The organism is Paenibacillus sp. FSL H7-689, assembly GCF_000517905.1.
Taxonomy (GTDB): Bacteria; Bacillota; Bacilli; order Paenibacillales; family Paenibacillaceae; genus Paenibacillus; species Paenibacillus amylolyticus.
Map to the genome: position 1 here is coordinate 1 of NZ_ASPU01000055.1, position 57671 is coordinate 57671.

A 57671-nucleotide genomic window follows, 5' to 3' on the forward strand; every position below is an offset into this window, starting at 1 on the left:
ACGTGTCTTAAGTTCCTCTTCTTCTTCGGACAAAAATGCGAGTCTGCGAGCCCGATCCATAATCTGAATCAAAGCTTTGTAGTCGTCATTCACCACACGGTAATCCGTCTGTACTTCATTCACTTCCTTGGAGAGACGGTCATTCTCAAGACGTAGTTCAAGCAATTCATCTTCTTTCTCCCGAAGCTCCTTCTCCAGCATCTTGAGTTGACGACTACTCTCCTGCACCGTTCCCTTCCATTGTCGCAGGAAGCGGATTACTGCATCCATCGATAATGAATCGTCTGAGATCCCATCTGATTTGTACAGATGTTCTTCAGTGTCCAGTGTAGACAGCGCTGCAACCTGCGGTCCGAGCATAGCTGGTTGCTTTCTGAGATAACTTCGTTTTTGTCGTTGTGCCTTGGCGTTACTGATGGCAGAATCATACTTTTTACGTACACAACTGTTCCAGCGAAAACCGCATGCGGCAGATGTTCTGCCTATTTTTTCGCCCACCTCTTCAAAAGCGGCCAATTGTGTACTGCCTTCCCGAATATGACGCAAAGTAACCTCAGCCAATATCAAATCGTCCTCTGTACTCCAAGCATCCTGTCTCACTGCAGTCATGCTATAATACCCTCCTAACAACATCCTAAAATAACCGTCCGCATTACCGGAAGCCCGGTATGTGAATTAGGTATAAAAGCTGCTTCATTCATTCTTATGCCTCTCATAGAGTTCATAGAATTGATTTCATACTAAAATGTATTTCCACATTCAGGCTTGCTCATACGTGACATACGTAAAACATATCCCTCTATACTTACTTTGAGCAAAAAAAGAATTCGCTTTCATATCCAAATTTGTTTACACGTTTTTCCTTTCCCGGTATAATGTTGTGTAGACAATCTATGAACGTACTTAGGAGAGGAGGATTTACCGTGGCACGCATGTTTCGGGTACTCGGGTTCTTCACGCTTGCAATTGGCCTGATGGCTTTTGCGGGAGATCTGGTCGAAATGGCTTTGCTTTTTTTCCTGCAGACTGCGTTTTTTGTCATTTTGGGATACTTGAAATTTACCGAGCGAACGTACATATTGCTCTTCTGGGGTTATATGATCGTAACATTCACGGGGTTCAGCTACTGGACCGTATTCGAAATGGGTTTGCCGCTCTAATCCACCTGCAGCATCAAAGTGATCCGATATCTGTCGGGTTGCTTTTTTGTTGTGTTCAGATTAAATGAATGCTCATGGTGTTATGTAACCACTAAGGATATTTCACGTATTTGTTTCATATATTGTCTGGAAGACAACAAGCCTGTACGATTGTCATTTAAGAAGTGGAAAGGAGAATGGATCGGTGAAACATCAACACGGCATTTCCGCCTTTATATTATGCATCATTTTATTCCTCCAGCTACCTTTAGCCTATGCCTATGGAGAGTCTTCACCTGAGGATACACGTGAGATATTACAAAAAAGTCTATCCATCGTTGAAATCGATCATGAAATCGAACGCATCACCGAAAGGCAGAAGCAGCTGGCTCAACAACACGAGACATTATCCGTCCAGCTGCAGGAACAGGAAGAGCAGATACATATTCAGCAAGATCGGGCCGGAGCTGTAGTGAGGTCCTACTACACAGGAGAACGCGACAGCCTCCTCATGACGGTCCTGGGAGCCAGGTCATTCAAAGACCTGTTTGTACTGTATGATTATTACCAGATTATTATCGGACGGGATCAGGCTGTGCTGGACAAGTATCAGGTCCGTTATCGCAATCTGCAACAGACTTCCACTCAGATTCGTCAGACTACAACAGAATTAACCGAAATGAAGACTAATCTTCAAAACCAGCGGGAACGTGTAGTCGCCTTGCAAAAAGAAGTGGATGCCCAAATAGCCACCAGCGGAGATGCGGCAGCGATTCAGAAACTGATGGATGAATTAACCCTCTATTGGGAGAATATCGGCATCTATGAGGTGAAACGATATTTCAAAGCATTGGCATCTGCCATGCAGAACCTGCCCGATTTTATCCAAAAACAAAACGGAGGTATATCCACGACTGGAACAACGTATACGATTCGAATTGGGCAGGATGAGCTTAATTCATTTCTACGTTCCCAAAATTCAATCTTTGAAGACTTTGCCTTTCAGTTTAACCAGGATAAGATTATAGCTTCCGGTCAGCGGGATCAGTTGCAATTAAGCATTGAAGGACATTATACGGTAGAAAATGAACCTCAAAACTCCATTCGTTTTCATGTGGACAAACTTGTATTCAACCAGCTTGAATTACCAGACACCACTCGCCGAATGCTGGAAAAAGAATTTGACCTTGGGTTCTATCCACAGAAAATCCTCTCGTTTGTCAAAGCAACCGATGTTTCGACAAGTGAAGGCATACTGGAAGTAAAACTAGCTATATCCTTTTAAAGAGGTTGAACACGAACTTAACGTTAATTCGTCGTTCTAATACTGTCTACGTATTGATTCGCTGTAATTTCACCCTTTAAGAATTGTTGTACTTTTTTATGAAAACGAGTTATTAGAGCATGACTTTCGGTCGTTGCAGCAGGGACATCTTGGGTGGTCGGGAACCAGGATTGTCCCTTTGTCATGTCATAACGTCCAACGAGTTTCTCAGACTCCAAATCCAGCTCCTGTTGCTTTGCGGGCAACCGGTTAACCTGTTGGTACCATTTCAGCTGTGTCGTAGCGGACGTCATTCCTTCAATCCATCTACTGGCCTCCTCAGCCTCAACCGAACCCGCAGTAATAACAAGGCTTCTGGAGTTTACGGTTTCCAAGGTTTCGAAAGAAGTCCGCTCCAAAGAATCTTTATCCACTGTACTCGCTTGATCCGCATTCAATAATTGAGATAACAATGATACAACCATTGGTGTGCCGTTCTGGTCAGCAGTTGGAGAGAACTCTGAATTGGTAGACTCCAGCTTAATAAGGGGCTGAATCTGATTCATCAACTGAATCCCCTGCTGAAGATTCCCCGTTTGCGAATCTATTTGTGTTCGTTTAACTTGGTCTGGTGCCATTTTCGGTTCCAAATGATTCAGCCACGCATTTGTCCCGTACATATCATTGATGTTCATTGTAATTAAAGGGGTGCCTTCCGCAATGGCTTGTTGAGTAAGTTTGACCCACTGATCTTTATTGCGAGGTAATGACTCCAGACCAGCTCTCTTCAGAAATGAAGATTGTGTAGCCAGAATGTACGGATCAAAATCAAAAGGCATTCCCCACTGATAACCATTCCACTCTGTCATTCCCCGTAACCCAACTACCGTATCTCCTAGCGACTTCGATAATGTGGTTCCGTTTAACGGATACAGGTACCCTTTTTGGGCATAGTATTGCACTTCCTCACTATCAAGCAGAACAACATCACCGTTCTCTCCTAGTGAAAATTCAAGATCCAAAACATGCTTATATGTATCCGGCTTCTCATTCCGAAGATTAATCTCTACCAGCTGGGAAGCAGCAACTTCTTTAGCTATTTTTTGAAAGGCTTGGAACTCTTCATCCGACATGGCCACTACAATCTCCAGCGGAGCTTGAGCATCTTCATTACGGGACGAAGACCCAGGAAAAGCATCCTTCTCCTGATCCCGTTCCTGATTGAGCTGCGAACCTCTAAAGTCAAAACTCGGTGACAAGATCGTTAATGAAAGCAGCAATACCGCGAATAAAACAACCTGATGTCTACGCTTCATTAACTTCCCTCCCTGTTCACCTAGTTTTTTCCTGCAGCAATTATTGTAACAAATAAGTAGTACTCTTGTCCTACCCTGCCGAAAAACACTTTTTCGGATTTTTGCATAATACGAGCATATCGAGTTCTGTGTAATAACGCTTACTTATTTTTTCAGCAAAAAGCCGGCTCCAGGAGCCGGCTTCAATAACAACATTTTCCGGGAAATAAACCCCCTAAATATTACAATAAATCAGCTGCAAGCTGTGCCAGCTTGGACCGTTCTCCTTTTTCGAGCATAATGTGTCCGCTGATTCCCTCTTGTTTGAACCGTTCCACGATATACGTCAGACCATTACTGGCAGAATCAAGATACGGATGGTCTATCTGTTCGGGGTCTCCCATCAAAATAATCTTACTGCCTTCACCGACCCTTGATACAATGGTCTTCACTTCGTGGCGCGACAGATTCTGGGCTTCATCAATAATGATAAACTGTCCAGGTATTGATCTTCCACGAATATACGTTAAGGCCTCCACCTGAATACTGCCAAGCCCCATTAGGATTTTATCGATATCTCCGGCTTTTTTGGTGTCAAACAAAAACTCCAGATTATCATATATTGGCTGCATCCATGGACGAAGTTTTTCTTCCTTCTCACCAGGCAAATAACCGATATCTTTCCCCATTGGAACGACAGGGCGAGCGATCAACAGTTTTTTGTACTTATGATCATCCTCTACCTTAAGCAGACCTGCTGCAAGTGCCAGCAAGGTTTTTCCTGTTCCGGCTTTACCGGTGATAGTAACAAGCGGGATGTCATCATTTAAAAGCAGTTCCAGTGCCATGCGTTGTTGTGCGTTACGTGCACTAATACCCCAGACATTATCATTACTGAGGAAAAGCGGCTCCAGCTTTGTTCCCTCTGTGTTCACTTTAAGCAAAGCCGATTTATTGGTTCCCATCTCATCCTTGAGAATGACAAATTCATTCGGATACAACGAATATGACAACTGCAATGGTTTGATTGGTAAAAAACGATATGTGTAAAACTCATCAATCACTGACGGATGAACTTTTAGGGCCGTATAACCTGGATATAACTCACTGAGTCCTGCCGTCCGATCTGATAAGTAATCCTGTGTGAACAGACCAAGTACATCCGCTTTGATACGCACAAGTACATCTTTACTGACAAGCACGACCTGACGTTCAACTACTTCCTTTTCATTCTCCTCAATCTGATAATTCAGTGCGACAGCCAAAATGCGATTATCGTTGGACACTTCACCAAACATTTCCTGAACTTTCACGAAACTCCGATGATTCAGCTCTACTTTCAGGTTACCTCCATTAGCCAAAGGTACCCCACTGTGCAAGTGACCCAGCTCTCGTAAGCCATCTAACAGTCTGGATACATTACGGGCATTACGCCCAATTTCATCGGCATTTCTTTTTTTGGAGTCGATCTCCTCCAGTACAACCGCGGGAATGATTACCTCATGTTCCTCAAAGGCAAATATGGCATTGGGGTCATGCAGAAGCACGTTGGTATCCAATACAAAAATCTTTTTCATTCAATCCCCTCCAAAGCGGCGTCGTTAAAGGCATGAATAGTGTGATCTTTCAGCAGCGGCATGGACAATCATGATCCCATACATAAATGTATTCGACTAGGGCAAAATAATTGTCAACCATTCTGAAAAACTCCAAGAAAGGATGAACATTTATGAAAATATGGGTTTGCACGCTGCTTCTGATCTTTATACTTACAGGTTGCAACAGTTCCACACGCAGCGCTTCGCCGAATCAAGGTACACATGCGAAAGGTTACGGAGGAAATGTAACAACTCAGCAAGATCAAGGGAAAGGATCTCACATGCTCAATGCACAGGAAGATCGGATGAATCCTTCACGTTTGGACCGTCTCAATGAGAATACAGGTGAAGTCCATGATACCAACATTGCTGATGATGCACAGAGTGGCCGGATGCCCAATGAAAAACGAATCAATCACCTTAAAGCCCTTGCCAAGCAAGTAGAAGGTGTTGAAGATGCGAACTGCGTCATACTCGGTAATACAGCCGTAGTTGGCATCGATGTTGATGGTGAACTGGAACGTGCTCGGGTGGGTACCATTAAGTACGCTGTTGCCGAAGCACTTCGCAAAGACCCCGAAGGTATAGATTCCATCGTTACTGCTGATGCAGATGTCACAGAACGAATTAAAGAGATTGGTGAACATATTCGTCAAGGGCACCCAATCTCCGGTTTTGCTTCAGAACTCGCTGACATGGTGGGACGAATTATCCCTCAACTCCCGAAAGACGTCAAAGTTCGTCAAAATCCCGATGAACACGTGAATCAAAAACAACAAATGCAGCAGCTGCATTCATCAGACAAAAGACAACAAAAAGCCCAGTGATCTCTCACTAGGCTTTTTTCATGGCAGCAAAAACCTGCTCATCTAATTTCTCAGCAGCACGCTGATCATATATTTTGACATATTGAGGCACAGAGGACAATTGAGCGCCGTAAAACAGAGCATTCCTCACCGCTTCAATTGTAATGTCGAAACAGCACATATTAAATGGAACGTCCAGCAGCGGATCTTGTCGTACTGCAGCACGTCCGTTCACTGCGTACACCGTCTCTTCTCCAAAGACAGTTACCGTAATAAGCGGATTAGTAATCATGTTATTCACTAAACGTGAACGATGATCAATTGCTACACGAAAAGTAGAAGCATTCTCCGCATAAATCCAGGAGATGGCTGTTGAAGTCGGACCTCCAGATTCTACATCCACAGTGCTCAGAAGCACAAAGGTCTCATTCTTGAATTGCTGTAAAAGAGATTCAGTTAATTGTGTGACGGCTTCGGACATTCAACCAGCCCCCTAACCTTCTTTATGCAATTCTTGTACTTGGTTTATGTTATTATAGCATACCGATTAACGTGCTTCCAATCCCAAAAGAATGAAGGTTATTCGCCTGAAGGTGAAGCTGTTACTTTACCTGAAAGTGTATCTTGTAATGCCTGCTTGGCATTGGCGAGTTCCGTCTCATTAATATACACATATGGACTTCTCCACTCTCCGGTAACCGGAGTATAATGCACATCCGAAGTGGAAATGTTCCAATACGTTGAGATAAAGTTTTTCATTTGTTCCGATTCCACATCTGTCGTCATATTCTTGTCAACTGCACCAATCACTTTGCTGATCTTTGTAATGCCCCCAAGAGATTTCATCTGATCCAGCATAGAGTTCAGCACTTGGTTTTGACGTTTGTTACGATCAAAGTCATTGGATTCATCAGTCTTTGGATTACAATTGGATTTGCGGTAACGAACAAAATCTAGTGCTGCTTTACCATCGAGATGTTGTGCGCCTGCGACCAGATTGATATCTGTACCATCGGCTGTATCTCTATAACACATATTTTTATCCACAGTCACATCCACCCCACCTACGGCATTGACAGCATCACGGAATGCCTGGAAATTCAGGACGGTTGTATAATTAATATCTACATCCAAATACTTGCCCATCATTTCTTTCATCTGATCCTCTGCATTTTTGCCAGTGGTTTTTTCCTGTGCTTTGAATCTTGGATAATAGGAATTCAGTTTGTTGGATTTGTACCCATCCAATTGAATACGCGTGTCTCGAGGCAAAGATACAATGGTTGCCGTCTTGGTCTCCGGATTCAACGAAGCCACCATAACAACATCCGAGAGATATGTGCCAGTTTCAGGACGGTTATCTGTGCCTAATAACAGCATCGTGATCGGTTTGGTTGTGGCTGACATCCCGGGAGGTACCGGTTTATCGATGCCTGTATCCACGACTTGATTGTATACCCAGTACGCATATCCACCGCCTACCACAATGGCAATAACCAATAGACTTAAAAGGATTCTGCCAAAAGCATTCATTCTCTTTTTCTTCTTAGGCTGCTTGCCCTTGCCATTCTTCGATCCAGAAGCACCGGATTGCGTTGGTGCCTGTCTCCGTGGAGGCAGTCCGTTCGAATTTGAGTTCATATCTTCAACACCTTTATCACATCTGTTTTTGTCTAAATAAAAGACAACCGCTTTCCCTAAGGAAAACGGATGGTCTGTACAAGACAGGATTTATGAGTTTCGAGCGGCAGCTTCCGCTTTTTTCTTTTGACGACCTTCAATAAAATAACGCACTCTCACTAATAACATCAAACCAACCGCCACCAGCAAACATTGAATGATGGGAAGCTTGTCGATTTGAAAAATAAGAAGCATGAATGTGCCCATCGCCATCAAAATATAGAGAACGATTTCCTTACCAAGTGGCAATTTCTGACGTACCCGAAACACCTTATTATATACGTAAGTAATCAATACAAAGATGACGATGTAGGCTACGATCGGGTGTGATGCGAACCATGCTTGCATGCACAGCCAGCTCCTTTCGTGTTCATGCTAGGATAAGTTAACTGATTGATGGAATTCCCTTTAGCAACTTAGAGAGCCAGTACTTGCATCGTGACCGTTTCGGTCTCAGCTCGTTCTTCTGATCGCTGTTATCCCCAGATTTTTTTGATCCATTTTTCAATGGTAAAATCCGGGGATAAAGGCGAGCGCTTCGCTTCTTCAGAATCGATTCTGATCCCTACACTACTTTAGCTGTACAACCCTCTCGTTACTTGCCGGGCCCATCAAATGCTAACTTATATAGTTTATTTTGTTGTTATTAGGCTTTAGAAGCCATTTTGCGTTGTTTTTCTGCACGCTCACGCTCGGATTTGTTCAGGATCTTTTTACGAAGACGAATAGATTTTGGTGTAATCTCACAATATTCATCTTCATTCAGATATTCAAGCGCCTGTTCCAACGAGAAGATAATCGGAGTTTTAATTTTAACCGTATCATCTTTACCAGAAGAACGAACGTTAGTCAGTTGTTTTTCTTTGCAGATGTTAACAACGATATCATTGTCACGTGTATGTTCACCAACAATCATACCTTCGTAGATTTCAGTACCCGGCTCCAAGAAGAGTGTACCTCGATCCTCAACGCCCATCATGCCATAGAACGTAGATGTACCCGTTTCAGTTGAGATCAACACGCCTTGGTGACGTCCACCCACTTGACCGGATACTACTGGAGCGTAGCTGTCAAATGCATGGTTCATTACACCGTAACCACGAGTCAATGTCAGGAAGTTTGTGCTATATCCGATCAAACCACGTGCTGGAATCAGGAACTCCAGACGAACTTGACCACTACCTGTGTTAACCATGTTAACCATCTCTGCTTTACGTGCGCCCAGGCTCTCCATTACGGAACCCATGCTCTCTTCAGGGATATCAATCAACAAGCGCTCAACAGGTTCCATTTTCTTACCGTCAACTTCTCTTACGATAACTTCTGGTTTGGATACTTGAAGCTCATATCCTTCACGACGCATATTTTCAATCAGGATACCCAAGTGAAGCTCACCACGTCCGGAAACGATAAATGCATCAGGGCTATCCGTTTCGTCAACACGAAGGGAAACATCTGTTTCCAACTCTTTCAACAAACGCTCACGAAGTTTACGGGAAGTTACCCATTTACCTTCACGACCTGCGAATGGACTGTTGTTCACGAGGAACGTCATTTGCAGTGTTGGCTCATCAATTTTCAGAACTGGCAAAGCTTCCGGGTTGTTAGGGTCGGCAATGGTTTCACCAATGTTGATGTCCTTGATCCCTGCAATGGCAACGATGTCGCCTGCTCCTGCTTCTTCCGTCTCAATACGTTTGAGACCTTGGAAACCAAACAGTTTCTCGATACGTGCAGTTTTACTCTTACCATCACGCATAATAACCGTTACCGATTGTCCTTGACGGATCACACCGCGGTTAACACGACCAATGGCAATACGGCCAAGGTATTCATTGTAGTCCATCAAAGTAACGAGGAATTGAAGTGGTTCTTCAACATTTTCGGTAGGGTGTGGGATATGACTAACGATGGTATTGTAGATCGCCATCATATTGTCATCTTGTTTGGCAGGATCATTATCCATGCTGGATGTTCCGTTCAATGCGGAAGCATATACAACAGGGAATTCGAGTTGTTGATCGTTGGCACCCAGTTCAATGAACAGGTCCAATACTTCATCAATAACCTCAGTCGGACGAGCCGCTGGACGGTCAATTTTGTTTACAACAACGATTGGTGTCAGGTTATGCTCAAGTGCTTTACGAAGTACAAACTTCGTTTGTGGCATACAGCCTTCATAAGCATCAACAACGAGCAATACACCGTCAACCATTTTCATGATACGTTCAACTTCACCACCGAAGTCGGCGTGTCCTGGTGTATCCACAATATTAATCAGGTAATCTTTATAAGTTATAGCCGTGTTTTTGGCCAAAATCGTAATACCGCGTTCACGCTCCAAATCGTTGGAGTCCATTACGCGCTCCTGTACCGTTTCGTGATCTCGGTAAGTACCGGATTGCTGGAGCAACTTGTCAACGAGTGTTGTTTTTCCGTGGTCGACGTGGGCAATAATCGCAATATTGCGAATGTGTTCTCTTGAATGCATGTTTTGTATCCATATCCTTTCCAATTTCAAATCATATCTACTTAAACTTCCCGCAATTTCGCAGGTTACTCACAAAATAAGCGTCGGTGATATCCCGACGCATGTCTATATCCCTTATATTATAGTTTATTATAGGTAAAAATCAAGATATTTCGCACGAAAAGACCACTGGGAATGTTACCAGCCTCTCCCTTGACGCCCTCGTCCAAGTAATAACCAGACTCCACCCAAGATCAAAAGGACAGCAAGTACATAGATTATTCCCGTTTGCAGCAAGGTAAATCCGAATAATATGATCGACACCGCACCAAGGATCAAAGCTGCAGGTAACACATATTCCGGTCTTCGTCGTTCAGCCATTCCATATTCGAGTAACCCTATGGCGATCCCAAGCAAGAATGCTGGCCACAGCCTGCTCATAAGTCCAGCGCCCCATGTATTCGTTATACTGAATAAAACACCATACACCGTTAGTATGCCGGCAGGAACGAGTGACCACGATGGTGAAATACGCGCATAATATAACGCATGAAGGGCGATACCTGGCAGCAGGATCAGCAAAGGCCAGAAATTACGACCAATAAATCCAAACACGCCAAACTTGCCAAGCAGAATAATAATTCCCGCAGCTGCAATAAATAGTCCAATCGCTTTTTCATTTCTCATCCTCATCTAAAATCACCTCTTATACTATGGCTATGTACTTTATTTCTTCATGAACGATAGACATTCCATGCTGACTGTTGATATTCAGACCTTTAATCATGCTTCTAGTGTATCCGATGTTTCGGCAAAAAACTATACTTTATGTCGCACTTTGCGTGCGTCCTTTACCTGTATTACCCTAAAATGTGCAACTTATGACTACCCCAATGGTTGTTGTATTGACAAGCGTATTCTCTCAACACAAAACCGCCTAAACCGGACGGTTCAGACGGTCATCTGTTTAAGCTTTTATCCAAAATTAAACTATGCGTTCTTACGCACAAATTTATGTGCGCCTCCAATCGCAACCACAAGACAAGCCATCGCTACGGGTAGCAGCGTATGCACCTCTGATGCCATACCTCCCAGCCATTCTCCTAACTTGGGGTCTTTCATTACCATCTCACCTGCTGTGAAGGCTAAGATGCCTGATCCAACGAATACAAGAATCGGAAATCGCTTCAACAAACCAACAATCAACCCGCTCCCCCATACGACGATGGGGATACTGATTGCAATCCCAATGACGATCAGAGCCAAATCTCCATCTGCCAAAGCCGCTATGGCCAAAACATTATCCAAACTCATTACAAAATCGGCAATCAGAATGGTTTGAATGGCTTTCCAGGTCGTAGAAGCTTCTCGAATATGTACTTCATCCTCATTTTGAAGCAGCAGCTTTATTGCAATCCAGAGTAGTAACAGCCCACCTGCCGCTTGGATAAAGGGAATTCCCAGCAATAATACCGCTACAAAGGTTAACACACAACGCAGCAGTACCGCACCAAAAGCTCCCCACCATACCGCTTTTTTGCGTTGTATTGGTGGCAGATCCTTGCTGGCAAGCGCAATAACAACCGCATTATCTCCACTTAATACCAGATTGATCATTAAAATTTCAGTTAACAGCCATAGTGTATCCATGTCCTCATCCCCCCACATTAACTTGTATGTCGGAGTTGTCCATGCTATTCTTAATGATTGAACCGTATATAAGGAGTGACATATATCATGGAGCTATTTAGTCCCACATTCTGGCTGGCTTTGCTGAACGTTGTCTTTATTGATCTAATTCTGGCTGGGGATAATGCCATCGTCATTGGTCTCGCAGCTCGAAATTTGCACCCTTCCGTGCAGAAAAAGGCGATTCTATATGGAACTGGCGGCGCACTTTTGATTCGAATTTTAGCAACAGTTGTTGTTTTATGGTTGCTTAAAGTTCCGTGGCTCTTGCTTGTGGGAGGCATACTTCTGATCTGGATTGCCTATAAATTATTGGCGGATCAGGGAGATGAACACAATGATGTCCAGGCGGGAACTTCCTTGTGGACCGCTATTCGTACCATCGTGATTGCGGATGCAGCCATGGGATTAGATAACGTGATTGCAGTTGCTGGAGCAGCACAGCAGCATCTCGTGCTTGTCATCCTTGGACTCCTGATTAGTGTACCTATTATCGTCTGGGGCAGTACCCTGTTTATCAAGCTAATTAATCACTTTCCTTGGATCATCTATGTCGGAGCCATTGTTCTCGGGTATACGGCTTCCAATATGATTACTGAGGAACAGCGACTCTTGCCTTACTTTACGGAACATCCGGCATTGCGCATTCTCTTTATCGTTGTGGTTATTGCAGGTGTAGTCTTTGCAGGTTATCGCAAACGCTCCAGCAGTTCCGGCCACAAGGGATCTGGTGGGGAACAGCAGCGCTCCTATTCGTAGGCTAATTTAAACTAAAAATTTCATTCTGAATACAGCAAAGGACTGAACGATATTTCATCGGACAGTCCTTTTTTGCAGTTAACATAGCCCTTATTATGTCAGCCATGCTAATTTTTATTGAGTTTAGAACCAGTCATCCTTCATGCCATTGTCTCCTGTTGGATTCGTTACCACAGAAGTTTCACCGGCGTGCAGCGTGATCGTTTCAGTTTGTTCCACCGCTTGATCCACCCATTCTGACAGATGGCTCATTGTTGATTCTATTTTATCCACAATTCGAAGATTTGGATTGGTTGAAGGTGACTTTGGCACAAAGAGAGTACAGCAATCCTCATATGGCAAAATAGAAATGTCATACGTTCCGATCTGTTTGGACAAGGTAATGATCTCCTGTTTATCCATCATAACCAGTGGTCGCAACAGTGGCAGATCCGTCGCACGACCAATGACATTCATACTCGGAAGAGTCTGACTTGCTACTTGGCCCAAGCTATCCCCGGTGATCAGTGCTAATGCCCGCTCACGCTCGGCAAGTTTGGAGGCAATTCGCAGCATTGAACGTCGCATCAGCGTAATAATCAGGTTATCCTGACCCAGCTGGGTAAATGCCGTTTGGATCTCCGTAAACGGAACCAGATGCAGCTTGATTGTTCCCGCATGATCAGCAAGGGCACGTGCCAAATCAATGACTTTCTCTTTGGCGCGTTCGCTTGTGAACGGGTAACTGTAAAAATGTACACATTCCACTTCCAGTCCACGGCGCATGGAAGACCAGGCTGCAACCGGGCTGTCTATACCACCTGATAGCAGTACCATTGCTTTGCCATTCGTACCCAGTGGAAAGCCGCCTACTGCCGGAATGGTTTCGTTGAAAATATAGGTACCCTGATCCCGAATTTCCACTCGCAGTTCAATATCAGGTTGACGAACATCAACACTTAATTGCTGAAACTTCCGAAGAATCGGGGAACCGACCAAATGGTTCATTTCATGGGAAGAGTTCGGGAACTCCTTCCATACCCGTCTTACATTTACCTTGAATGTGGTGCCTTCTTTGAATTCGTCTTCCCTTTCGTCCATAAACGCAACTGCGGTTTTCACAATCTCATCAAGCTCAGATGGAGTAACTTTAACCGGACTAATCGACATCACACCAAATACCCGCTTCAGCACCTTAATCAGTTCAGTATGTGATTCACCGCCAAGATCCACATAGACACGGCCATATTCTTTGCGAAGGCTCGCTCCTGGATAAGGTTTAAGCAAAGCTTTCACCTGTGTAATGATCGTTTTCTCAAATCGGGCACGATTTTTCCCTTTTAACATAAACTCTCCGAAACGGAGAAGCAGCATATCATATTTCATATCCATTACATCCGCCTTTCGAGGGGCCGCAACTGCGCCACCATCTGATGTAAAGCCTGTTCAAGCAAGGCTACATCTTCTTCTGTATGTTCATCTCCAAGACTAATACGCAATCCGCCAACAGCACAAGCTGCATCTCTGCCCATCGCAAGTAGAGCCCGACTCGGTTCAGCCGAACGCGAAGAACAGGCAGATTGGGTCGATATGGTTACGCCAAGTTGCTCCAAGGTGTGCAGCGCCACTTCTGCCTTCATCCCCGGATAGGAGAAGTGTACAATATGAGGTGCACCCTCTGGGCGACTGTTCAATTCAAATTCGGGAATAACACGTATCGTTTCCATCAATCGATCACGGAGCACCGTTGTACGCCGGGCAAAATCAACCTGATCTTCTGCTGCCATTCGCATGGCCTTTGCCATGCCTACCAGCAAGGCCACGTTTTCTGTGCCTGCTCTTAGGCCTTGCTCCTGTGATCCTCCTGACAATAGTGGCGTAAGCTCCACTCCACTTCGCACATACAGGAGACCTGCTCCCTTCGGTCCACGAATTTTGTGAGCAGACAGACTGTACAGATCTGCACCCCAAGCAGCAGGTGTAGCCTCCATTTTCCCAAAACCCTGAACACCATCTACATGGAAAAGCACCCGTGGTGCTTTCTTTTTGAGCTGTTTGCCGATTTCTGCAATCGGATGGATGGCACCTGTTTCATTGTTTACATGCATCAGACTCACAAGCACCGTATCCGGTCTGATCGCGTCTACAACCTGTTGAGCGTCTACCACACCATCGGAATTCACGGGAACTAATGTCACTTCCCATCCCCACTGCTGCAATTGCATAACACTTTCGTACACCGAGGCATGCTCGGTAGCCGTAGTGATGATATGTCTGCCTCGTGACTGATAACGTAATGCCGCACCTTTTATCGCAAGATTATTACTCTCTGTCGCACCGGAAGTAAATACAATCTCTTCAGGCTTAACGCCGATTGCCGCAGCACATCCGGATCGAGCACGACGCAACAACTGATCGGCACGCTCTCCATACCCATGGATGGAGGACGGATTACCGAATTGTGTCTCCATAATTTCGGCCATCGTACGAATCACATCAGGATGGGGAGGTGTGGTTGCAGCATAATCAAAATATTTCAAATGAGGTTAGACCTCCCTTATCTCTTCGTTCTTGAACCTACAGTGAGCATTGTAACACGATACCCATACAACACAAAAAGACCAACCGGGAACAGGCGTTTCAAGCGCTTCTGCTCCCACATTTGATCTCATCCTGCCTACCATGTGTTTTCACAAATGTCTATTTGTGAGTTTAGATCACATATTTCGACTGTGCCTTCTCCACCTTGGAGATATAATTCTGTGTTTCTGAAGGCAGACGGTTAAGTACACTCATCAGTTCGCTATCACTCGACACGCCCAGACGTGAAACACGACCTGGTCCTGCATTATATGCAGCAAGTGCCATCTTCACTTCTCCACCGAAACGCTGGAGCTGAAGGGAAAGATACTTCGTACCCGCATCAATGTTCTGGGCAGGATCAAATGAATTACTCACACCCAGCCCTGCAGCCGTGCCATCCATTAATTGCATGAGCCCTTTGGCACCGGCAGAGGACACCACATTTGGGTTAAAATTGGACTCTGTGTCAATGACGGCCTTGATCAATGATTCAGGAACACCGTATTTCGCACTTGCCTCGGCAATCAAAGATTCATAATCCGTAGGTACAGATGCACCGGAATCCACGACTCCTGTATTGGATGAAGATAATAAAGACTCAACGATGTTATTGGAGACAGAGGACGATCCTGCCGTATTTATATCTGGATTGTACGTGCTTCCGAGTTGCAGCCACAACAGACCATCACTGGATCTTTTGGAGACCGTAGCGGTAGAATCTGTATTGCTCGTCGAATTGGCACCCGTACCTAACAGCCCGTCCATCACATTGGCGAAATCCACTGTTGAACCAGCATCCGATTGTGATCCACTGGTTTGGTTATTCACATTGGACAATTGCAGTTCCAACAACTGCCGCGATCCGCTTGGATCAATCTGCATGAGTTATACCCACTCCCGTATAATTAAGCGTATTATGACCTTATTCTACATCGTTTTACAGAAAGGTTCCATTGTTTTCAAAAAAATATATGAATCTCTCCACATAACCTGCGCATATACGAAAAAAACCTTCTGTAATTCACCGCATTTGGGTGAGAACAGAAGGCTTTTGAATGAATCATTTTACACGTTAGCGAGCGAATGGAATCATGAAAAAATAACTCAGCGTAGCTACAACACCCAGTCCAATGGACCAGGCTCCCGCTGTCTTACGACCATTCACATAGGCATAATAACCCAGTACGGCTGCGGCCGGTCCAAGTACGATTGACCACATGAACAAAGACGCGATCCCGAAGGCAAGTCCCATGTAACCCGCAACTTTGCCTGTTGATTCCATGACCCGGTCTGCCTCATGCTTCTCAGGTACAGGCTCTGCCCGTTCGGTGCCTCCAGTTCTTACGACAGTCGGAGGAGCGACCTCTGCCCCGTATTCTTCCCGATGTGCTTTTCTGGGATAATCGACGCGCATACGCTGTTTTTCACCGTCAACATTGATTTTAGGGCGATCCTGAAAATTAAACTTATTATCGTCATTTTTCATTGGGAAGCACCTCCGTTATAAATAGGGATGACTGCTCACTTCGGTTTGAACGTGTGACAGCATGTTGCAGAGGATGTGCGTGCATGATCATGGTGATCGGAGTCAAATGTCTCACCGGCAAATTCCTCATGCAGACGACGGGTGGCATGTTGGTCGATGTCAATCATGATGGCATCAGCGTGGCAGAAGTTGTTCTCTCCCCAAAAGTTGCAGTTGGAGACGCTGCATTTGACAATTGGTTTGTCTTGGCTCATTTTTTATCACCTCGACTACTATTGTCTCCCCGCCACAAACCTGATATTCCCCGTCAAAATGCCAGATGATGACATGATCACACCTCGTATGATTCTCACTAAAAACACAAAAAAACCGCCACAAGGGCGGCTTCGTCCAATTTCATATTCAGGTTTAAACGTTAATTAGGCGTGATTCCGCTGATTTTGCATACGGCGCTGAGTCAGGTAATCACTTTCATAATATGCCAGATCATCGCGCAATTCTTCGTACGTTTTGGAAACCTCAAGAATGACATCCCGTACTGCACGGATTGGCTTGTCACGGAAACGAATGGCATCTTGTCCTGTGTAAGCGTATCTTCCGTCTTCGGAATAACATTCATTTTTGGGATAGAAAAAGCTGTTTACGCATTGGTGATACGTATTATAAAGAGCCTTTTCGGCAAAATCGACATCAAAGTTGGCACGACGCAGCACAACGCCAAGTTTTTCGTAAGAAACTTCAGAAAAAACGAGCAAATGACGGAGATCTGAAAGAAATCCTTTGTAGAAGGCTGTTGATTCTTCCGTCTGATTCTGATCCAGTTCAGGCAAAGCATTCTCATTCAAAAAATTTTCAATCCGATCGATAGCCGGTTTTAACTTTTCCCTAGTTGACTCACATGTTTTCTGTACATTGGCTGCTGACATAAAGGTAGCTCCCCCTTAAATAAGTCCTTACATATAGGTCGGCCAACGGTGGTTTTCCCCTGACCTTTGAATTCTCAGCTATAATCCTACCATAAAAAGATGACGAGCGGTATCCCTTAATCATGCTTTCCGCTTCTGCCGTTAAACATGCCTATTATACGCAGTTAGACTCGAACCCGCCTGCATAAAAATATCCGCTTTTTCTAACGATAGATATAACCAGTGACAACGACGAAGCACTGTTAATGATTGTTCAAAATGAACGAAGGAGGTTCCATCCACCATGTCCAGACCGAAATGGATTAACTGGGCCCTTGCAGCTGGTGCAGGAGCACTCGCTCTGACGCTCCTGCTTCCAACATCCAATCGTCCCGAACCTAAGCCAGGTGCCCTGTCTGACTCTGCTCATGAGGAGCACACGAGTAAGCATCGTCTGAAAGTGCAGGATGTCAAAGCAACCGATCTTCTGACCCGTATGGATGCCAAGCAACATCTCAGTATCATGCTGGAGAAAACCGCCACAATGAATGCTGCTCAGGTTAGCCGATATGTGAATGATCTCCAAAGTTCACATGAACATATCAGATCCATTCATCTGATGAATACCAATGGCTCATTTAACAAGCCCTTTGATCACGCCTCCACACAAGGAAGCAAGTTGGAACAACAGAAGCTTCAACATTCGCTCAACCTTGCCAAAAAAGCGGTAAACAAACGTCAAAGTTTTGAATCCTCTTCTTTTCCTTTGGGAAAAGAAAAATACTTTGTTATGGGGCAACCCTCCAAAGATGGCAAAAGAGCTGTAATTGCCTTGTTCAGTCAGAACGTATTAAATGCTGTTGAACAACATCAGCGCAAAAATCTGCGCATGATCCCTTATCCGCGTGAGGGTAAATTCAAAATTGAGTCTGTTCACCCGGATACGCTTAACGAAATCACAGTAAAAACTGGACATGATAATGCAAATGCCAGTCATTTTTATGAAAATGAAATCGTCATCCGTTTTCGCCAAGATCCCGGTGAACGGGATATGCGTATCATTAAATCCGATCTGAGAGCGCAATCTGCGCGCAAGCTGGGATACACGTATGTTTTTCGGTCAGAACACATGAGTTACAAACAATTGCATAGTTATTTCGATAGCAAATGGAATCCACTCTATATGGAGCCCCACTATATGTATTTAACCAATGATACTGTAACTGAACAAACAGATGTAACGATACCCAATGACATTTTGTTCTCCGATTATCAGTGGAACCTGCCTGCGATTGAGACAAACAGAGGTTGGAATATTACCAAGGGAAACAAAGATGTCATCGTAGCAGTAGTTGATACGGGGGTTGATATGAATCATCCTGACCTGAAGGGCAAGCTCCTTGAGGGTTATAATGTGGTCGAGCCGGGAAGCCAACCGATGGATGATGTGGGACATGGAACACACGTCGCAGGCATTATCGGCGCTATTGTCAACAATAACGAAGGCGTGGCAGGCATGAGCTGGTATAACAAGGTACTCCCGGTTAAAGTACTCGACAACTCAGGTTCTGGTACCACATATGCCGTTGCCGAAGGCATCATCTGGGCAGCCGATCATGGAGCCAAAGTTATCAACATGAGTCTAGGCAATTATGCTGATGCGCAATTTCTTCATGATGCCATTAAATACGCTTTTGACCGGGATATCGTCCTGATTGCAGCTACGGGGAACGATAATACCGAGCGTCCAGGATACCCTGCTGCTTATCCGGAAGTATTTGCCGTATCTGCTACGGACCCGGATATGAGCAAAGCTTCCTATTCCAACTACGGGGACTATGTGGATGTGATGGCTCCGGGGTCCAGTATCGCCAGTACCTATCCAAACAATCAGTATGCAGCCTTGTCTGGAACGTCCATGGCTAGCCCTCATGTAGCCGCACTTGCAGGTTTGATTCGTTCGTTGAACCCGGATTTGACCAACACGGAAGTGATGGATTTGATGCGCCAAAGTGTTATTGACCTCGGTGATCCGGGTCACGATAAATATTTCGGCTATGGTCAAATCGATGTCTATAAGGCACTGCAAGCCGCATCAGGCAACAGCGCTCCTTTGCAGTTCTGGCCGCAACATGTCAGACAACAAATGGATAATACGATGAAAAAGTATACTCAGTAAGCGTAATGAGGATAATCTGTAAAAAATACAAAAGCAGCTGCGCCCCGGGGCGTACGCTGCTCTTTTTGGTTTATATCCAATTCCCCGGGGCACCCGCTGCGATTAGCGTTTGCGAGAAGTTGTGCGGGCTTTGCTTGATTTTTTCACGGATTTTTTCTTCGGATTATGGCTGGATACATAACAAGGATCTTCTTCTTTGACAACAACAGGATACATGTGGTGATGAATCGGAACACAGTGATGTTTTTTGATCACTTCAATCGGGTGGATTACAGGCACGATTTGTGGGATGTAATAATCCTCAACAACCTGGATCGGGTCACAGACAATCGGGCAAAGCGGTGGACAGTAATGGTTCATTTCAAAACCAACTCCCTTTCTGGTGATACTATAACCTATTGCAACAGATCGAAAGTGGATTGGATGTATGTCCATAGTCCGAAAAATTATATGAGCGGTAGCCTGTCCGCCACTGTCCCACCCTGCCCAGGTGTTACTCTATCAATGACTTGGCACAGTACACGAAGTCCTTCACACAAAAGCTCAACGTTTGTTACCGTGAAGCAGATACGCAGACTTGGTGTATCCATCTCCCCTACATAACAGGCGGAACCGGGGAGGAAAGAGACCCCTGCAGCAAGTGACTGATGATGCAACTCACGCATATCCAAGTTACTCGGAAGTTGGAGCCACAGATTGAGTCCTCCCTCTGGCAAGCGCCATTGCATGCCCATAGTAGCATGCTCTTCCAGCACTTCAGATGCTGCACACAAGCGAGAATACAATTCATCCCTCAATCGGGATACATAGGCACCGTACTGATTCTGAATGAAAGATTGCAGTGCCTTTTGTGTAAGCAGCGGACTCCCCAGATCCGCCGTAGATTTCGCGGCCACAAGCCGGGTCAATACACTTCCGTCTGCGATGGCGCAGGCTATACGGCAACCGGGAGACAACACCTTGCTGAAGCTTTTGATATATACGACATGACCTGTCCCATCCATCGATTTAATGGAAGCCGGGGGAGGGTCCCGAAAATAAAGATCTGCAAACGGATCGTCCTCCAGAATGAGGCAGTGGTAGCTTTGCGCGAGATTAAGAAGTTGTGCTCGTCTTCTTGCGCTCATCGTGATACCTGTTGGATTGTGATAGGTCGGGATCGTATAGATCAGCTTGGGTGGATAGGTATCACATAATCGGGTCAACAGATCAATACGCATGCCTTCGTCATCCATCGGGACCGTAATGATCTTCGCGCCTCTACTCGTAAATACATCAATGGCTCCGGTATAGCTTGGTGCCTCCATGTATACAACATCCCCAGGTCCGACAAAAGTTCGTGCCACAAGATCGATCCCCTGCTGAGCACCACTTGTAATTAACATGCGTTCAGGTGCAGCCTGTAGTCCACGCTCGGCAAAGTGTTCGGCCAAGATCTGTCTAAGCTCCCGATCCCCCTGAAAAGATCCGTAAGCTGCCATACGCTCTGTATGATCAGAGGAGAGTCGGTAGGCGCTGTCGATAATCTCTCGTGTAGGCAACAGTTCAGGCTGAATCGCTGACATATGAAGTTCATACCGCACTTGAGGTGACGTATCAAAATGTCTCCAGAGCTGGGCTCGCGGTAAATAATCCACCAGTGCCATCTGCCAATTCCATGACGTACTGGATTCACTGTTGGCATTGTTTCGTTGCGTTCGGTCCACATCCTCCATCTGATCCACGTTCAATGTACCTCTCACATAACAACCTTTCCCCTGGGAGCAGGTGATCAATTGAATCGCTTCAAGTTCAGCATACGCTTTGGATACAGTGACCAGGCTGACACCCAAATCCGCGGTCATTTTGCGAACAGAAGGAAGTCGGGTTCCGGGTTCAATGAGTCCTGATCTGATGCGATCGGCAATCGTTAGCGCAATCTGCACGTACAATTTGGTACTGCTTCCCCGCTTTAATTCAATATGCATATGTGCTCCCCCAACTGTTATGATCTTCATTTTACTGTTATAGTGCAGTCCGTCTATTATAGTTTATAATATCAGTATAACAGTGAATAACAGGAGATGAGAATAACATGAGTATCCCTTGGTCCAAAATGGCACAAAACACCCCGTCCTCTGTCGTTCGCGACATGCTCCAGGCCGCTCAGGCACCTGGAATGATCTCACTAGCCGGTGGATTACCAGCCCAGACTTCATTCCCGCTGGAAGCCATACGCGTTGCATATGAAAAAGTATTTATGAGCGGAGCAGCCGCTCTTCAATATGCGGAGACTGAGGGTTACCGTCCTCTTCGCGCCAAAATCGCCGAACGTCTTGAATCCAAGGGCATTCCCGCTTCACCCGATCACATGCTTCTCACTACGGGTTCACAGCAATCCATTGACTTGGTTTGCCGCATCCTTCTCGACCCAGGTGACCGCGTATTGGTTGAATCACCAACCTACCTCGCTGCTCTGCAAGTCATTCATTCCTATCAGGCTGAATCTCACGGCGTAGCCTGTGATGATCACGGCATGTTGCCTGAATCTCTGGAGGAACAGCTCCAGTTGCATCGTCCAAAACTTGTCTATATTAATCCCACGTTCTCCAATCCTACGGGAAAAGTATGGTCGCGAGAAAGAAGACAGCAGGCTGTGGATCTGTGCCGCAAGTATGGTGTACTCATTCTGGAAGATGATCCCTATGGTGAAATTCGGTTTAATCCGGAGCAATTGGATGTCCCTGCTCTCGCAGAACTGGATGCAGTATCCTATGACGGCCCTTCCAACGTTATCTACACCAGTACATTCTCCAAAACGGTAGCACCTGGCCTTCGTACGGGCTGGATACTGGCTGCCCCCGATATTGTAAAAATGGCAGCACGAGCCAAACAAGGTGCTGACTTGCACTCCAGCAGCATTGACCAAAGAGCGCTTCATGCACTACTTGAATCTTTCGATCTGGATGCGCATATCCGCCATATTTCAGAGGATTACGAACAACGCATGAAAACACTGACTACTCTTATGGCAGCCAAGGCTTGGGAAGGTATCTCGTGGAATTCACCTCAAGGTGGCATGTTCTTGTGGCTGCAATTGCCTGAAGGCATGCTTGCAAGCAATCTGTTCACTTATGGTATCCAGGAGAAAGTGTGCATTGTCCCTGGTGATTCCTTCTATGCAGGCACACCAGAGTTAAACCGCATGCGGATCAACTTTACTCATACGGACCCTGAGCTCCTTCCGGAAGCCGTGGAAAGAATGGATCGCGCCATCCAACGTTGGCATGCTTCCTTAACATCGGACAGTGTTGTTACACTGTAATGAACTGTCATAAACGTTTGACTATTCCATTAGCGTATGAAGGTTAATAACTTGATATGAGAAACAAAAATAAGGCGGCAGGCCCGAGAATCTCGGAACTGCCGCCTTATTTTTATAGAACCTGTTATCAACAGGAGTTATGTTTTTTTAGATGTTCATGGGTCCTTCTGATCAGTCAGGCCATCGGATGATTCATACGAGTTGTCCTCGACTGATAGGTGGACTACATTGTGTTGCAATAGTGTTGTTGTTGCAGTTAGGAAAGCTTACCGTAAGCCGGGTTCTGTGCTCTTCGTGGTTCATACGGGAACTACCCTCCCACCAGAAGCGACAATCATCTATCTAGGCCATACATTGCTGCACAGCTCAAGCGACCAACCTAGACACACCTCGGGCTAAGGTTGCCTCCTCCGAAGAGGCGGCTGTGTCCCATTAGGTCTTGCTCCAGATGGGGTTTACCAGGAACGAAGTCACCAGCGTTCCTCGGGGTCTCTTACACCTCGGTTCCATCCTTGCCTGTGCCGGAAAATCCGGCCATCGGCGGTCCATTTCTGTGGCACTATCCTTCAACTCGCGCTGACTGGACGTTATCCAGCATCCTGCCCTGTGGAGCCCGGACTTTCCTCTCGTGGCAACGAAGGCCACCAGCGATTGTCTGTCAAGCTTTCCGAACAACATTACATAGTATACAGGCATTTAGGTTCCCAGACAAGCTTAATATTACTGGGAGCTGCACAGCAACGGTCTTTTTAGATAAACTGGAATACTTCCGTATTTACCTCAGAAGCCGTAACTTGCGTATCATATCGTTTTTCTTCCAAACGGGAACGAAGCCAATCCGCTGTTTTTGGTTTCATAATCTTCTCGGAATTATGTCCCGGGTCGATGATACACATACCTGCCATTAACGCATCATGAGCCGTGTGATAATCAATATCTCCGGTCACAATAACATCCGCACCTTTGAAGCGGGCAGTCAGCGCGTAACGGCTGCCAGAGCCGCCAAGAACCGCTGCTTTTTTGATCTGCTTGTTCAGATCTCCTACTACCCGCACATGAGGCACATTGAATTGGGTCTTCACGACCTCCACTAGCTCACCTAATGTCTTAGGATCCCTAAGGGGTCCCAAGCGTCCCAGACCGAGCGTACGGCCCTTTAAATCCATTGCATAGAGGTCATAGGCCACTTCCTCATACGGATGAGCCTTAAGCATCGCCTGAACGACCTTACTTCTCAGACTTTGGGGTACGATGGTCTCAATACGCATTTCTTCCACACGTTCCATCTGCCCTTGGGTACCGATAAACGGTTGAGTCCCTTCACCAGGTACAAATGTTCCTGTACCTTCCGTGTTAAAGCTGCACTTGTTGTATTGACCGATACTCCCCGCTCCGGCTTCCAGAATGGCCTGAAGAACCTGTTCATGATGGGTACGAGGCACAAAGACAGCCAGCTTGTACAGATGATCTGTGTGTACATCTTCCAGCGATTCTTTACTCTCGATGCCAAGTGCCTCGGCCATCCAGTCATTCATACCACCCTCGGCCACATCCAGGTTTGTATGACTGATATAGACAGCAATATCATGCTTAATCAGCTTTTCATACAATTTACCCATAGGTGTATCTGTACTCAGTGACTTAACCGGACGGAAAATGATGGCGTGATGAGCGATAATCAGGTTGGCTCCAATGCGAATCGCTTCGTCCACCACTTCATCCGTCACATCCAAAGCTACTAACACGTGACGGATTTCTTTTTGCAAACTGCCGAGCTGGAGACCAATGCGGTCATCCGGTACAGCCAGATGTTTTGGAGCGAGTTGCTCCATCAGTTGAATTACAGTTTGACCTTTGGCAAACATGCCAAAACCTCCTTCAAGTTTGCGATAAGACGCTCTACCTCAGCCGCCTTGTCCCGGGAAGAATCCTGATCGGATTTGGAGATGGAGTTAACAACCCCTTGCAGTTTGACGATCTCACTTTCCCATTTGGCAAAAAATACATCCGTTGGTCGATCAACCAAATAAGGCCCCATCCGTAGCAGCAAATCTTCCGTCAATTCTGCCCCGCCTTGAAGCGGACGTGCACGATACACCTCTACATTGGCAATCGGGCTTACAGATTGTGGCATCGCCGTTATAATCTCATAAATCTTGCCATCTTCTTCGAGCAACTGTTCTGCTACAACCACCCAGTGATGCTCCAGTAACCAGCGTCTGAGGATATCCTCACCCACATTTGGTTGCAAAATAAGTAACTGGACTCCTTCCAGTTTGGATAAACCTCTGTCCAAAATAGAAGCAATCAAGGCACCGCCCATACCTGCAATGGTGATGACATCCACTTCACCCGCAGAGATCACATCAAGACCGTCTCCACGACGCACCGTGATTTTTTCTTTCAGGCCAGCATCACTGACTTGTTTGCATGCAGCATCATAAGGGCCAGGATTGACTTCCCCGGCTACTGCACTTGCAGCTTTCCCACTGCGGATTGCGGCTACTGGCAGCAACGCGTGGTCTGAACCGATATCAGCCATGCGGCTGCCATCGGGAATTTGATCATGTATTCGCTGTAATCGATTCGAAAGTTTCATGAAGCACCTACACCATTCATTTAATTTATTGATTTGCATTGAACAAGGAAAAGCGATAAAATAAAATCCAATAAAACATTTCAAGGATGAATTTCCAAAACCAAGAAATCAAGACGTTTAAATTAAAAATAAAGGAGACCCCGCCGCCGCTAAAGCGTCTTGCGGAAAGTCTCCCATAGTTCGATTATTCGAGGAAATCCTTGAGTCGTTTACTACGACTCGGGTGACGCAACTTACGAAGAGCCTTAGCTTCGATCTGACGAATACGCTCACGCGTAACACCAAATACCTTGCCGACTTCCTCCAGCGTTCTCGTCCGTCCATCGTCCAGACCAAAACGTAGACGAAGCACGTTCTCTTCACGTTCAGTCAATGTATCCAATACATCTTCGAGCTGTTCTTTCAGCAACTCATACGCAGCAGCATCCGCCGGAGCAAGTGCTTCCTGATCCTCAATGAAGTCACCCAGATGGGAATCATCTTCCTCACCAATCGGTGTTTCCAGAGAAACCGGTTCCTGTGCAATCTTCGTAATTTCACGAACTTTCTCTACACTCAGATCCATCTCAGCAGCGATTTCTTCTGGTGTCGGTTCACGCCCAAGTTCCTGCAACAGCTGACGGGATACCCGGATCAGCTTATTAATCGTCTCCACCATGTGCACAGGGATACGAATTGTACGCGCCTGGTCAGCAATAGCACGAGTGATCGCTTGGCGAATCCACCATGTTGCATACGTACTGAACTTGTATCCTTTTTTGTGGTCGAACTTCTCAACCGCTTTGATCAGACCCATATTACCTTCCTGAATCAAATCAAGGAACAACATTCCACGTCCAACGTAACGCTTGGCGATACTGACAACGAGTCGTAAGTTAGCTTCAGCCAGACGACGCTTGGCTTCTTCATCCCCGTTCTCAATCCGTTTAGCCAGTTGTACTTCATCATCTGCCGACAACAGTGGCACACGACCAATTTCCTTGAGGTACATACGGACAGGGTCATTGATTTTGATACCTGGCGGCAAGCTCAGATCATCATCAAAGTGGAATTCGTCCTCTCCCTCTCTGGTGTTGTTCTCGGAATCTTCACTAGGACGAAGTGTAACCTCTTCATTATTTTCATTCACTACATCGATACCCAGATCGCTCAGTTGCTCATAGAACTCATCCATTTGCTCTGCATCCTGCTCAAAAGGAGAGAGTTTCTCTATAATTTCCTTGTAATTCAGCGAAGCTCTTTTCTTACCTGATTCAATCAATTGATCTTTAACCTGATCCAGTGTCAATTCTGTTTCTAGTTCAGTATGCTGATCATTCGCCATAATTCGACTCCCTCCTCCCTAGAAACATCTAATCATCAGACGTTCACTGTCTCTCTAGGGCAATCATTTCAATTGCAATCTGTGCCGCGCGTACAGAATCACCTGCCCGCTCTGCAGCAATCATTTCTTCTTTTTTCAAATCGTACTCTTTCTTACGCGGATGCTTCAGCACTTCCCTGATGCAATCATCGAGCATTTGAATACTCCATTCACCTGGACCATCCATCATCGAGATTGAACTAACCGTCTTTTCCAGGCGATCGTCATGCAGTGAAGACATAAAACGGCTTGTATCCGACGGTTTGCCTTGCGCATAGTAGGCATATAGATAAGCAGCAATAGCTGCATGATCATCCAAGTTAAAAGCTTCACCAAGATGCTCATTCACGTACTGGGCAGCCTCATCATCCTGCAACATCCAGGCAATCAGTTTGCGTTCGGCAGCGTGATAAGCCGGCAACAGATTGGGTGTAGGCACCTGCCTATTTTGTTGCCTACCATTATTCCACCTTTTCGGGTTATTATCCCCAAACTGGAGGTTATTTTTCATCGCCTCCCGTTCTTCATTACACTCCTGCTTCAATGTTTCGAACGATACGTCCACTTCTGCAGCCAGTTCACGAAGATACACTTCCCTTTCTGTTGGAGAAGGTAAGGGTGCAATCAACTTTACTGCTTCTTTCGAATAGGCGATTTGTCCGCCACCCTCTAGCAGTATATGGCTTTTTTTTAAGTTTATAAGTTTAAATTTTGTAGTTGTCACGGCACCGTCCACAATCTGGTTTCGGAACCGTTCACCACCATGCTTCCGGATAAAATCATCCGGGTCAAGTCCCTCGGGAATGAGAGCCACTTTGACCTGCAATCCAGCTTCCTCAAGAATAGGGAAGTTTTTGAGTGCAGCAGCCTGTCCTGCTCTGTCGCCGTCATAACATATGATGACTTCGTCGCACATCCCTTTGAGCATCAGTGCCTGATTCTCGGTTAACGCAGTGCCCATTGCCGCTACACCATTCTGGATATCCTGGTCCCATGCGGAGATGACATCACCATATCCCTCGAACAAAATGGCTTGTCTTTGTTTGCGAATTGCATTCTTGGCATGATGCAGATTATAGAGAACACGGCTTTTGTTAAATAACCGGGTTTCCGGTGAATTTAGATACTTCGGTTGCCCATCTCCCAATATGCGTCCTGCAAATGCAATCGGCTTGCCGCTCCTGCCATTAATCGGGAACATAATCCGGTCTCGGAATCGATCAACATATCCCTGACCTTCATTTCGGGGTGACAGAAGTCCACCCTTTTCCATCTCTTCGAGTGGATAGTTACGTTTCTCAAGAAATTGTACCAGTGTGTCCCAACGATTTGGTGCGAAACCAATCTGGAACTGGTCAATCAACTTGTCGCCAAAACCTCTTGAGCGTAAATACTCCATGGCTGACTTGCCGTGCTCTGTATTTTTCAACAAAAAATGATACAGCTTCGCGGTAAGCTCATAAGCCTCCAACAGACGTTCTGTCTCCGGATTCACATGAGCAGATTCACGCCCTTGCCAGTCCCCCATAGAGATGTGACTTTCTTCCGCCATCGTTTTGACAGCCTCGGGAAAGGATAACCCTTCGATTTCCATCCTGAATTTGATGGCATTTCCGCCCGTGCCGCAACCGTAGCAGTAGAAAATTTGTTTCTCAGGTGTAACGGTGAACGAAGGCGTCTTCTCGGAATGAAAAGGACAGAGGCCTTTCATATACTTCCCCTGTTTGGTCAGATGCACAAATCGGCTCACCGTATCGACAATATCATTCTGCTGTAACACCGATTCAATAATACTTTCGGGTATACCGCCTTGTCCGGTACTCATCTCTGGCCACCTTCATCTCTTCAACACGTAAATATAATTCGATAAACTTACACATTCTCCTGCAAATCTTTTAAAAGTTTTGTCAGTTTATGTTGAAACATTTCTCGATCCTGCTCTGTGAAAGGCTTTGGGCCTTTCCCGTAATGGCCTCTTTTTCGTGCTTTGGCCGCAGTATGACGAGAATCCAACATGAAATCAATGTCACGATCGTTGAACTCACGACCACGAAAGGACAAAACATAACAACGTTTGCCAAGCGCAAGTGCCGCAAGTCCATAGTCCTGAGTGATAACCACATCATATGGCTTAATATGATTAGCAATATACAGGTCTGCGCTCTGATCACTGCGATCCACTTGCACGGTTCGTACCCCTTCTCCTCCTTGAAGCAAATGATCAAATGAAGAGACTAACAATACGGGGATGTTGAAAAGGCGAGCTGTTTGCGCAATCTCGGTTTTGACCGGGCAAGCATCACCATCCACAACAATGTGGCGTATATTTAACTCACTCAAACCCAGACCACCCGGTTTCATAAAATAGCTGCATATTGTTATATACGACCCCGGCCAGGCAAAATCCTTCTGCCGGAACGAGGGAAATCAAAGGCTAAAATACGGAGCGGTTGTCAAAAATACAATTCACAACCCGTTCCGTATATTTATACCCTCATATATCCTTCTTTAATACTGAATTTTAGCTTTGCGCCAAGTCTGTGGAAAAGGACTCATGAAATTCGCCCAATTACCAAACCAACTTGGAAAAATCAGCAAATCCTTTCAAGTCACGATCAATAGCCGCGAGTAAGGCAAGTCGGTTCGCCCGAACAGCTTCATCTTCAGCCATAACCATGACCGAATCGAAGAATGAGGTAATACCATCCTTCCAGGCAGATGCAATAGCCAGTGCTTCAGCAGCATGATGCTGAGTCAACGCCTGACGATATTCTGCATTCGTTTTGCTCCATGCCTCATGTAACTGACGTTCTCCATCTTCTGTGAACAGTTCTGGATGTACGGAAGCATTGGATGCTTTGGCCGCCAGATTACCCACACGGTTGAACGATTCAACCGTTGTTTTGAATGCGTCTCCTGTCATAACAGCCGCCATCAACGCTTCACCTTTTGGTACAACAGCGCTGATATCATCGAATCCGGAAGAAATTACGGCATCCACTACGTCGTAGCGAACTGTTTCGGACAACAATTTTTTCACACGAAGACCAAAGAAGTCTTGCAGATCTTTACGAACCTCTTCATCTGCACGTTTCAACAGGTTCATCTGGGCATGCACTTGAAGTGCTACTCCGAACACGTCTGACAATGTCAGCGGAAGCTTGTGATCCAGCAAAATCTGTACAATACCTGCAGCCTGACGGCGCAGCGCATACGGATCTTGAGAACCCGTTGGAATAATGTTGATGGAGAAACAACCCACGATTGTATCCATTTTGTCCGCAGCACTCACAATGGCACCAACAAGAGAAGCAGGGGATTGATCTCCAGCGAAACGTGGCTGATAGTGTTCAAATACCGCTTTGGCCACTTCTTCTTTTTCGCCAGCTTTACGAGCGTAATCCTCACCCATCACACCTTGCAGTTCCGGGAATTCTCCCACCATCAGTGTCACCAGATCGAATTTGCAGATATCTGCTGAGCGGCTAACGGATTCAGCAACATCACCGGATACTTGCAGTTTGGTAGCAAGTCCATCGGCAATCTTGCGAATACGACGCACTTTATCTCCAACCGTTCCCAATTCTTCCTGGAAGACGATACTTTCCAGCTTCGACAATGCATCCTTAATCTGTAGCTTCTGATCTTCCTCATAGAAGAACTTGGCATCAGACAGACGTGCACGCAGAACTTTTTCATTCCCTTTGGCAATAACGTCCAGTGAATCACTTCCACCGTTACGTACCGTCACGAAGAATGGCAACAATTGTCCTTCATTGTCCAGTACAGGGAAATAACGCTGATGCTCACGCATGGAAGTAATCAATACTTCTTGTGGAATATTCAAGAATGAGGAGTCAAATGTCCCGAACAATACGGTAGGTGTTTCCACCAGGAACAGAACTTCCTCCAGCAAGTCTTCCTTAATCGCGATATCCCATTTTTTCTCCGCAGCCAGTGCCTGAATCTGGGATACAATCATCTGTTCACGTTCCTGGATATCAGCAATGACATGTTCGGAACGCAACACTTCCACGTATGAAGACGGAGTGGAGATCACAGCCTCCTTACCGAGGAAACGATGTCCGCGAGTTACATTACCCGACTTAATACCTGTCACTTCCAGATCGATAACCTCACTGCCGAGCATAGCCACAATCCAGCGGATTGGACGTACAAATTTGAAATCATAGGAAGCCCAACGCATGAATTTTGGGAACGTCATGGCATGTAATACAGAAAGTAATCCTTCGCCAACTACAGAAGCCGTCTCCACACCTTTGCTGCTCTTCGTTGCATAGATATATTCGACACCGTTCAGTTCCTTGAACGTGAACTGGTCCGGTTCAACACCTTGACTGCGGGCGAATCCGAGTGCAGCCTTGCTCCAATTGCCACTGTCGTCCAGGGCAATTTTGCGTGAAGGACCTTTCACTTCTTCCTCGATATCTTCCTGCTTTTCAGCCACATTGTGAATCAAAACAGCCAGACGGCGCGGTGTAGCATATGCATTCACTTCACCATAAGCAATGCGGGATGCGTCAAGCCATTTCACGACACGCTCTTGCAGCTGTGCGATTGCTGTGCGCATAAAGCGTGCAGGTACTTCTTCCAACCCGATTTCGAACAATAGATCCTTAGACATGCTCGGCTCCCCCTTTCTTGATCAGCGGGAAGCCTAGCTTCTCACGCTCTTCCATATATGTTGCAGCGACTTGGCGAGCCAGATTACGAACACGTGTGATGTAACCCGTACGTTCCGTTACACTGATGGCTCCACGTGCATCCAACAGGTTGAACGTGTGGGAACATTTCAGCACATAGTCATATGCCGGGAATACCAGATGCTGCGCCATGGCCTTGTTTGCTTCTTCTTCATGCATGTTGAAGAGTGTAAACAGCATTTTGACATCAGATACTTCAAACGTATATTTAGAGTGTTCGAATTCTGGCTGACGGAATACATCACCATAAGTGATACCTTCCACCCATTCCAGATCAAACACATTCTCTTTATCTTGAATGTAAGAAGCCAAACGCTCCATACCATACGTAATTTCAACAGCTACCGGATTTGTCTCGATCCCACCGACCTGTTGGAAATACGTAAATTGTGTAATTTCCATTCCGTCCAACCATACTTCCCAACCAAGACCTGCACAACCAAGGGAAGGATTCTCCCAGTTATCTTCAACAAACCGAATATCATGTTTGAGCGGATCAATGCCAAGACGTTTCAGACTTTCCAGGTAAATTTCCTGAATATTGTCCGGAGAAGGCTTGATGATGACCTGGAACTGATGATGCTGGTACAGCCGGTTAGGGTTCTCACCATAACGTCCGTCCGAAGGACGACGGGAAGGCTCCACATAGGCCACTTTCCAAGGTTCGGGTCCAAGCGAGCGTAAAAAGGTCATCGGGTTCATCGTACCTGCCCCTTTTTCCGTATCGTATGGCTGGACAATAATACAGTTATGCTCGGCCCAGAATTGTTGCAGCGTTAGAATCATCTGCTGAAAATTCATAATCATGCTCCTTTTCAATGGTTTGTTAGCAAGCTTAGGACGGTGAAGACAACAATAAATAGCCCCCGTCCTACGCCTGTTGTACAGACGTAGGGACGAGAGCTATTCCCGCGGTTCCACCCTACTTGGCTTAGATCAAACAAGATGATCCTGTTCGTTCCAGCCCACTTTTCCGTGTCCATTCATGCTCCCGAGTGCCGTTTCAAAAACCGATTCAGCCAGGCTCCCACCATCCCCGACTCGCTCATTCATGATTCCCAAGTGTTATACAACGACTTGTCTCCATAAATGTAATAAATCCAGTCTTTTACTTTCTCGTTCAATGCATGTCTCATAAAGAGAAATTATATTTCATAATATATAAAATCTAGTATGAAGTCAAGATATAGTTTCACTTCCACCAAAACGCCTCAAATCCCGTACTTCTCCATCTGATCGAGGAAAGAACGGGATTTAAGATTCAGACCAAGCTGATGATCCATAAAGGCACGCATCAACTTTTTGATCTCATCACGGGTAGATTCACTCACTGATATATTCCCCAAGCGCTGCAGATCCAACTGTGCGAACAAACGCAACAACTTCAGAGCCTTTGGACTAACTGACATCGCTGGAGGATCGAAATGTTTGCATGCTCGACACAAGACGCCACCAAGTCTGGGACTTATAAACAACTGCTCATCTGGTCGCTCCTGGTTGCAGGAGATGCACTCATCGAACTGTGGACCATATCCGGATGCCTGTAATATTTTCATTTCGTACAGACTTATAATAACAACCGGATCTTTCTCTTCCTTCAACGCCTGCAAACACGCCTTTAACTGTTTGAACCAAAATGTACCTGTTTCCTCATCCTGAAGCACCCGATCCAATAGTTCACACGCATAAGAGGCATAAGAGGCCTTGACCAGATCTTCACGCAACTCATGATAGGATTCAACGATTTCTCCAGCATTCAGTGTACCTAGACCCGTATTGCGAAAATAAACATATTGACCAAACGTAAACGGCTGCACCAGTGCAGCATGTCGGCTCTTGGGCTTTTTGGCACCGCGGACGAGTACCCCTACTTTCCCGCCGCTTTCGGTGCAAAGTGTAATGATTTTGTTCCCTTCGCCGTAGTCCATGCTGCGGATGACAATGCCTTCCACCCTGTATAGCATGCCTCGTCACCTAACCATTCCCGAATCAGCCAGTTATCCTTCGGCTTCTTCATCTTCAATCACTTCCCTTGCATTATCCGACTCCTGTCCTAACGAGTTACACGCCTCGGTATATAACAAATAGGACTCCACGTCCCCCGTCATCGCAAAAACCTTCCACGAAAAATCTCGCATCGGAATTTCATCCTCTCTTCGGAAATGACGTCTGCATCTACCAAATAGGATGGAGTCTTGCAAGGTAAACTATGTGTTGCAATTACTGGATACAACTCGGATGATCAGTCGCGCCCGAAGCCAAGATCACGCAGAACTCGATCCTGATTTCTCCAGTCCTTTTTCACTTTGACCCACAGATCCATGAAAATTTTGGAGCCAAGCAAGTTTTGAATGTCATGTCGAGCTCGTTTACCCACTTCTTTCAGAAGGGCACCTTGCTTGCCGATAATGATCCCTTTTTGCGAATCCCGTTCCACAAATATGACAGCTGAGATATAAACGACACCGTTATCTTGCACTTTCATATCTTCGATCGTTACAGCAATGGAGTGAGGCACTTCTTCACGAGTCATTTGCAGAATTTTCTCACGAATCAACTCGGCACATACAAACTGCTCCGGATGGTCAGTAACCTGGTCGTCAGGATAGTACTGTGGACCTTCAGGCAGATACTTGCCGAGCTGTTCCAGTAATGTGCTGACATTATTGCCATGCTTGGCAGACACAGGCACAATTTCAGCGAAATCGTGTAATTTGCGATACTCTTCAATAAGTGGTAACAGCGCTTCCGGCTCAATTTTGTCAATTTTGTTCATAACGAGAATGACAGGCGTACGGATATTTTTCAGCTGTTCCGCAATATAGCGGTCACCACCGCCCATTCCTTCGGAAGCATCAATCAAGAATAAGGCTGCTTCTACTTCACTCAGTGTGTTCAAAGCGGTCTGGTTCATATAATCGCCTAATTTGGACTGACGTTTATGAATCCCTGGTGTATCCAGAAAAACGATCTGTTGATTGTCCGATGTATATACACCGTGAATTTTATTACGGGTTGTTTGCGGCTTGTCCGACATAATTGCAATTTTCTGTCCGATGACTTGGTTCATCAAAGTGGATTTACCAACGTTTGGACGTCCGATAATGGCTACAAAACCGGATTTGAATTTTTGTTTTTTCATATGTTCCTCCTCAGGCGCCTAGGCCTGGAATGTATTGGTTTATTTTTTGGCAGAATTCAGATCAGAAGGCCCAAAAGCCCAAGGTAACAGTTCAGCAACGGTGGTCTCTTGCAGATCACCTTTCAAATTCCCCAAGATGACTTTCATATCGGGTTCACACAGTTCGTACATGACCTGACGACATACGCCACATGGAGCAATCGGACCATCCGTGTCTCCCACAATGGCAATCGCTGTGAAGCTGCGAGGCTTCTGCCCACCTGCAATGGCACTAAACATCGCTGTACGCTCAGCACAGTTACCTGGTGTATACGCAGCATTCTCAATATTACAACCATGATGCACATGACCTTCACTGTCAAGCAAAGCCGCGCCAACACCAAAATGGGAGTAAGGCGTATACGCCTTCGTACGTGCCTTAATTGCTTCTTGCATTAACAAACCGTTATCCATTAATAATCTCTCCCTTAGGGTGCAATATAAAGTTAGTACCTACGAATTAAGTTCAACCAAAGCCAATTTTACACTAGCCACTCCGAGTCCAGAATAACCCTTCGATCGCTGTTACCCCCAGATTTTTTGATTCACTTTTTCAACGTGAAAATCCGGGGATAAAGGCGAACGCTTCGCTTCTACAGGTTTATTTCTGTCCTCTTCGTTATCGTGTAATGTCAACAAGTTCAACTTAAAAACGGTCTAACTTCACAAATTTGTGTAGTATTAAAATCACAAAACGAATCAAAGTTAATACAAAATCAGTACAAACCCAGCCAGCTCATCACCGGCTTAATGAAAACGATACAACCGATGATGACGGCGAATACCGCAGCCAGCAGAACTGCCCCGGCCGCGGTATCCTTTGCCGCTTTTGCCAGCGGATGGATATGGGGGTGTGCCAAGTCAACCGCTGCCTCTACAGCCGTGTTCATCAATTCAGTCACCAGGACCAAAAAGACAGCGGTCAGCACAAACATCCAATCCGTTCTTGAGATTCTGAAAAAAAAGCCGGCTACACACATCAAAATAGCCACTCCCGTGTGAACTCTCACATTACGCTGAGTCCGCAACCCATATGCGATTCCTTCCGCAGCATTGCGGAATACCAGACCCCAGGAGCGTCTTTTCATTATCGTGTCAACCCGGCCTGGGCCAATACCGCTTCTTGTTTGCCCATCATTTCAGCCTCACTCGCTTCATCCTGATGGTCGTATCCGAGCAGGTGCAAGAAACCATGGACAAACAGAAAACCAAGTTCACGTTCAAATGAGTGTCCATACTCTTCACTTTGCAGGATGGTCCGTGGTACGGAAATGATGATGTCTCCAAGAACATCCGGCATTTCTTCCATTTCTTCATCTTCGTCCAGCTCATAGATAATATCTAGTTCTTCATCCACCGTTTCGTTCATCGCAAAAGACAGTACATCCGTAGGACGGTCAATGCCGCGATAATCACGGTTCAACTCATGAATCTGCTCATCATTCACAAAAGTCAGAGCCACTTCCCCGTCTGCCACACCTTCCGCTTCTCCTGCGAGATTCAGCAATTGTTCCAGCATTGCAATCATCGGGTCTGTAATTTCTTTATCCTGTTGTTCATTATTCCATGCCAGGTTAAGACTCATTCTTTCATAACTCCTGTCTGCTCATATTAGAGGTTGTTCAAAAAAAACATTTCTAGCTTCATCCCATCTTCTCGGTACTGAAAACCAACCTTTTTGAACACGAACTATTATTGAATTAGCCTGCTTCGGGTGAAGTCGGCTTTGGTTTCTTGATCTCCTCCGGATATTCTATCCTGGAGTGGAAGATACCCATCACCGTTTCCTTCAATGTTCTGGCGACGATATCCAGTTCACGCATCGTAAGGTCACAATCATTGAATTGATGATCATCCAATCGTCCTTTAATAATCTTCTCAATCATGGACTCCACTTGCTCCACTGTCGGTTTGCGCAAAGATCTCACAGCAGCCTCTACACTATCAGCAATGCCAACAATAGCCGATTCCTTGGACTGAGCCTTCGGCCCAGGGTAACGGAAATCTTCTTCCGTGAAATCAGGCTCAACACCTGCTTCTTCCGCCTGGCGCAGTGCTTTGTGATAGAAATAGTGGAGAAATGTCGTGCCGTGATGCTGTTCCGCAATATCCCGAATAGGTCTGGGCAGCTTATAATCCTTCTGCATTTCCACCCCATCGCGCGCATGGGCAACGATAATGGATTTGCTCAGTTTCGGATCAATTGAATCATGTGGATTCTCCATATTGTTCTGATTTTCAATAAAATAGATCGGGCGCTTCGTCTTGCCAATATCATGATAATACGAACCGACTCGGCATAGCAATCCGTTAGCTCCTATGGCTTCTGCTGCTGCTTCGGACAGATTCCCTACCATAACGCTGTGATGATAGGTACCCGGTGTCTCCGTCAGCAACTTACGAAGAAGCGGATGGTTCGGATTAGACAGTTCCACCAGTTTGAGCGCTGACAAGATGCCAAATGAAGTTTCAAAAAATGGCATCAGCCCAATGACCAGTATGGCAGTTAATACGCCACCCGCAAATGCAAATCCAACACCGTACAGTGTCGTGGTTCGATTCCAATCGCCCGAGTCAATCAAAGCCAAGGTGAAGACGGCTATGGACCCGAACAGACAGACCATAATGGCCCCTTTCAGGATCGTTGATCGCTGGCTAGCCTTATGAGTTGCGAAGATCGCAACAAATGAAACCAATACAGCGAAGAAACCTAATTCGAAGTCAAAAAGCTGACCCTGATGGGTATTCAAAATGATGCTGGACAACATACCGATCAAAATCGAACATACAAAGGCAAGCGAGGTATCCAGTAACAAGGCAATTAACATCGCTCCTACCGCAACAGGTGCAAGGAAGCCAACATATGACCTCTCATTGGTCTGGATAATCGCCGTCACATGCATAACCACAATCGTAATAATAAAAATGAGAACAAGCATCAACAGCTGGGCATTATTATACTTAAAATGTGTTCCGCTGCCTTGCTGAATATACATCAGAATGGCTGCTGACAACAGGCAGGAAAACATAAGAAGTCCAAGCTGCGGCCAGTAGTTCACTTCATTTTTCAGCAAATCATTCTCACCCAGCAAAGTATACATCTCCGGGGTGATCATCTCACCCTTGGCAACTAATGTGTCCCCTTGCTTGATAAAGACGGTTTGCGTGTTCTCACGCGCCTGTACTTTGGCTTCCTTAGTTCCCTCTTCATCGTAGAAGCGGTTCGCGGTCACCACAAGGCGAGCAAGCTCTTGCACGACCTCACGTTGCGTACGCTTACCAAGAGAGCTGACACTCACCATCTCGGCTACTTTGGCACGAGCAGTGGTTGCATCGCTGATCTGATCCGTCATTAACCGGGCAACAATATCCCTCGCAACCGGCTTCATCTCCTGGATATCATCCGATGTCAGACGCGAGATTTTGATGTAAGTTTCTTCGGGAATACGGTAGCTTTGCTCCTGTACCACATTTCTGATTTCTTCCAAAAGAGTCTCGGAGTATGTACCGGCTTTCCGATTATTATTGATATAGTTGGTCACAAAATCCTTCTGGCGCTGTGGAATTTCATCCCGATAAATATCAATCTTATCCTGACTTGAAATCTGATCATCCTGATTTAATCGATCTACACGATCAAGCAGGGTAGTCATCAAATTTTCGTTTCGCAACTGGACAATCTGAAATATCGGCTGTACCCGTTCAGCAGCTTCTTCCTGTGCTTTGAGTGTGGCCTTATTATTCGGAATCTGCATGGGCGCAGCAATGTCCACTTCACTCCGTGTCCCTTCCTGAATATCATAGCGCTCAGGGAGCAGTTTGGAAGCCAGACTGACGTAGAAAAGAATCACCAGAAACAAAAACAGAAGATAGCGTGCCCACACGCTATACTTCCATCCTGTAGCCTTATTCTGAAAAGATTTGCCTTTTGACGGTTCCTTCGAGGTCACTTTAGACAATCCCTTTCTATGCTTGATTTTCTGCGGCGTGGTTGTAAGCCACGATAATTTTCTGGACAAGGGAATGCCGTACAACATCTTGCTCGGCAAAATAGACAAATCCAATCTCGTTAACTTCGTTCAAGATCGCATTCGCTTCCACAAGCCCGGATTTCTTACCACGCGGTAAATCAATCTGCGTCACGTCTCCGGTGATGACCATTTTGGAGCCAAAACCAAGACGGGTCAGAAACATCTTCATCTGTTCCGGCGTTGTGTTCTGTGCTTCATCCAGAATGATGAAGGAGTCATCCAGCGTACGCCCCCGCATGTAAGCGAGTGGCGCGATTTCGATTAACCCTCGCTCCAGTGCCTTAGCGGTCTGTTCCTGTCCCATAACGTCATACAGGGCATCGTACAGTGGTCTCAGATACGGGTCTACCTTCTCCTGAAGATCACCTGGCAAAAATCCAAGACTCTCTCCCGCTTCAACAGCAGGCCGTGTGAGTACAATGCGTTTGACGCTACCTTCTTTAATTGCGGCAACAGCCAGTACAACAGCAAGGTAGGTTTTACCCGTACCAGCAGGACCAATGCCAAATACAATATCACGTTTTTTAATTGTAGTTACATAGTGCTTCTGTCCAATGGTTTTAACACGGATTGGTTTACCTCGATATGTCGTTGTAATCTCGCCCTTGAACAGATCCAATAGCTGGTCTGCCCGCATATCCTTGGCAAGTTCAATCGCATACTTCACATCTCTCTCGGTTAACACATATCCATTGCGTATCAATTGCAGTAACACATCAAATAATTGTTCAAGCGATTCCACCTGCTGTGCGTTGCCAAAAATCACAATCTCCGCTTCACGGGATGCAATCTGGGCGGGAATCTCGGATTCAATCAGTTTAAGAAAAGTATCTTGGGGTCCAAAAAGAGATTGGCCCTCTCCCGCACTCTGGAGGGAGATTTGTATGCTGCGTGTTTGCTCTGACAAATATCCTCATTCTCCTTGACTATGGACTAGCGGAAGTTCTTCCGCAATGCTTTCTTCTACTTCAAATAAGACTTTCATATAAACTTTACCATTCTCTTTCTTCTCATGCAAAATTTTTTCACTTATAATTTTTGTTCCTTTGCCGTTTTTGGCGATAATATCGTTCCTTGCTCCTTCCAATCCTTTCGTTCTGGCCCATTCTATCGTCTGTTGTTGCTCATGCTCTCGGGTCTCCAGATCTTTCTCTGTCAGCCAACCCATAGGAAGTGTAAAGGATCGCCACGTCAATGGTTTATGATTACTCTCGGTATCAAATGAACTGAACGGTGTACTTCCGTACCCCCACAGTTGAATCGCCCAATTCCCCAGTACCATGTAAAAACGTTCTTTGCTCTCACCTGTCATTGTATTATGTTTTTGCACCAGCGGAACCTCAACCTGATACTCACGCCATACCAGACCACGAACTTCGCCTTTGGCAACGATGGTTTTGGTGTTCTCCTCATCCCCGAGAATCCCCGAGATCAATACCTGACCCTTTTTAACACGCATGTCCTTCTGAACAACAGGGCGTCCCTGCTCCGCATAGATTTGAGTGACCACAGCATCTGACTTACTGATCAGATGTCTGGGATTCAGCAATGGTTCGCGCTTTGGTTGCGCCGATTCTACGACCTGAATGGTAATGGTTGTCCCCTCTTTGCTCACGCCAATCCAGGTTACATCCGGCAGAGCGAGTGCAAGCTGCCTGGAGAGCTTGTCTTGGCTTTGCAGACGGAACCCCCATTGCAAAGGATATATACCCTCTTTCTTCGCTGCTGCAAGCACCTCGTCGGTGGGAATGGTGACGTTACCCTTGACCTCCACACTCCATACCATGGACGACAACGCAAACAAAGCTGCCACAAAAAACAGCATACCCCCAAGAAAGAACTTCCTCCGTAATAATCGGGCTGCAAAAAAGGGGAAACCGCTGCGATGGGTTACTTTCACCCTGCAGCCTGTCCGTTTCAATACAGGACGCAACCTGAAAAAATGCGGCAGCAGAATATTCATCTCTGCCACGCGTCCATCGTGAGCACGCAGGTCCCAAACTTCCAGTCCCTGCTCTGCCACCGTATTGATTAATGTTTCAATGTCTCCCCCAGTGACCGTGATTCGGACTACTCCCCGCAGTTTGTACAGACTGGGCTGCTTCATCCGTTCCCCTCCACTCCATTCATATGAATATCCAGAATTGTTCCTTCAACAGCTACTTCATCCGGCAAAATGTTACGTATCACCAAGGCAGTTCCTTTGATCTCTAACTGGCCTTGGGAAAGAGCCAACACGATACGATCCGGTGTAAAATGGATGACACCGCGATGATTCTCTATATACAGTTGCTTACTGCCGATCAGGGTTAACCGTGGCATATCATAAAGCACATCCTGCGGCAGATCCAACACTTCACTGGTCCATCTGCGCAGCTTGCGGCTGATCCGGGTCATTCGAAGGTCTTCCCCCTTCCTCTACAGTTCAACTTATGCGCAGATTCATGAATTTATGAAAATTCCGGGGCGTGTTAGGGACGAATGTTGAGAAAAAAGGATAGAACACAGAAAAAGCCGTCTCCGGCGGCTTTATGCTCACCAGAGACGGCTTTATTTCCGTCCAATAAATTGACTTGTTTACAGTTTTCCTCTTGTACCAAACGGTTGCTTGGAACGAGGGGAACCCAGTACTTCTGCCCACAGGACACCTGTACGAATATCAGCAGGACGAAGTGGAGACGCTCCCGATTCATCGGTGCTGGTCTCATCCCAACTGGAATCAGACACAACTGGCCGATTCGCAGAAGAGATGCGATTCAAGCGTTCTTCAATCAAGCGCTGCTGTTCTTCCATGCCTCTCATCTGTTCCTCAAGTGAATTTGCCATCGCACTCATCGTGCCCTCACTTCTGTAGTCAGTTGCGGGGCGAGAAGATGCAGCAGGCTCCGATGACGGCTCATCATACTGATTCTCATATTGCACGTCATCATACCGATCGTCATACTGTTCATCATAGCGGGGGTCTGTAGGTCCGGAAGACTGCTGCGGAGATGAATTGTCTCTTGAACGTTCATCCCGGCCTGAATCACCACTGCCTCCAAATGTAGGCATCCCGTTGGCAGGACGCTTTTTGTTCGGATCAGCCGATTTGGCAGCTTTCCCCAAGAAGGAGAAGAGTGCAAAACCGATGACGGCCACAATATACAGATTATCAAAAATCCATTCAAATAGGCCCATATGCACTCACCGCCTATCTTCCGTTTTTGGAATCACCCTGATCGTTGGAATTCGAACCTTCACCAGGTTTTCCCAATGTATTACGCATTTGAGTATCCGCTTCAATGTTCTTCAGGTTCATATAATCCATCACACCGATTTTACCGTTACGAAGTGCCTCAGCCATTGCCAAAGGTACTTGGGATTCGGATTCAACAACGCGTGCTCTCATTTCCACTACGCGTGCTTTCATCTCTTGCTCTTGGGCTACGGCCATTGCGCGACGCTCTTCCGCTTTTGCCTGAGCGATACGTTTGTCAGCTTCTGCTTGCTCTGTTTGCAAGAAGGCACCAATGTTCTTACCTACATCAACGTCCGCAATATCAATGGACAGGATTTCAAAAGCAGTACCTGCATCCAAACCTTTGGACAATACGGTACGGGAGATCAGATCCGGATTTTCCAGGACGTCTTTGTGAGAATTGGAGGAACCGTTCGTACTTACGATACCTTCACCAACACGGGCGATGATCGTTTCTTCACCAGCACCACCGACGAGACGGTCAATGTTGGCACGAACCGTAACCCGTGCTCTAACTTTAACTTCAATACCATCTTTGGCAACCGCAGAGACAATCGGTGTTTCGATAACTCGTGGGTTAACACTCATCTGTACGGCTTGTAATACGTCACGACCTGCGAGGTCAATCGCTGCAGCACGTTCAAATTCGAGTGGAATGTTGGCACGTTGTGCAGCAATCAGAGCGTTTACAACACGGTCAACGTTACCACCGGCCAAGAAGTGACTTTCCAGTTGGTTCATTGAGAGTTTAAGACCGGCTTTAGTTGCTTTAATCATTGGATTAACGATACGGCTAGGCGTTACACGTCTCAGTCTCATCGCTACCAGTGTAATAATACTTACGCGTACGCCGGATGCAATCGCTGAAACCCAGAGCATAACCGGGAAAAAGCTGAAGAATACGCTCAATACGATAATACCTACTACCGCAATGAGCAAAATCGTAATCATAGATGTGTCCATTGTTTAATTTCCTCCATTTGCAATTTGAATTTGATAAAAATGTTTGAGAAGACACTCATGAGTCCGCTGCTAAATGAAAGAATGCACCACCTCGCTGGCAGCTTCAGCTACGTGGTTATGTACATTGCCGAAGCGTTAATCCGCTTCGACAACAGAGCAAGTTACACCGGCAAAGCTTGCTGAACCACAATCCGGGTACCTTCCGCTTTAATCACAATAATCGGTGTATCGATGGGAATAAAATCTCCGTCGGTCACAACGTCAATCCGTTCCCCTTCAAACATCGCTGTTCCAGAAGGACGAAGTGGTGTCAGACTGATTCCTTGCAGACCAACCAGCTCTTTACGTTCTGTGGCTGATGAATAACCCCGATCCGCAGACATGCTATCACTCAGTATGAAGCGATTCCATATCCCTCGATCCTTAAAGATAATTGAGATGATCGCAATGACTACCAGTGCTGCTCCAAAAGCGATACCCAGAGATACAAATGCATCACTCGTATCATAAGCAGCCCTTACAACACCGGCCACAAGCGCAATTGATCCCAAAATCCCCAGAATACCAAAGCTCGGAATAAACATCTCCAGAATCATCATGATGAGTCCGACGGTAAATAGCACCCATGTCTCTGCTCCGGCAAATCCCGCAATGTAATTACCCGAGAAATACAACACGAAACACACGATACCTACAATACCAGGAACTCCAAAACCAGGAACAATCAATTCAATGATCACACCCGCGATTCCGAGGAACAATAATACAGTCATCACAACCGGATTAGTAAGAAAAGAGGAGATATTCTCCGCTGTTGTTCGTTCTACCTTAAATACGTCATCCTGACTGTAACCTGCCCAAGCTGCCGCTTCTTCCGGTGTGTTGCTGATGTGGTCGGCATAACCAACTTTCAGCGCTTCTTCAGCCGAGAGAGCAATAATTTCACCTTTTTGCTTGGTTTTATTGATCTCTGGCATTTCAACAACGATGTTAACATCCGTCATTCCAGCTGCAATCTTGCCATCACGACCACTGATTTCAGCCGCTCCCTGCATTTTGCTTTTCCAGAATGCAACAAGCTTTGGATCATCAACATGTTTACCCGTACTGTCCACCATTGCTGCCGCACCAATCATACTGCCTGGTGACATTACGATCTTATCTGCATTCAGAGCCAGAAAACTCCCTGCTGAAGCAGCATCTCCACGAACAAATGCAACAGTCTCAATCGGACTGTCCTTAATTAGGGTACCTAATGCTTCTGCAGTGTCGACACGGCCTCCCGGCGTATTGATATCAAGAACGATCAGGCCAGCATTCATCTCTTCTGCTTGCTTGAACCCGCGTTCCATGAACTTGCCAAGTCCCTGCTCGATTGGTTTATCAACCGGAATAATATATACGGCACCACTCTTCTCAGCTGCATGCGCTGACGGTGATCCAATCCAGACAGGAAGCAACAGCGTCAGCAGCATTAAGAGCATCAATGGCCCCGTAAGCTTCTTCCGGCGCTTTCCCTTCACAATAGTCCCCCCTTTTCCATTAATGTTATACTGTCCAGCTTATGGTATTTATTACGTGCAATGCAACATTTCGTTTCAAAATCTTAAAATTATATTTGAAAACTCAATCAATTGCAAGAATAAAAATCCATAATAATATATATTAACCATTAAAAAGAAATTTCGTCATCCCAAGGACATGATGCCTTCTGATAAATGGAAAAAACACCTCCTGACAAGTCAGAAGGTGTTTATTGATTTGCTTTATTGCAGAAATTGTTGAACTGCTTGATTTACCAGTTTGCCGTCCGCTTTGCCTTTAACTTTCGGCATAAGGGCCGCCATGACTTTCCCCATCTCGGCTTTCGAAGAAGCACCGGTTTCCTGGATGGTCTGCTGTACAATAACTTTAATTTCTTCTTCGGTAAGCTGTGTGGGAAGGTACTGGATGAGTACTTCAATTTCCGCTTTTGCATTTGCCGCGAGATCTTCACGGCCCGCTTTGTCAAATTCTTGGAGGGCATCTTTGCGCTGTTTGATTTCACGACTCAGGATATCAAGCACTTCGTTGTCATCCAAATCTCTTTTCAAATCTATTTCAAGATTCTTGATCGTCGAACGAATCAACCGAATGTTGGAGAGTCTGAACTTGTCCTTACTCTTCATCGCTTGCTTCATATCTTCGTTCAATCGTTCGCTAAGATTCATGTAATTAAAATCCTCCTAAAACTTTCTCTTACGAGCAGCCTCGGACTTTTTCTTGCGCTTTACGCTTGGCTTCTCATAATGCTTACGTTTCTTCACCTCAGCCAATACGCCATCTTTAGCGATGGAGCGTTTAAAACGACGAAGTGCAGCATCAATAGTCTCGTTTTTGCGAACTTTAGTTTCAGACACCAGTTTTCCCTCCCTCCGACCAGACCGTCCAAGAGCAATAACACGGTTCATCATCTTACATTATAGGCGAAAGATAATAAAGGTGTCAACCTCAATGTAATGATCACTTATTTGAATCCATTTTATAACTCAAAGGTATTATGAAATGAATTCATTATATAAGCATTTGGTCACACATTCGTGGATTTAATGCATATGACTAAATCCTCAATAGTAGTACCCATTAGCTCGTTTATTTGTGAGAATCGGACAGACTTGTCAACACGCCAAGTCTGGTACCACCCAACAAATGGTAATGCAGATGATGAACGGTTTGTTCTCCATCCTTACCACAATTGTTGATTAATCGATATCCTGTTTCCTCCACGCCAAGACGCTTCGCAGCTTCTTGAGCAGCCAGATGAATCTCGCCGATCAACGGCAGATCTTCTGCAGTAACTTCATTCATGGAAGCAATATGTTTCTTCGGAATGACAAGAACATGTGTCGGTGCAGCGGGCTGGATGTCATGAAAAACGATAACATGGTCATTCTCCAGTACTTTATTGGAGGGAATGCTGCCCTCTACAATTTTGCAAAATAAGCAATCCATAGTTCATACCCTCCTTTGTATTCCAGTGTATGTATTCCCCTCTATCATACTAAAAGTAAAAACCCACGTCCAATCTCTAGACACACAACCAGGTATTCCAGGTCAACTCTCCATCTATCATCGAGCCGAACACTATACAACATTGGATGTATACCAAGCCATTTTATTGAAATATGGTTTTATCACGCACTTTTCCCAATTAAACAAATATGTATGGTTAATGACACACAAAAGGAGATTGGTTAATTTGACCGTTTATCAACATGTACAGGAACTTATAGGTAATACACCTCTGCTTGAATTAACTCGTTATCCATTACCGGAAGGAATCCGCCTGTTCGCCAAACTGGAATTCATGAATCCCGGAGGAAGTGTGAAAGACCGGATCGGCAAGTTTTTATTGGAGAAGGCCTTGGCACGAGGAGATGTTAAACCAGGTGGAACGGTGATCGAAGCTACTGCAGGCAACACAGGAATTGGTCTTGCAATGGCGGCTGTAGGCCTGAATTTAAAGGTCATTTTCACCGTACCTCAGAAGTTCAGTGTTGAGAAGCAGCAGATGATGAAAGCCCTTGGTGCTACGGTCGTCAACACACCCACATCCGAAGGAATCACTGGTGCCATACGCAAGGCGGAATCGCTGGCGAAAGAAATACCGGGTTCGTATATTCCAGGTCAGTTCTCCAATGCAGATAACCCACTCGCACATTATGAACATCTGGGTCCTGAGATTTGGCGTGATCTGAACGGGCAGGTGGATGTATATGTCGCCGGAGCCGGGTCTGGCGGAACTTTCATGGGAGTATCTCGCTATTTGAAGGAGCAAAAACCGTTAATTAAAACATGTATCGTAGAACCCGAAGGTTCGATACTCGCAGGAGGTCCATCGGGACCACATCGTACAGAAGGAATAGGGGTCGAAACGTTATCTTCTTTTATGGATGTGAGTTACTTTGATGCCATTCATACGATCTCAGATGAAGATGCCTTTGAGCGGGTCAAGGATCTGGCCTTGTTGGAAGGCTTACTGGTAGGAAGTTCCTCAGGTGCAGCTATGCAAGCCTCATTAAACGAAGCCGTTCACGCAGCTCACGGAAGTAACATCGTCGTTATTTTCCCGGATAGCAGCGAACGGTATTTAAGCCAAAATATCTATAATGGAGGACAATGAAATGAGACCAAAAACCAAGCTGATTCATGCAGGTATTGTCGGTGATCCACACACTGGAGCAGTGAGTGTACCGATCTATCAAGTAAGCACGTATGAGCAAGAATCAGTTGGCGTACACAAAGGATACGAGTATTCACGTACAGGCAACCCTACCCGTCATGCGTTGGAAGAAGTCATTAAAGAGCTGGAGGATGGCGTTCGAGGTTTTGCTTTTAGTTCGGGCATGGCTGCAATTCACGCTGTACTGTCTCTGTTGAAAACAGGAGATCACGTCATTCTGACGGATGACGTATACGGCGGGACCTATCGCATTTTCACCAAGGTGCTGAATCGTCTGGGTATCGAGTCTACTTTTGTAGATACCACCTCACTACAAGCACTGGAGCAGGCTTTGCGATCCAATACAAAGGCCATCTATGTAGAAACACCTACCAATCCGTTACTCAAAGTCACCGATATTGCTGCTGTAGGGAAATGGGCGAAACAACATGAATTGTTGTTCATCGTGGATAACACGTTTAGTACCCCTTATTGGCAAACCCCGCTGGCTCTTGGGGCAGATATTGTACTGCATTCTGCAACGAAATATATCGGCGGTCATAGTGATGTCGTGGCAGGACTTGCGGTTGTCAACAGCGAGCAACTTGGTGAAGATCTGCATTTTATTCAAAATGCAATTGGCGCAGTTCTGGGACCTATGGATTCCTGGCTGTTAATGCGAGGTCTTAAAACATTGGGATTGCGGATGGAAGCGCAAGAGCGCAATACAGAGCAGCTTGTGACATTTCTGAATCAGCATCCAACAGTGAGTAAAGTTTATTATCCCGGACTGCCCGACCATCCGCAGCACAAGCTTGCTTCCATGCAAGCGAGAGGATATGGCGGTATGGTTTCCTTTGATGTAGGCAGTGCTGAAAAAGTAGATGACGTGTTAAGCAAAGTCCGTTATTTCACATTGGCTGAAAGTCTAGGCGCGGTGGAAAGTTTAATCTCTGTACCTGCCCGAATGACGCATGCCTCCATTCCTTATGAACGTCGGCAAGAATTGGGGATCACGGATGGTTTGATTCGGATCTCCGTTGGGATCGAGGATGTTGAAGATTTACTGGAGGATTTGAAATCTGCATTAAGTTAAGGGCATTTTGAAGTCCGTGCTGGCTGATACTTGCGAATGGGTAGTTGACCATTCTCTAAGGAACACAGGACGTCTCATTTGGCGTTCAGGCGCTAATTTGAAATTATAAGGAACATCAGGCACGTTATTTCCCGAAATAACTCAAAAAAATGCTGAAAGCGGCTGTTTATTCGGTTATAACGTGTATCAGATTCCTTAAAATTCTGAGGACGCTTCAAAGCCTTGAATAAGATGCCTCAGATTCGTCAGCGCTCACATCATGCTCCGCTCCTCCAATCGTGGCAAGAGAACAGCATGGATTCCACCCGAAGCGAAGCTTTTTATCGGGATAGAGAATTAAAGCTTTTCGGTGTCTTGATCGTAAGCTTGCACATAGGACGTTCTCGCATATTCAGGATGCAGTACACCGATTGCTGCTGCGGACGTTCAGGCCAGGTCTGCTTTCAGTAGTTAAATACACGTTATGTGCCATCCGTTCATCATCGACCTTACACTAATTAGATTCAAAAAAAGGTCATGCCTTACAGAAGTTCGCTTCTGCACAGGCATGACCTTTTTAGATATTCGGTATGTTGCCAGTTGTATTGCAAAGACTGTTGCGATACATCAGGCTGAGACTCTGTATGTGATAAGACCTCTCTAATTCATGCTGTACGGTACCATGAATGAAACATCCATCCTCAGCTAGTTATTTTCGAGGATTTTCATAGGATGCCCATAGGGTACATAAGAATGTGTCACTTGCAGTTATGACTGTTTTTTCTAATTTCAATAATACGGTAAAAGGGTTAACGCTGTAAGCGCAAATAACGGGAGCACCAGTCGGTTAAAACGTCTACGGCCATAACCATAATACGGATAAGGCGTAGGGTAGCCGTAACCTGGATAAAATCCGCGAGTATGACCTATCGGATAGTTTGCCCCAGGCATTGCATTTGGAGCCCAGTTCGCATGATTCACCATGGCTTCTGGTCCAACGGGAACAGCCAGGTAGATCATTTCATCATCCACATTTTCCATAATGCCATCGTAGTGCATACCGTCTTTCATCTGTACACATACATAACGGTGCATGTGTTCTTTGCATATTTTCTTCGCTTCCACTTTTTCCACTTGCCAACGCCTCCCTGATTCTGCTCTTGATCACCTTTTCATGGTATTCAGAACTGGGCGAATTGACACTACTGATGAGAAAACACAAAAAAGAAGCACCCCGTGAGCGGCTTCCTTGGAAGTCTGCTGCGCGGACATCTATTCAGGAAACGTCCTGATCAGATGTCCGCCGGGGTACTTAAATAAAGTTTGTCGGCTTAACTGTAGTATAACAGTGGGATGAACCTGTATCTGTGATGTAACTCACTCCGCTAAGTTATAAAAGCAGGAAAAGAAATATTTTCACAAAAATAATATTACGTAATAGTGCATGTTTAAAAAGGGCGGTTTTCAGTACCAAAAAGACGGGATAAAGCTAGAAATGGAGTAGCGGAGCATAGATAGAACTACGTGAGCAACCGTAATGTTTCCGAAGGAAACAACCTTCGTAAGCCCCTACTTATTTCAGCTGAATTCCATATTAGATGTTGATGATGCCGCTAGGCACCATTCGTAATCAAAAGCGGACTTTTTGAACAACCTCTAATATTCATTTTGCTTGGACTATTAGAGGCGCTTCTATGATCTATATTGCTTACACATTGCCCTCTACAGAGTCTCCAAGACCACACGTGAGCCGTTTCCGGCCTCACCTGCCGGAATCACCACAAGTTTGCGCGGCAAGCGTGCACGCAGTTCAGGCACGTGACTGATGACACCAACAGCCAATCGATCGTCATGCAATTTTTCCAGAGACGTAATGACGGTATCCAACAGTTCAGGGTCAAGGGTACCAAACCCTTCATCCAGGAAGAAGAATTGAAGTGGGTACTGACCTCGCAGTTGAATCTGGGCCGACAGTGCCAAGGCCAGTGACAACGAAGTCAAAAATGTCTCGCCACCTGACAACGTTGATACCGGTCGTTTGACTCCCCCGTTGGCATCATCACAGATCACAAAACCACCACCGGAATCCACCTCCAGTGAATAACGCTGTTTGGTCAGGAAGCGCAGACGCTGAGATGCCGCATGACTAACCTGCATCAGTTGTTCCTCCGCAATATACTCAACAAAAGCATTGCCTCTGAACGCGGATTGCAGCTTGCTGAGCAGTTCGCCTTGACGGCTTACCTCCACCCGCTTGTTCTCCAGTTCGGTCCAGCGAACATGTCGCTGCTCCACATCCTCCAAATCACGTTCTGCACGTGCTTTGGCACGAAGGGCAGCCTCGTCCTCAATTCGGACCTGCTGCAAACGTTCGGTGCAGGCTAACCACTGTTCCTCCGATACGACAGCACCACCCAGCTTTTGTTCCAGTTCACGCAACTGGGATGCCAGTTCACGCTCACGTTCCCGGTGCTGCTGGATCTCCCCTGCCAGTCGCTCTGCTTCCTGTGCAGGAATTGCCGCGGATACAACAGCATCATCTGAGTCAAATGGAGATTGTTCCAGCAATTGCTTCCACCGTTCCTGTGCTTGTTGCAGATGTTCTGTGGCCGAGGCGGCTGCCTGCTGTGCCATGACGTCTTTCTTGGCTGATTCCTGCTTCAGCGTGTCCGCTTCTTTGAAGCGTTGTGCCGAGTCCGAAGCTGTTTTCCGCAGTCCATCCAGACGAGCCTGAGCCGCAGTAATCAGATCTTCTACCCGTTGCTCCCCAACCCACTGGCGCAAGCGTTCTTCCTTCTCGGCCAGCTGTTTGCTATTGCCCTGCCACTCCGTTTGCCACTGAATCAGTTGTTTGTCCAATTCCACCAGCTTCTGCTGGAGAGATTGAATGATTTGGTCTTTTTCCTCAAGGAACGTCACGCTTTTGTTCAGACGTTCCTTGATGTCTTCGGCGCGCGCATCGCGCTCCTGCATCGCCTGATAGAGGGCCTTGGCCTCCTCCTGAGCGATGCCCGGCAGTTCTGCGGCCCAGCGGCTCTGCAAAGTAGCCGCTGCGGCCTCGCTCTCAGCCAGCTTGCGCTCCGCCTGGGTGAGCCCGGCACGGCCGGCCTCTTGCGCAGCTGCCGCTTCCATGCGGCGCTGCTGCGCGCCCACAGCCGCCTGCTGTAACGCGGCGGCTTCGGCTTGGAGCGGCGCTGCTGCGGTAGCCAGCGCCTGCGCGGCTTCGCGCAGCGCAGCGGCACGCGATGCCCAGCCTGCCGGGGAGCGCCCGTGTTCGGGCGACCCGGCGGGCTCGGGCTCCGCTGCCGCAGGCGCGGCCTCGGCTGCGGCCGGAGCTTCGCCGGCCGCAGCGCCAAGCTGCGTCAGCAGGCTGCGACGTTCGTGCAGCTGCTGGCGCAGCCCAAAGCGCAGCTCCTGCAGCTCCGCGTGCAGGCTGCGCAGCAGTTCCAGGTCCGCGTCGCCTGCGTGCGGACCTTCTCCCGGCGGGGCAGCCGGGAGCGGGTGATGCGGCGAGCCGCACACCGGGCATGGCTCGCCGTCGTGCAGTTCGGCGCGCAAGGCGGAGGACAGCCGGTGCAGCTCCTGCTCGCGCATCGTGCCACGCAGCCGTTCCTCCGCAAGGGCCAGCAGGCTTTGTTCGCGGCTAATGTCCTGCTCACAGGCAAGCAAGGCCTCAAGACCTGCTGACGCCTGTTCTACCAGATGCTGACGCTGATCACTCAGGCGTTTTTCTTCCTCAGCCGCCGCCTTCAGCTTGTCGGCTCCCTGTTCTGCCGATTGCTTATAGGCTTGCATGTCAGCCTTATTTTGCTGCAACTGCTCCGCGGCAGTATCCACACGATGTTTCAGTTCTAGCGCAGCTTGAAGTTGCCTGCGTTCCTCTGACTTCACTTCATTTGGCTTGAGGCTCTCCTGTAGTTCCTCTCGCCGTTTGCGTCCGCGCTGTTGCAGTTCCTTTTCTTTCTCAAGCTGCTGTCCCAGCGCAGTTTGTTCGCTCTGCCCCTGTTCCAGCAACTGCGCGAGGCGCGAGCAATCGGCTTGAAGTCCGTCCCGTTCACGTTGCAGCTCTTTTGCTTGTTCGAGTTGCTCCAGGCGCAGCAGAAGTTTCGGTTCTTCCTCAGTCATTTGCTTGCGTGCCGTCTCAGCCTTCTCCGCTTCCTGAACAGCCAGACGCTCATGTTCCAGTGCTTGCTGATGAGCTGTCTCGGCAGTATCCTGCCGCTGCTTCTGTGTAGCCATGGCATCTCGAATCGTCTGCAATGCAGGCAGTATTGCATCTGCCGCAACGGATTGTTTCAGCCGTTGTTCGCCTACCTCTATCTGTGGTTCCAGTGCTTTCAGCTTCTGCTGTTCATCCGTCCGGGCCTGCCGTTCGTTACTTAACTCACGAATTTTGCCCAGTTGTTCAGCTTCCTTCACAGCTTCATCCAGCGCTTTGCGGGACAATTCAGACTGCTGAACAGCGTTTTGAAGAAGACGTTTCGTTTCTTCCAGCGTCTCCTTGCTGGCATTCCCAAGTCCCTGTTGCTCCGCAGCAAGAGATTGGTGAACCATATCATTATCCTTAACCCGCCGACTTAATTTGATGGCCAGCTGATCCCCATACTTCTCCAGATGGAACAATCGTTGCAGCATCTGACGACGTTCACTGCCTTTGAGTGACAAAAACTCGGCAAACTTCCCTTGCGGAAGCACCACTGCCCGTGTAAAATCATCCATCTTCAAACCGATCACATCTTCAACGCAGCGATTCACATCTGCCAATTTGTCGGCAAGTACCTGTTCTTCGCCATTAACCGTCTCTATGAATTTGCTGATCGTGTTACTCACCGAAACTTCATTATTTCGTTTGAAACGTCGCTCTACCCGGAACCTTCGAGTGCCTTCCGCCGACATCAGTTCAAATGTAAAAGCAACCGACAACGAATCCTCTGCATGATTCATAATGCCTTGCGTCCCGTTCACCGCGCGTTCCACTTTTCCGTACATGGCGAGTGTGATGGCATCGAGCAAGGAAGATTTACCACTACCCGTTGGACCGAAAATACCGAATAGTCCCGTCTCCGTCAGCACGGTAAAATCAATCTCCTGCATCTCCCGATAACTTTGCAGTCCGGCAACTTTTAATAGAATTGGCTTCATCTTTCCTCGACCTCCTCACGCACACCCGGCTCGTCTTCATCCACAAGTTCCAGGAAAAGCTGTACTAGGCTGTCTTCCGGCTGTGCACCACCGGTCTGACGCTGATAGAATTTACGGAACAGTTCATGTACAGGTAGCTCGGATCGTTGCTCCAAAAGTCCTGCTGCAGCCATCTCGGGATACACGGGGCGTATGTGAATGATACCTTCATGTGATTTTCGCAGCTGCTGAATCTCCTTCAGGGACATTGCCTCATCCAGCCACACTTCCATGTCGATAAAAGCCTGTGGATCACGCCCCTCATCCAGCCAGCGATATACTTCTGCCAGACCACCACGGGCCTGCCAACGTACAAGCGGACGCCCGGACGTTAACAAAACTTCTTCTACCTGTGCTGCTCCACCCGGCGCCAGATCAACCATCGTGACAGACTTGCTCTGCCCTGCTTCCGAGAAGCTGTAGGCGAGAGGAGAACCGCTATATCGAATCACACCGTCTCCTTTGACAGCCTGTGCACGATGAAGATGCCCAAGCGCCGTGTATTGCGCACCAGTCGATAAAGATGATGGGTCCACCGTGTAGGCCCCACCGATCTGAATCGGACGTTCCGAATCACTCTCAAGTCCGCCGAGCACATAGATATGGCTCATGGCCAAGTTCACGGTATCCGGGCGAAAAGAAGCTGCCAGACGCTGCATTAACATGCCCACCCGGTGACTGTATGCCTGACGAAGCACATTTTCGTCCCCATCTGTTGTCAGCAGTTCATTCAATCTGGCTTCAGAAGGATAAGGTAATGCGGCAATCTGTGCAATTTCTCCGGTTCGCTTTGCATGGATGGTTACCGCTTCTGAAGTAGGCATCCCTACGAGTGTAATGCCCTGTCTGTTCACAAGTGGAGTTACAGAAGCTACACGTTCTGGCTGATCATGATTCCCTGCAATCACCACAAGAGGTCTTCCATGCTCCGTCAGACGTGCTGCAGCTTCATAAAAAAGTTGTTCCGCCGCTGCGGGAGGATTAACCGAATCATACACATCTCCGGCCATCAATATGGCATCTGCCTGTTGCTCATCAGCGACCCTGACGAGTTCATCAACGAAATCTTCCTGTTCACGCAGTCGGCTTCGTCCTTCCAGCGTTTTTCCCAAATGCCAGTCCCCTGTATGCAAAATACGCATCGTCCGTTCCACCCCTCTCCCATATGAAATCCATGGTTTTAAATTCCGATCTTTTACAATTTCACTGCATGTCCACCATCAAAAAAGTACAGCCATTTCCGGTCAACTTTCCGACCCAATATATCTTCAATGGCCCGTCCATACAGATCTAGCTGGAAGCGATAATTTTTGGTGAGTTCATCCAAACCACCACGATGCTCCAATACCCGATCCGTCTTGTAATCAAGCAAGACAAGCTCGCCGTCCACCTCATACAGACAATCGATAATCCCCTGTACAAGCACGGTTTCATTTTCAATCGTTGCCTGCATTTTGCTATCTTCATTTATTATCTGCATATCTGAGTTCGCCGCCCGTTCATGTAGCCATTCCACAGGAGACTGATGTGCCGGAAGTCCATACACAAACGGAATCTCCCGTTTCACCCACGCTGCACGCAATAATTCTTTCCCTGGTTCTGTATTGAAAAATCCGGCCAGTTCTTCAGGTTCGATAGCCGCAGCATGATGGGGCAGCAAAATCTGAAGCTTAATCAATCGCTCAATTGTCTGTTCAATAAGTTGTGAATCAACAGATGATCCATCTATAGGAAGATGCTGCATCAACGTATGATACACGTTCCCCCGTTCTGCCCCTGTCAACTGCGTTGCCTCCATGAATTTGGGACGACGCAGGTGCAGTTTGAAAGACGTACCTGCAGATCCCGCATCCTGAAGGTTCACCGTACCGTTTGAATCTGTCCATGATCCAGTCTCACGCTCGTTAGATTCATCGGATACGCCACGTAGTACATGGCCTGCTTCATCTTTGGTGTAATTGATTTCTGGGTTGTTGTGAGCCAATAATTTCTCGGACTGTTCTCCCAGTTCCTCCATCACCTCTACGGACTGGATATCCTGCATCGCAAGTAACGTTTTCAACTCCGTGACAGATGTACTGGCTGCTACTTGAGTTGCTGCTTCATAGGGGTACGTCCATGAAAGTCGTTGATCAACCTCGTTGATCAGCCGTGTCTCCTCTTGTTGAAGAGCTACTATGTCTGCACCTTCATCTCCAATGTTTTGGTTAGCCGTATCTTGTGCACTCTTCGTCAGCTCTTCTACAGTTGAAGATGTAACCAACTTCACGGGTTGGACGGCTTTTAGTGCAGCAATTCGTTCTTTCCGTACCTCATTTATCCCGTCTTCTTCTCCGAGTGTCAGATCTACCACATGGTCACGGGATACCTGATCGGCGGAAATAATAGAGATCGCCCATCGTGATTGATCATCTGCAAGACAAGCTGAGAACGAATCATTGCTTCCAGCAAGTTCACGCAGCACAGCCGCATCTGGATGTCTCATCAGGGATGGTCCAATCCAGTCCAGGTAACTCCGTCCAGCAGCAAGCAGATAGTCTGGCAATGCCAATTCAGGGCTATCCTTGACCTGAGACCACGCGAGCGCTTTTTTCGCGGCATCTTTTACAGTACCCAGCAAAATCATTTTCTCTTTGGAACGGGTCAACGCAACATACAACACACGCATCTCTTCAGCAAGCAGTTCAAATTGCGCACGACGACGAATCGCCAGATTGGCTAATGTAGGATAGGCAACCCGATTCTCACGATCCACAAACCTCGGACCAAATCCCAGTTCCTTATGCATTAGAAACGGTGCGTTCAAGTCCTGCTGATTAAACATCTTGGATATGCCACCGACAAAGACAATTGGAAACTCCAAACCCTTACTCCGGTGAATCGTCATGATACGTACGGCGTTGTCCTGCTCACCAGAGCTACTTGCTACAGTTCCGAGGTCTCCCCCGTTTTCCCGCAGTCTGGAAACATAGGTCAGGAAACGGAACAAGCCGCGATTCGCAGTTGATTCCTCATATTGTCGTGCGCGGTCGTACAATGCCTTAAGATTACTTTGACGTTGCAGCCCTCCTGGAAGACCACCAACCCAGTCCAAATAACCGGTTTCCCGATACATACGCCAGATCAGTTCACTTAGACTGCCTTGCCTTGCCTCAAGTCTCCACTGCTCCAATTGACGCATAAAACGAATTAACTTTTGCTGTAATTCCGAGCCTGAGATCTCCGTTATGCCCAAATCCTCACTTGCATGTCCCGCAACACCAGCATCTTGCATTCCATCTGTATGCAATGTATGCACATCGGATTCATAGACATCATCCAGGATCTCTGCCTCGACTGAAGCTGCTGTCTCCCGCTGTCCCTGTTCCATCTCTGCCCAGGCTTCCGGCCACTGCAACTGGACCATATTGGAATCAGGATGATTATCCTGCCGGGATTGTTGTACAGCATTAGTGGAGGAATCGCTCCAATCTCCCGCAGCCGATATAACCGCATCATAGAATGACTGTCTTTTGTCACCAAGCCGAATCTGTGCCAGTTCCTCTTCATCCAGTCCAACAATCGGGGAACGAAGCACGGAAGCAAGCGGAATATCCTGCCTTGGATTATCAACAAGCTGAAGCAGAGACATCATGATTTCCACTTCTGTAGCCTGAAAATAACCCTTGCTCTGTTCTCCTCCAGCAGGAATTCCCTGCTGTCTGAACTCCTCAATCATGAGCGGAGCCCACATCAATGTTGAACGCAACAAGATGACCATGTCACCGTAACGTGCCGGGCGCATCGTTTGCAGAGCTTTGTCATATACATGAAGGGCAGGTTTGTCCGTGTCTCCAACCATCTCCCGAATACGCCTTGCGATTGCCCTCGCTTCCAACTGGGCTGTTTCAAGTTCGGCACTCTCCAGTTCTGCGGAGACCGATGCATCCCCATTCTCATCCGTACTCTCTGTCAGATCAGGACCACCACCCTGACGATC

The 57671-nt window shown here is 46.7% G+C and carries 52 protein-coding genes and 1 other RNA gene (1 of these 53 running past the window's edge); 8 read left to right on the top strand and 45 right to left on the bottom strand.

The window, feature by feature from the left end:
* Positions 1-609: RsfA family transcriptional regulator (locus C170_RS24130; RefSeq protein WP_036614979.1), on the bottom strand; the 609-nt coding region annotated here is incomplete at its 3' end.
* A 314-nt stretch (positions 610-923) separates the two neighbouring features.
* Between C170_RS24130 and C170_RS24135 the strand changes: the two genes are divergently transcribed.
* Both C170_RS24135 and C170_RS24140 read left to right on the top strand, forming a co-directional pair.
* Entirely contained in the window at positions 924-1160 is a 237-nt protein-coding gene (locus C170_RS24135) for a DUF2626 domain-containing protein (protein ID WP_017687281.1), read from the top strand.
* 184 nt (positions 1161-1344) lie between these two features.
* The gene (locus tag C170_RS24140; RefSeq protein ID WP_036614980.1) at positions 1345-2424 is read left to right on the top strand and encodes a hypothetical protein; all 1080 of its coding nucleotides are present in this window, start codon (positions 1345-1347) and stop codon (positions 2422-2424) included.
* Positions 2425-2447: 23 nt separating this feature from the next.
* Here C170_RS24140 and C170_RS24145 read toward each other — a convergent pair whose 3' ends face one another.
* Together C170_RS24145 and C170_RS24150 are read right to left on the bottom strand one after the other, a co-directional pair.
* On the bottom strand, positions 2448-3719 hold the full coding sequence (locus tag C170_RS24145; RefSeq protein WP_036614982.1) for an ABC transporter substrate-binding protein: 1272 nt from the start codon (positions 3717-3719) through the stop codon (positions 2448-2450).
* A 221-nt stretch (positions 3720-3940) separates the two neighbouring features.
* Positions 3941-5275, bottom strand: coding sequence for a PhoH family protein (locus tag C170_RS24150; protein WP_024628438.1), 1335 nt, complete (start codon positions 5273-5275; stop codon positions 3941-3943).
* Positions 5276-5427: 152 nt separating this feature from the next.
* On the opposite strand from C170_RS24150, the gene C170_RS24155 reads away from it, so the two are divergent.
* Positions 5428-6123, top strand: a complete 696-nt coding sequence (locus C170_RS24155) for a YhcN/YlaJ family sporulation lipoprotein (RefSeq protein ID WP_036614985.1) — start codon at positions 5428-5430, stop codon at positions 6121-6123.
* Positions 6124-6130: 7 nt separating this feature from the next.
* On the opposite strand, the gene C170_RS24160 is transcribed toward C170_RS24155, so the two are convergent.
* The 6 genes from C170_RS24160 to C170_RS24185 form a co-directional block, all read right to left on the bottom strand.
* Positions 6131-6583, bottom strand: coding sequence for a pyridoxamine 5'-phosphate oxidase family protein (locus C170_RS24160; protein WP_017687276.1), 453 nt, complete (start codon positions 6581-6583; stop codon positions 6131-6133).
* 98 nt (positions 6584-6681) lie between these two features.
* Entirely contained in the window at positions 6682-7743 is a 1062-nt protein-coding gene (locus C170_RS24165) for an LCP family protein (protein ID WP_036614987.1), read from the bottom strand.
* A 90-nt stretch (positions 7744-7833) separates the two neighbouring features.
* Positions 7834-8130, bottom strand: coding sequence for a YlaH-like family protein (locus C170_RS24170; RefSeq protein WP_036614990.1), 297 nt, complete (start codon positions 8128-8130; stop codon positions 7834-7836).
* A gap of 298 nt (positions 8131-8428) precedes the next feature.
* Positions 8429-10273, bottom strand: coding sequence for a translational GTPase TypA (typA, locus tag C170_RS24175; RefSeq protein WP_036614992.1), 1845 nt, complete (start codon positions 10271-10273; stop codon positions 8429-8431).
* A 177-nt stretch (positions 10274-10450) separates the two neighbouring features.
* On the bottom strand, positions 10451-10945 hold the full coding sequence (locus C170_RS24180; protein WP_036614997.1) for a hypothetical protein: 495 nt from the start codon (positions 10943-10945) through the stop codon (positions 10451-10453).
* A gap of 297 nt (positions 10946-11242) precedes the next feature.
* Positions 11243-11902, bottom strand: coding sequence for a TerC family protein (locus C170_RS24185; RefSeq protein WP_036615000.1), 660 nt, complete (start codon positions 11900-11902; stop codon positions 11243-11245).
* Positions 11903-11989: 87 nt separating this feature from the next.
* Here C170_RS24185 and C170_RS24190 point away from each other — a divergent pair, with 87 nt between their 5' ends.
* The gene (locus C170_RS24190; protein ID WP_036615002.1) at positions 11990-12700 is read left to right on the top strand and encodes a TerC family protein; all 711 of its coding nucleotides are present in this window, start codon (positions 11990-11992) and stop codon (positions 12698-12700) included.
* A 123-nt stretch (positions 12701-12823) separates the two neighbouring features.
* Here C170_RS24190 and thiI read toward each other — a convergent pair whose 3' ends face one another.
* The 6 genes from thiI to C170_RS24220 form a co-directional block, all read right to left on the bottom strand.
* Positions 12824-14065 (bottom strand): tRNA uracil 4-sulfurtransferase ThiI, encoded by a 1242-nt coding sequence (thiI, locus tag C170_RS24195; protein ID WP_036615288.1) that lies wholly within the window; start codon positions 14063-14065, stop codon positions 12824-12826.
* Positions 14066-14070: 5 nt separating this feature from the next.
* Positions 14071-15219, bottom strand: a complete 1149-nt coding sequence (locus tag C170_RS24200) for a cysteine desulfurase family protein (RefSeq protein ID WP_036615005.1) — start codon at positions 15217-15219, stop codon at positions 14071-14073.
* 172 nt (positions 15220-15391) lie between these two features.
* On the bottom strand, positions 15392-16144 hold the full coding sequence (locus C170_RS24205) for a lytic transglycosylase domain-containing protein (protein ID WP_036615007.1): 753 nt from the start codon (positions 16142-16144) through the stop codon (positions 15392-15394).
* Between the two features lie 190 nt (positions 16145-16334).
* Positions 16335-16748 carry a hypothetical protein gene (locus tag C170_RS24210; RefSeq protein ID WP_036615008.1) on the bottom strand — a complete coding sequence of 138 codons (414 nt, stop codon included), beginning with the start codon at positions 16746-16748 and terminating at the stop codon, positions 16335-16337.
* A gap of 35 nt (positions 16749-16783) precedes the next feature.
* Positions 16784-17002 (bottom strand): DUF1540 domain-containing protein, encoded by a 219-nt coding sequence (locus tag C170_RS30565; RefSeq protein ID WP_074095869.1) that lies wholly within the window; start codon positions 17000-17002, stop codon positions 16784-16786.
* Between the two features lie 165 nt (positions 17003-17167).
* The gene (locus C170_RS24220; RefSeq protein ID WP_017687263.1) at positions 17168-17674 is read right to left on the bottom strand and encodes a YpuI family protein; all 507 of its coding nucleotides are present in this window, start codon (positions 17672-17674) and stop codon (positions 17168-17170) included.
* A 283-nt stretch (positions 17675-17957) separates the two neighbouring features.
* Between C170_RS24220 and C170_RS24225 the strand changes: the two genes are divergently transcribed.
* Complete coding sequence (locus tag C170_RS24225) at positions 17958-19832, top strand: S8 family peptidase (protein WP_036615013.1); 1875 nt, start codon at positions 17958-17960, stop codon at positions 19830-19832.
* Positions 19833-19934: 102 nt separating this feature from the next.
* On the opposite strand, the gene C170_RS24230 is transcribed toward C170_RS24225, so the two are convergent.
* Both C170_RS24230 and pdxR read right to left on the bottom strand, forming a co-directional pair.
* Positions 19935-20192, bottom strand: coding sequence for a hypothetical protein (locus C170_RS24230; protein ID WP_036615016.1), 258 nt, complete (start codon positions 20190-20192; stop codon positions 19935-19937).
* Between the two features lie 86 nt (positions 20193-20278).
* Positions 20279-21799, bottom strand: a complete 1521-nt coding sequence (gene pdxR / locus C170_RS24235) for a MocR-like pyridoxine biosynthesis transcription factor PdxR (protein WP_036615019.1) — start codon at positions 21797-21799, stop codon at positions 20279-20281.
* A 107-nt stretch (positions 21800-21906) separates the two neighbouring features.
* On the opposite strand from pdxR, the gene C170_RS24240 reads away from it, so the two are divergent.
* Positions 21907-23136, top strand: a complete 1230-nt coding sequence (locus tag C170_RS24240) for an aminotransferase-like domain-containing protein (protein ID WP_036615022.1) — start codon at positions 21907-21909, stop codon at positions 23134-23136.
* A 257-nt stretch (positions 23137-23393) separates the two neighbouring features.
* Here the strand turns inward: C170_RS24240 and rnpB are convergent.
* The 24 genes from rnpB to C170_RS24350 form a co-directional block, all read right to left on the bottom strand.
* An RNA gene (gene rnpB, locus C170_RS30255) (RNase P RNA component class A) lies at positions 23394-23803 on the bottom strand.
* A gap of 82 nt (positions 23804-23885) precedes the next feature.
* Positions 23886-25001 (bottom strand): Nif3-like dinuclear metal center hexameric protein, encoded by a 1116-nt coding sequence (locus C170_RS24245; protein WP_036615024.1) that lies wholly within the window; start codon positions 24999-25001, stop codon positions 23886-23888.
* Complete coding sequence (locus C170_RS24250) at positions 24977-25735, bottom strand: tRNA (adenine(22)-N(1))-methyltransferase (protein ID WP_036615026.1); 759 nt, start codon at positions 25733-25735, stop codon at positions 24977-24979. The genes C170_RS24245 and C170_RS24250 overlap by 25 nt, the downstream gene beginning before the upstream one ends.
* A 184-nt stretch (positions 25736-25919) precedes the next feature.
* Complete coding sequence (gene rpoD / locus C170_RS24255; RefSeq protein WP_017687256.1) at positions 25920-27059, bottom strand: RNA polymerase sigma factor RpoD; 1140 nt, start codon at positions 27057-27059, stop codon at positions 25920-25922.
* Between the two features lie 43 nt (positions 27060-27102).
* The gene (dnaG, locus tag C170_RS24260; protein WP_036615029.1) at positions 27103-28923 is read right to left on the bottom strand and encodes a DNA primase; all 1821 of its coding nucleotides are present in this window, start codon (positions 28921-28923) and stop codon (positions 27103-27105) included.
* A 47-nt stretch (positions 28924-28970) separates the two neighbouring features.
* Entirely contained in the window at positions 28971-29438 is a 468-nt protein-coding gene (locus C170_RS24265; protein WP_017687254.1) for a YaiI/YqxD family protein, read from the bottom strand.
* Positions 29439-29667: 229 nt separating this feature from the next.
* On the bottom strand, positions 29668-31743 hold the full coding sequence (glyS, locus tag C170_RS24270) for a glycine--tRNA ligase subunit beta (protein WP_036615031.1): 2076 nt from the start codon (positions 31741-31743) through the stop codon (positions 29668-29670).
* The gene (gene glyQ / locus C170_RS24275) at positions 31736-32623 is read right to left on the bottom strand and encodes a glycine--tRNA ligase subunit alpha (RefSeq protein ID WP_017687252.1); all 888 of its coding nucleotides are present in this window, start codon (positions 32621-32623) and stop codon (positions 31736-31738) included. Before glyQ ends, glyS begins: the two co-directional genes overlap by 8 nt.
* A gap of 410 nt (positions 32624-33033) precedes the next feature.
* Positions 33034-33786: a DNA repair protein RecO gene (gene recO / locus C170_RS24280; protein WP_036615032.1), complete on the bottom strand. Its 753-nt coding sequence runs from the start codon at positions 33784-33786 to the stop codon at positions 33034-33036.
* A 33-nt stretch (positions 33787-33819) separates the two neighbouring features.
* Positions 33820-33960 carry a YqzL family protein gene (locus C170_RS30570; protein WP_074095877.1) on the bottom strand — a complete coding sequence of 47 codons (141 nt, stop codon included), beginning with the start codon at positions 33958-33960 and terminating at the stop codon, positions 33820-33822.
* Positions 33961-34064: 104 nt separating this feature from the next.
* Entirely contained in the window at positions 34065-34964 is a 900-nt protein-coding gene (era, locus tag C170_RS24285; protein ID WP_017687248.1) for a GTPase Era, read from the bottom strand.
* A 39-nt stretch (positions 34965-35003) separates the two neighbouring features.
* Positions 35004-35417 carry a cytidine deaminase gene (locus tag C170_RS24290; protein ID WP_036615035.1) on the bottom strand — a complete coding sequence of 138 codons (414 nt, stop codon included), beginning with the start codon at positions 35415-35417 and terminating at the stop codon, positions 35004-35006.
* Positions 35418-35719: 302 nt separating this feature from the next.
* Positions 35720-36091 (bottom strand): diacylglycerol kinase family protein, encoded by a 372-nt coding sequence (locus tag C170_RS24295; RefSeq protein ID WP_017687246.1) that lies wholly within the window; start codon positions 36089-36091, stop codon positions 35720-35722.
* Entirely contained in the window at positions 36091-36588 is a 498-nt protein-coding gene (gene ybeY / locus C170_RS24300) for an rRNA maturation RNase YbeY (protein WP_036615036.1), read from the bottom strand. The genes C170_RS24295 and ybeY overlap by 1 nt, the downstream gene beginning before the upstream one ends.
* 115 nt (positions 36589-36703) lie before the next feature.
* Positions 36704-38953 (bottom strand): HD family phosphohydrolase, encoded by a 2250-nt coding sequence (locus tag C170_RS24305; RefSeq protein WP_036615038.1) that lies wholly within the window; start codon positions 38951-38953, stop codon positions 36704-36706.
* Between the two features lie 16 nt (positions 38954-38969).
* The gene (locus C170_RS24310; protein WP_036615039.1) at positions 38970-39941 is read right to left on the bottom strand and encodes a PhoH family protein; all 972 of its coding nucleotides are present in this window, start codon (positions 39939-39941) and stop codon (positions 38970-38972) included.
* 6 nt (positions 39942-39947) lie between these two features.
* Positions 39948-41141: a sporulation protein YqfD gene (gene yqfD / locus C170_RS24315; RefSeq protein WP_036615041.1), complete on the bottom strand. Its 1194-nt coding sequence runs from the start codon at positions 41139-41141 to the stop codon at positions 39948-39950.
* A complete protein-coding gene (gene yqfC / locus C170_RS24320; RefSeq protein ID WP_017687241.1) occupies positions 41138-41431 on the bottom strand; it encodes a sporulation protein YqfC in 294 nt (97 codons plus the stop codon). The genes yqfD and yqfC overlap by 4 nt, the downstream gene beginning before the upstream one ends.
* Before the next feature lie 180 nt (positions 41432-41611).
* Positions 41612-42211, bottom strand: a complete 600-nt coding sequence (locus tag C170_RS24325) for a hypothetical protein (RefSeq protein ID WP_036615043.1) — start codon at positions 42209-42211, stop codon at positions 41612-41614.
* A gap of 13 nt (positions 42212-42224) precedes the next feature.
* Positions 42225-43235 carry a flotillin-like protein FloA gene (gene floA, locus C170_RS24330; RefSeq protein ID WP_036615045.1) on the bottom strand — a complete coding sequence of 337 codons (1011 nt, stop codon included), beginning with the start codon at positions 43233-43235 and terminating at the stop codon, positions 42225-42227.
* Between the two features lie 161 nt (positions 43236-43396).
* Positions 43397-44719 (bottom strand): NfeD family protein, encoded by a 1323-nt coding sequence (locus tag C170_RS24335; protein ID WP_051447387.1) that lies wholly within the window; start codon positions 44717-44719, stop codon positions 43397-43399.
* A gap of 282 nt (positions 44720-45001) precedes the next feature.
* Positions 45002-45445: a GatB/YqeY domain-containing protein gene (locus tag C170_RS24340; protein WP_017687237.1), complete on the bottom strand. Its 444-nt coding sequence runs from the start codon at positions 45443-45445 to the stop codon at positions 45002-45004.
* Positions 45446-45460: 15 nt separating this feature from the next.
* Positions 45461-45634 carry a 30S ribosomal protein S21 gene (gene rpsU / locus C170_RS24345; RefSeq protein WP_005547957.1) on the bottom strand — a complete coding sequence of 58 codons (174 nt, stop codon included), beginning with the start codon at positions 45632-45634 and terminating at the stop codon, positions 45461-45463.
* A 232-nt stretch (positions 45635-45866) separates the two neighbouring features.
* Positions 45867-46226 carry a histidine triad nucleotide-binding protein gene (locus C170_RS24350; protein WP_024628477.1) on the bottom strand — a complete coding sequence of 120 codons (360 nt, stop codon included), beginning with the start codon at positions 46224-46226 and terminating at the stop codon, positions 45867-45869.
* 220 nt (positions 46227-46446) lie between these two features.
* Between C170_RS24350 and C170_RS24355 the strand changes: the two genes are divergently transcribed.
* Together C170_RS24355 and C170_RS24360 are read left to right on the top strand one after the other, a co-directional pair.
* Positions 46447-47397 (top strand): PLP-dependent cysteine synthase family protein, encoded by a 951-nt coding sequence (locus tag C170_RS24355; RefSeq protein ID WP_442789468.1) that lies wholly within the window; start codon positions 46447-46449, stop codon positions 47395-47397.
* A gap of 1 nt (position 47398) precedes the next feature.
* Positions 47399-48532, top strand: coding sequence for a bifunctional cystathionine gamma-lyase/homocysteine desulfhydrase (locus C170_RS24360; protein ID WP_036615052.1), 1134 nt, complete (start codon positions 47399-47401; stop codon positions 48530-48532).
* Positions 48533-49300: 768 nt separating this feature from the next.
* Here C170_RS24360 and C170_RS24365 read toward each other — a convergent pair.
* The 4 genes from C170_RS24365 to addA all read right to left on the bottom strand — a co-directional run.
* Positions 49301-49645 (bottom strand): hypothetical protein, encoded by a 345-nt coding sequence (locus tag C170_RS24365; protein WP_036615054.1) that lies wholly within the window; start codon positions 49643-49645, stop codon positions 49301-49303.
* Positions 49646-50233: 588 nt separating this feature from the next.
* Positions 50234-53653, bottom strand: a complete 3420-nt coding sequence (locus tag C170_RS24370) for an SbcC/MukB-like Walker B domain-containing protein (RefSeq protein WP_036615057.1) — start codon at positions 53651-53653, stop codon at positions 50234-50236.
* The gene (locus C170_RS24375) at positions 53650-54834 is read right to left on the bottom strand and encodes an exonuclease SbcCD subunit D (RefSeq protein WP_036615059.1); all 1185 of its coding nucleotides are present in this window, start codon (positions 54832-54834) and stop codon (positions 53650-53652) included. Before C170_RS24375 ends, C170_RS24370 begins: the two co-directional genes overlap by 4 nt.
* Positions 54835-54887: 53 nt before the next feature.
* Positions 54888-57671, bottom strand: partial view of a helicase-exonuclease AddAB subunit AddA gene (addA, locus tag C170_RS24380; protein WP_036615061.1) — the 3' portion only. It continues 1644 nt past the right edge of the window; 2784 of the gene's 4428 nt are visible here — the last part of the coding sequence; its start codon lies beyond the right edge, outside the window — the gene reads right to left on this strand; its stop codon occupies positions 54888-54890.

Coding starts and splice junctions, on each gene's coding strand:
- C170_RS24145 (WP_036614982.1), bottom strand. CDS start 3,719: ATGAAGCGTAGACATCAGGTTGTTTTATTCGCGGTATTGCTGCTTTCA.
- C170_RS24150 (WP_024628438.1), bottom strand. CDS start 5,275: ATGAAAAAGATTTTTGTATTGGATACCAACGTGCTTCTGCATGACCCC.
- C170_RS24155 (WP_036614985.1), top strand. CDS start 5,428: ATGAAAATATGGGTTTGCACGCTGCTTCTGATCTTTATACTTACAGGT.
- C170_RS24160 (WP_017687276.1), bottom strand. CDS start 6,583: ATGTCCGAAGCCGTCACACAATTAACTGAATCTCTTTTACAGCAATTC.
- C170_RS24165 (WP_036614987.1), bottom strand. CDS start 7,743: ATGAACTCAAATTCGAACGGACTGCCTCCACGGAGACAGGCACCAACG.
- C170_RS24170 (WP_036614990.1), bottom strand. CDS start 8,130: ATGCAAGCATGGTTCGCATCACACCCGATCGTAGCCTACATCGTCATC.
- typA (WP_036614992.1), bottom strand. CDS start 10,273: ATGCATTCAAGAGAACACATTCGCAATATTGCGATTATTGCCCACGTC.
- C170_RS24180 (WP_036614997.1), bottom strand. CDS start 10,945: ATGAGGATGAGAAATGAAAAAGCGATTGGACTATTTATTGCAGCTGCG.
- C170_RS24185 (WP_036615000.1), bottom strand. CDS start 11,902: ATGGATACACTATGGCTGTTAACTGAAATTTTAATGATCAATCTGGTA.
- C170_RS24190 (WP_036615002.1), top strand. CDS start 11,990: ATGGAGCTATTTAGTCCCACATTCTGGCTGGCTTTGCTGAACGTTGTC.
- thiI (WP_036615288.1), bottom strand. CDS start 14,065: ATGAAATATGATATGCTGCTTCTCCGTTTCGGAGAGTTTATGTTAAAA.
- C170_RS24205 (WP_036615007.1), bottom strand. CDS start 16,144: ATGCAGATTGATCCAAGCGGATCGCGGCAGTTGTTGGAACTGCAATTG.
- C170_RS24210 (WP_036615008.1), bottom strand. CDS start 16,748: ATGAAAAATGACGATAATAAGTTTAATTTTCAGGATCGCCCTAAAATC.
- C170_RS30565 (WP_074095869.1), bottom strand. CDS start 17,002: ATGAGCCAAGACAAACCAATTGTCAAATGCAGCGTCTCCAACTGCAAC.
- C170_RS24220 (WP_017687263.1), bottom strand. CDS start 17,674: ATGTCAGCAGCCAATGTACAGAAAACATGTGAGTCAACTAGGGAAAAG.
- C170_RS24225 (WP_036615013.1), top strand. CDS start 17,958: ATGTCCAGACCGAAATGGATTAACTGGGCCCTTGCAGCTGGTGCAGGA.
- C170_RS24230 (WP_036615016.1), bottom strand. CDS start 20,192: ATGAACCATTACTGTCCACCGCTTTGCCCGATTGTCTGTGACCCGATC.
- pdxR (WP_036615019.1), bottom strand. CDS start 21,799: ATGCATATTGAATTAAAGCGGGGAAGCAGTACCAAATTGTACGTGCAG.
- C170_RS24240 (WP_036615022.1), top strand. CDS start 21,907: ATGAGTATCCCTTGGTCCAAAATGGCACAAAACACCCCGTCCTCTGTC.
- C170_RS24245 (WP_036615024.1), bottom strand. CDS start 25,001: ATGTTTGCCAAAGGTCAAACTGTAATTCAACTGATGGAGCAACTCGCT.
- C170_RS24250 (WP_036615026.1), bottom strand. CDS start 25,735: ATGAAACTTTCGAATCGATTACAGCGAATACATGATCAAATTCCCGAT.
- rpoD (WP_017687256.1), bottom strand. CDS start 27,059: ATGGCGAATGATCAGCATACTGAACTAGAAACAGAATTGACACTGGAT.
- dnaG (WP_036615029.1), bottom strand. CDS start 28,923: ATGAGTACCGGACAAGGCGGTATACCCGAAAGTATTATTGAATCGGTG.
- glyS (WP_036615031.1), bottom strand. CDS start 31,743: ATGTCTAAGGATCTATTGTTCGAAATCGGGTTGGAAGAAGTACCTGCA.
- glyQ (WP_017687252.1), bottom strand. CDS start 32,623: ATGAATTTTCAGCAGATGATTCTAACGCTGCAACAATTCTGGGCCGAG.
- recO (WP_036615032.1), bottom strand. CDS start 33,786: ATGCTATACAGGGTGGAAGGCATTGTCATCCGCAGCATGGACTACGGC.
- C170_RS30570 (WP_074095877.1), bottom strand. CDS start 33,960: ATGCGAGATTTTTCGTGGAAGGTTTTTGCGATGACGGGGGACGTGGAG.
- era (WP_017687248.1), bottom strand. CDS start 34,964: ATGAAAAAACAAAAATTCAAATCCGGTTTTGTAGCCATTATCGGACGT.
- C170_RS24290 (WP_036615035.1), bottom strand. CDS start 35,417: ATGGATAACGGTTTGTTAATGCAAGAAGCAATTAAGGCACGTACGAAG.
- C170_RS24295 (WP_017687246.1), bottom strand. CDS start 36,091: ATGAAAAGACGCTCCTGGGGTCTGGTATTCCGCAATGCTGCGGAAGGA.
- ybeY (WP_036615036.1), bottom strand. CDS start 36,588: ATGAGTCTTAACCTGGCATGGAATAATGAACAACAGGATAAAGAAATT.
- yqfD (WP_036615041.1), bottom strand. CDS start 41,141: ATGAAGCAGCCCAGTCTGTACAAACTGCGGGGAGTAGTCCGAATCACG.
- yqfC (WP_017687241.1), bottom strand. CDS start 41,431: ATGACCCGGATCAGCCGCAAGCTGCGCAGATGGACCAGTGAAGTGTTG.
- C170_RS24325 (WP_036615043.1), bottom strand. CDS start 42,211: ATGGGCCTATTTGAATGGATTTTTGATAATCTGTATATTGTGGCCGTC.
- floA (WP_036615045.1), bottom strand. CDS start 43,235: ATGGACACATCTATGATTACGATTTTGCTCATTGCGGTAGTAGGTATT.
- C170_RS24335 (WP_051447387.1), bottom strand. CDS start 44,719: ATGCTCTTAATGCTGCTGACGCTGTTGCTTCCTGTCTGGATTGGATCA.
- C170_RS24340 (WP_017687237.1), bottom strand. CDS start 45,445: ATGAATCTTAGCGAACGATTGAACGAAGATATGAAGCAAGCGATGAAG.
- C170_RS24350 (WP_024628477.1), bottom strand. CDS start 46,226: ATGGATTGCTTATTTTGCAAAATTGTAGAGGGCAGCATTCCCTCCAAT.
- C170_RS24355 (WP_442789468.1), top strand. CDS start 46,447: ATGACACACAAAAGGAGATTGGTTAATTTGACCGTTTATCAACATGTA.
- C170_RS24360 (WP_036615052.1), top strand. CDS start 47,399: ATGAGACCAAAAACCAAGCTGATTCATGCAGGTATTGTCGGTGATCCA.
- C170_RS24370 (WP_036615057.1), bottom strand. CDS start 53,653: ATGAAGCCAATTCTATTAAAAGTTGCCGGACTGCAAAGTTATCGGGAG.
- C170_RS24375 (WP_036615059.1), bottom strand. CDS start 54,834: ATGCGTATTTTGCATACAGGGGACTGGCATTTGGGAAAAACGCTGGAA.